The following is a 55,712-nucleotide window of genomic DNA, read 5'->3' as shown; positions in this document are numbered from 1 at the left end:
TCCTCGAAATAATTAAGCCACTGGCCGGTCCAGGCGATGTAGGTCTCAAGAAGTCTCATGTGCGGCGTCCACTCGTTCTTGCGCGGCAACCACAGGCACAGCTTGGTGCCTTGCACGTTGCTCCGGTAAATGTGGGGAAGCGGCTTCCCGTCGGCGAGGAGGTGCAGATCCGGCGACAACACGAACATCGCCGGAAAGCCGGAACGGGGCACGATCAACATGCAGCTGTATTCGCGCGAGAGCAGGGTCGGCGAAATAGAGAACCAAAAGCGAAGCTCGTGCCCCTGCACCAACTGCACCCGTGCGCCAGGAAATCGCAGGGCGCGAAGCTCAACAGCCCGCTGGGCGAGCGTGGGCGGGCGGCGAGCCGGGGCGCGGGTCATCAATCACCAAAATGGGTGTGCGAGCGGCTTGGGGTGGAAATCGCTGCCGATCCGCCCGCGATGAAGAAGCTCTGGCCCGACGCACGCTTTTCCTCGCGCCGCGTGGCGTTGTCTTCGAGCACCGCAGCACTGGCGCGTTCGCCGAATGCCCGTTCGGCCGCTCTCGCAATCACGTCAAGGCCTGCGCTCTGATCCACGGCGTCAACCAGCACCGTCAGGTCGTGGCGAAGCCGTTCGTGCCAGTCGTCGAAAGCCTTTTGCTTCGCTGGTGAGTCCATGCATCCAGCCAAGTTATCGTTCACGGCCGTGAGATTCTTGAGATACCAAAACTCCCGATCGTTGGGCATCTGCAAGCGTTCGAACAGCTTGGGCATGAGCTCAACGATGTCGAGCAACAAGTCCATAGGGCCGTCGTGTGGCTTGAGCGCCTCAATCGCGTAGGCGTCCGCCACAAGGGTGGTGATGAAGCTGGAAGGGGGCGCGAGGTCGATCGAGGCGGTAGGGGCGCCAAAGCGAATGTTGCGGTTGATCTTGACCAGTTGCACAAGGCGGGAAAGCAGCCGGCTGAACACCTCATCCACGTCCGGCAGTGGGATCAACTCCGACTTGAGCGCCGAGTCAAGGGTCATGCGCATCGAGGTCGAGCGACCAAAATCCGGCATCACCTTCGCAACCAAGTCGAAGGCCTTGCAGTACCCGCGAGGGTTGGTGGAAACGTAGCGCTCGAGGTCGCGATCTGGGATGCTCGCGTGCGTCGCGCCGTGCATGACGACGTTCGACGGGTCATCGATGATCGGCGCAAAGTCGGCCGTCATGCCGCCCGCGTACGTCAGCGTGACGCAGCGGTCATACCGAACGATCTTCAGGCCGTGGCGATCAGCGTAGCGCGCGAGTGCGATGAACAGGTGCTCGATCAAACGGGCAGGACCGCCCGAACCGCTGTACCGCTGCATGCCTCCACTCAACAAGCATGCCGCAAGGTCGATGTCATGACCCGTCCGGCTCGTCTCGATGGGGCGCACCATCGTGCCGATCTGGCGTGAGCCATGGGCATGGACCTGATACAGGAGGCCCTCGAACTCGGGACAGGTTGCGAGGTAGTCCCCCGTGCTGATGTACGCCCGTTCCACTTCCGCCAGTTGGGTAGCGGTGGGCTCGTAAATGCGGGCTATTTTTTCAGCCAGGTAGAAGAAGCGAGCCGAAGACGCGTCGGAAAAGCGGCGGCGGTGCGGAAGGTTCGGAAGGTCGCGTTGCATGGTGAGGTCTCCAGTCAGGGAGGTCGGAGACCGCAGCAGCGGCCGCTTCGCCTTTATTTGCTCGGTTTTTCCTTGCGAATGCCTTTGAACGGCACACCGTCAGCCTTTTTGGTCCATGAAGCGTCCGGTCACTGCATCGCGTTTCGTCCAGGCCTGCTGGACCGGATTGAAGACTTGAGAGCGTTGACGGACCGCGCCGACGCGCGCGCTGTCGCCGAGGGGTGCATTTCTTGCCATGACATGCTCCTTGTTGCAAAGATGCCTAAATATTACGCGCTCATTTTGATCAGGTCAACGAGCGAAAATGCGAACTTCTTCAGACCGTTTACGATTGCATGATGAAGCACAACGATCAGGAAGCGTCACTTTTGAGGATGGCGGACATGCGGCACAAGCAACGCGAACGCTTGGCATACATCGATTTCAAGCTCTACTTCCTCGGTGAGCTTCGGCGTCAGGATCTGCTAGACCGCTTCGAGATCGGATTGGCCGGAGCGACGCGCGACATCACCGAATACAAGACGATGGCGCCACAGAACCTCGACTTCGACGGCACGGCGAAGCTTTACAGGCCGACGGAGGCATTCAAGCCGCTGTTTGCGCACTCACCGCGACAAGTTTTCATGGCCCTGTCGAGCGGGATCGGACAAGGTCTGGACCACGAACCGATGCCGATGCTCCGCAGCGAGTATCCGAAGTCGCTCAACATTCCCGATGTCAGCGTGATCGCGCCGATCACGCGAGCGATCAACCAGGGCAAAGCAGTGCAGCTGCGATACACGTCCATCAACAGCGGACACTCGATCAAGAAACTTGCGCCATTCGCGCTCGTCGACATCGGTGCGCGGTGGCAGGTGAGAGCGTTTGACCTTGAGAAACTGCAGTATCGTGATTACGTCTTGACGCGGATGTGCGATCCCGAGGTCATCGTTGAAAAGAACTACGACCAGGCCACGGTCTTGGAAGGTGATTTTCTTTGGAATCGCGTCATCGAACTTGAACTTGTGCCGCATCCAAACCATCCCAAGCCCAAAATTGTTGAGATGGACTATGGGATGACCAATGCAGTGTTGCGAGTAAAAGTACGAGCGGCCTACGCGGGCTACATGCTGCGCACCTGGTGCGTCGACTGCTCAAAAGACCATCACATCAAGGATGTGGACTTTGCGTTGTGGTTGCGAGATCCGCTTCAGCTTTACGGGGCAGAGGCTGACCTCGCGCCCGGCTACGAAGATCCCCGTCCCGGCCACCATAATTTGATTCGGGCGATGTAGGCCAGAGCGAGGCGGCCGTGGATCACAGCGCGAACGTTGTGTACCTGCGCTCGCGCTGAATCAAATCCCGCATCTCCATTACTCGGGCGAGCGGAAAGCGGCGGCAGGTACGTTCACTCCACTTGGCGCAGCAAGGGAACCGCTTCGACGGAGCCACCATCGCGACGCTGCGCGAGTCATGTCTCAGGTTTGTTCAAGCGAATCGGCTGTACCTTGGGTGCATCCAACAACACCAGAACTTCATCCGCAGATTGCTGCATGACCAGCATGTCCGCGGCCGAGGCCAAGGGACGCCTGATGCCGTGGGTGTTCAGTTTTATTAGAAGATCGCCAAACCAGTCCAAGCCGAGCTGCTGCATCGCGGCCGACCGAGTCAAGACACCATTCGTGTAGGCGAGCAAAATCACCTTCTCCGCGGCCGCCGAGGCATCCAGTGGTTCCCCGGGAGTATCAAACGTGTTCATTTAACGGTTGCGTGAAGATACGAACCTGATGTCCGGCCCCGGGCCGCGAATCAACTTGAGCGATCGCAGTTCTACGAAGGTGAAATGCCCTTTTCCAGGCATCCATCCGCCCGTGTCGATGAAGAGAACGTTGCCGAGTTTTCTCGGGACGGAGAGGGTCACGTGACCGTGGATGAGGGCTCTCACATTTCTAACCCCCGTCTGGTAGACGCGGTCGAAACGCATCGTCGACCACAGGCAAATCTGCCTGTCGTCCTCGGAGAACGGGGCTTCGACCGCGCGCCAGTCGTCGGACGGAAAGTCGGCATGAACAAGGCCCACCGATCCTCCGGCGGTTTCGACCTGGATCGTCAGCGGAAGTGCACGAAGTCGTTCGCCGACGCGGATCTGTTCAGCCTGCGAAAGATCCAGCAACCAATCGCCTCCGTGGTCCGTGAGGTTCGAAACTGCTGTGGGGGCACCAAGGGCGTAGTCGGATGCCATGAGGTCGTGATTCCCCATCGTTGACGAGAACCATGGCTTTTTAAGCCACTCCGCAATGAGATGAGACTCCGGCCCGCGATCGACCAAGTCGCCCGTGCAAAACAGTCGGTCGTTGACATTCGAGAAGCTGATCGAATCGAGGGCTGATTGCAGCGCTGAGAAGCAGCCGTGAACGTCACCCACGACGAAGTCGCGGCCGTGTTCGTTGCGCTCGAAGCGCACGACTTGAGGGCCACGCACCGCCTCGGGTCCGCTTTTCATCGTCCTCCCTTTCCGTCCAGCGTGTCGAGATGCTTGAACAGCAGACGGACCACATCGGCCGCGCGCGTTGGGTCGTCTTGCTTCAGGAAGGCCACCAACCGCTGCAACTCCCGCGCAAACATCGAAAGAACGTTGTCGGCACACGGGCCGTGGGCAACTGCCCGCGTTTCGGAGTCCGCGCCTCCGTCCTGCAACGGCGGGGCGGCTGTCGTCGAAAGGCGAACTCCGAGTTCGAGCGCAGCCAATCGCGCCCACCGGAGGTCACCCTGCGCCAGGGCGCGTTCCACGTCTTCAGTCTTGTTTCGCAGACTCCAATACATGCCAGATTCTTTCTTCATTTAGCTGCTTCGCGCAGGAGCGATGCATGAAGAAGGTCGTCTCTCGCTATGAGACTGGGGCTGTGCCGTTCACAGGTACAAACCAGCCACCCTCCAAATGAGCGGGATTCGGCGGGCTCTGAACACACGATGCACTTTTGCCTCGATGAATTTTCGGCGTTCAGCAGAACCTGCGAGATTTGGTTCTCCACGTCATCGGCGCTTTCGAGCCCGTGCTGACGCTCGAGCACGCCGCCGTTCATGAAGAGACTGAGACGAAGGGGTTTCACTTTCTCCGTCCTCCAGTAGTAGCGGGCCCATCCAAGCTTCTCTTTTACTTGCCGGAAATGAAAGCCTCTCTTGTTATCGCCCAGCAGTCGATCGATGTCGTCGCAGGCGATAATGAAATCGGCCAGCCATCCCCGGTAGAAATCGTGACCAATGTTCGGTGCGATGAACATGTACGGATACCGCTCCTTCAGGGCGCGAAGCGCCACCAGGTGCTCGTCGCCGCGAGCCAGATCGTTCGTGTGGAATGCCATCTAAGTCCTCAATGGGTCAGTTTGCGGAAACCCCGTTTTACTGCCGGTGCATGGACGGCCAAGCTGTGTCGCGTTCGCTTGCCACCGGCCGTGCCGTCGCGCTGCGGGCTTGTGCCCGGGAGCGCTCGTCGTCCTCCGACGCGCTTGCAAGCTTCGAAACGGGGGGCGCCATGTCAATGCTCCTCGGTGCGAATTTCAACGACAAACGCAGGGTCGAATCGATTGTTCTCGGGGGCCTGTTGACGCCCCGCGAGGACGTAGCCGCGGGGATTGCAAACCACCCGGCATGAGCCGATCTGATAGTCGAAACTTGAGTGGGTGTGTCCGTGTGCCCAGAGAACCGGGACTTCGAAAAATTCCGGTGGTAGTTCGTTCACGAAGGCACCTGATACCCAATCCGACGCGAACTGGTCAGCAAGTGAACCGCGGTGTGGCGCATGGTGCGTCACAACGACTGTTGGCCCATCGAACGGTTCCCGCAGTTTTTGAAGAAGCCACGCGCGATGCTGGTGGTGGAGCCGAATTGCGTCCTCAGGCGTAAACACGCGCCGATGGCGTTGTGGGCGTCCGTCAAACGCACTGTCGTCGGCGGCGGCCTCCACCCCGATGACCTGGAAGTCTGCAAGAACGCTGCCAGCCTCCCGAGACGAGCGCTCCACATCGCTTTTCGGACCCTCGGGTGTGTCGATGTGCAAGGCAAAATCGGTCCAAAGGGTGCAACCCAGAAAACGTGCGCCCAGGAGAACGACTTCGGTGCAGTCGAGAGCGTGAAAGTTCGTGCCGACCGATGCTCTGCGCATCTCCGTCGAGACGGACGCGATGGTCCTGCCGTAAAACTCGTGGTTGCCCATGACGAAAACGATCGGTGTCGATTCGCCGAAATGAGTCGTCCGACATGCCCAAAAGGGCACCTTGCTAGCTCGCGCGCAGACATCGCCCGCGAGAACGACGATGTCGAAGTCGAGGTCAGGCGCTTGGAACTGGCTGAACTCGAGATGAAGATCGGAGAGGACGAGGATCTTCATTCTTGCCCCCTCGGTGGCCACGCAAGAAAGCCATTTTTGCCGACGCCATGGACAAGAAAAGGCGAATCGGGGCCGATCAGTCCTTCCTTGAGGTAGTCGATTGCTTTGTGGTGATGACCATGCACCACCAACTTTGCACCCAAGTGGACCGCGAGATCATCGAGCGCGCGGAAACCGTAAGCATGGGCCGACGGTGCTTCGTGCGTCACCAGAATGTCTGCGCGCAGTCGGCACAGCGCTTGGTACACGTTCGGGAAGATGCTCGAGTGGTGCTTGCGCAAAATGCCTCCGCGCCATGTCGACCGAAGGTCGACTTCGGTGCCAAACCTGCCCCTTCGCGCGTGCGCTGCCATGCTCTCCGCTGAGGGGACGGCGGCCTGTTCCAACGGCAGGGCTGGGTCCCATACCTTGTCCCGAAACACGCCGCCAAGACCGGCAACGCGGTACCCGCTGATCACCTGCACCTGACCATCCAAGTTGCGGTCGCCGAGTTCCGAGTGGAACAGGTGGTCGAAATCCTCGTCGCTGTCGCTATCGTGGTTTCCGTGTATGAACCAGATCTTCGTTTGCTTGCGTATCGGCGCCAACTCAACGTGCAAAGGCTGCCGTGCCTGCAGATCGCCCAGAAAGACGATCGCTTCGGGCTGCAGGCGTTCAACGGCATCAAGCACGGGATTGAAGTCGCCGTGCGGATCCCCAAAGAAAACGATCTTTGGCCGGTCCTCCGATGCGTTTGCCGGCCTGGGATTCGAGTCGGAAGCCATTTTTCTTTCAAGCGGGCGATGCCGGATTGCGGGTCAAGAGGGATCGGTGCGCGGATTCGAATCGGGCGCAGCGTGGACCTTCGGAGAAGAAACGCGCCGGCCCCGTCACGGTGCGTGTGTGGAACGGCTAATCCGTTCCGACAAGAATTGCCAGCGCGAGGTGATTGAGCCGTGGCACGAGCCGCTGCCCTTGGATCTGCTTGATAACGCCTTGCACCAAGGCAACTGGCAACGAGAGCAGGAAACCGAGGATCACGCCACCCACAACGAAAGAAATGTCTCCGCCGGCAGAAACGGCACACAACACCCCGAGGCTAGTGCCCACGATCAGACCCCATTTCATTCTCTTCCGGTAAAAGCCTGGCGGAAGGTAGAGGCCGAAGGGCCGCAGCCGGTCGCAGTGGATGGATTCGTCGAAGGCGAACTTCCCTGTCGTGTTGTTCATCGCACCGAAGCACGCCCCTTCCTCGACGCCCTCAGCGGCGCCGTGGATCAGCGACATGCTGTGGCCAATCCTTACGTCGACGGGAAAGTCGCTCAAGTCGTGCGCGGACTCCTTCCCGTCAGCCGAACGCAGCCAAACCTTGCTGATTGAAACGACCTCGGAATGCAGGCGCCCAGGCCGAACAATTGGTGTCCCTCCAACGAACTGGCGCTGATCGCGCCCTTGCTGGACGACAGCAACTGAAGATTCCGAAGAGTCGATAACGACGCCTTGGACGACATCAAGCCAGATGCGTCGCTTGCCGGGTAAAACAATCGTGGTGGGCATGGCGAGTGTTGGTTGGGGTCAGAGGGCCGAGGTGTATGCGTAGGAGCTTCGACAATCGCAGCGAACCTGGTCAGTTGCTTCGATCCGTACCGGCTGATGTTGAGTTGAGATCGCAAGAGCCGACCTCAAGCGTCCTGAGGATGTGCTCAGCTAACCTGAGACGACGCACGTCGGCCGACCTCGGAGCGACCGAAGTTGGTCGGAAGTCGGTGCCGAAACAAGCGGACCGAGCACAAGGAAGTCGGTTGCACCGGCGGCTTGAACAATGAGGAAGATCGGCTTTCCCGAGTTCACATTCATGCGGTTGCCCTCAGAGTCGCTGAGGTGCGCGCCCTCGATCGAGGCCCGGTCCCGCCTTGGGCAGCCTTTCAGGCTTGTGGCTTTGTCGGCAGCTTGTTCGAACGTCAGTGGAGGGGTAGCCCCGCGGGCAGGTAGCCAACACGCCATCGCAAGCAAAGTTGCGAGGCTTCTCAAGATTGGGGCGCGGGCGCAGAAGTTCACAGCACCTCCTTGGACAGGCGCTCGGGCTGCGCCAAGCTGCTGGCGCATGCATTGCGCATCCATTCGACCGCAGAAGGCAGGGGCGTGCCCAGGCCCGTCAGGGCTGCGGCCAACATTTCGCCATAGACCCGGTCAGCGCCATCGCCCGCATGGTCGGCACTGCCGATCAGAACAGCACAGTGCGTTGGATTGGCCAAGAAGGCGGCAACCGCGGCGGGTACAGGGCCGCGATCCTGAGCCTGCGCACCGTGCATGCAGACGAGTGCGACAGCGCAAAGTGAGAGCGATGGGTATTTCACAGGTTCCAATGGTTTTGCCTGCCCGGTCAAGGCGAGGAATGCGGGTCGACACCAACGAACGGATGCCGATTATCGTGTACACGATAAAATTATCGCATGCTGGGGAATGATAAAAATCAATCGGTCGCGACAATTTGTGAATGCCCTCCGCCGTCGACCCGAAAGCCTTTGGCACGCGCTTTCGTCAAGCGATGCAACGCAAGGGGCACGGCGGTCTCGGTGCGACCCAGTTGGCAGAGGCTCTGGTGTCGGAGTTCCCTGAAGGGCTGTCCGTCCAGAGCGTGCACAAGTGGGTCAACGGCACTGCAGTGCCCCGCCCGGATCGATTGGCGGTTTTGGCGCGTTGGCTAGACGTGTCCGAGCATTGGTTGCGGTTTGGACCCGACCCAAAGGCCTCCAACCGGCAGACGGGCGGTTCAGATCGGCCTCTTAACGCCAAGGACCTCGCCCGCCGGCTGCAAGCGCTGTCAGAACCCCAGCGCGAAATTTTGGAGGCCCTGCTCTTGGAGTTCGAGAAGATTCCGCCAGAGTGACGCCAAACGTGTGCCTACGTCACGGGGTGGCGTGCAGCTCGTTTAAGGAACTCACAACCTGGTCCTGGGCTCTTCCAGAGCCGCCCTTAGGTCACTCAGATCGGCGGGACGTCCGATTGCATGACGGATTCAACCGGTCGCTGCTGCAACACACTAAAAACTGCATGCGCAGGAGGTGTGCTGCAGGTGAAGCACCGGATGCGAACCGTCTACTCAGATTCCCAGAAGGCATTGATGTGGGAGCGATGGAAGCGAGGCTTTCGTCCAGCCCGAGCGTCAACTGCGCTGTAGCGACGAAAAGAGCGCAAGTGTCGACCCTCTGGCTGGCGAGGAGAATCCAATTTCGTCATCGGTCTGATTGGTAATTTAAGTTCTCCGCCAAGCGCGCGGAGACGCTCTCACGTTCCTGGACCTTTCAGGCGTCGAAATCAGCCGCAGCAGCATCCGCCGCGCTTGGCTTGACTTGACTCCAGTGACTGTGCCCCGATCAGAACTGGCGTGTAGCCGGCTTCCTTGATGGCGTCGCTCAATTCACTGGCGCTTGCCTCGGTCGGCTCGATTTGTATCGTGTGGGTTGCCAGCTCAACTTGAACCTTGGCATCCTTGTCCGCGCCTTTCACCGCCTTGGTGATGGTGCTCACGCAGTGGCCGCACGTCATGTCTTTGACTTCGAAGGCAATCATCTCTTACTCCATTTGGTTTGGTGAGCTGTCACTGTCATGCTTCCAGCCGTGGGAAGGTCAAACGGTGCGGTGAAATACCCTCACTGCCATTGCGGGTTCGCTGAGCGCTGCTTTGACCTTCCAATGGTGGGAACCCTGAGCATCCACCTCGTACCAACCCACAAGGAGATTCCCGATGACCGCGCGCTCAGCAATGCTGGCCTCCCCAGCCGAAATCGACCTCGAGGTCATTGGGATGACCTGCGCCTCGTGCGTCATGCGGGTCGAGAAGACGCTGAAGGCTATTCCAGGCGTCAAGAACGCCAGCGTCAACTTGGCTACTGAGAAGGCAAGCGTGGTGGCGGACTCGTCGGTGACGTCAGAAGTTCTTGCGGCTGCGGTGCGCAAGGCCGGCTATGACGTTGCCTCCCGTGAGATTGAACTGCAGGTCGACGGGATGACCTGTGCATCCTGTGTCAGCCGGGTAGAGAAGGCCTTGCTCAAGGTTCCTGGCGTCACGTCTGCCATGGTGAACCTGGCGACCGAGAAGGCGACTATCCAAGCCCTCTCCACCGTTTCCCCCGGTGCGCTGCAGCTTGCGGTGGAGAGGGCAGGCTATACCGCCACCAAAGCCACGGCAGCTGTCGCGCAGGGGGAACGCACCAAACTTCCGCAGTGGTGGCCGGTCGCGCTCGGCGGCGTGCTCACGGCTCCGCTCATGGCCCCCATGCTCCTCAGCCTCTTTGGCATCGACTGGATGCTCGATGGCTGGGTTCAGTTGCTGCTGGCTACTCCTGTCCAGTTCCTGCTCGGTTGGCGCTTCTACGTGGCCGGCTACAAAGCCGTTCGCGCTGGGGCTGGCAACATGGACCTCCTTGTGGCGCTCGGAACGTCAGCGGCTTACGGGCTCTCCGTGTACCTGCTGTTCAAGCATGCGGGTCACGAGATGATGCAGCACCTTTACTTCGAGGCGTCCGCTGCCGTCATCACCCTGGTGCTCCTAGGCAAATGGCTCGAGGGACGTGCCAAACGGCAAACAGCTGATGCAATCCGCGCCCTGAACGCGTTGCGGCCGACAATAGCGCGAGTGCGTCGAGACGGCAACGAGGTCGAAGTGCCGGTGGAGCAGGTGGTGGTGGGCGACCTGGTTGTTGTGCGCCCTGGAGAGCGTGTTGCCGTGGACGGCGAAATCGCCGAAGGCCACACGCACATCGACGAGTCCCTCATCACCGGCGAGAGCCTGCCGGTCGCCCGAACCATTGGCGACAACGTCACGGGAGGCTCCATCAACGCTGAGGGCGTGTTGTTGGTCAGAACCACGGCAGTAGGGGCTGAAACCACCTTGGCACGCATCATCCGCATGGTTGAGTCGGCCCAGGCTGCCAAGGCGCCAATCCAGCGCATCGTGGACCGGGTCAGTGCAGTCTTCGTTCCGGTGGTGCTGGGCATCGCGCTGGTCACATTTCTCGGCTGGGTGGCGTTGACCGGCAACTGGGAAGCGGCTCTGGTAAACGCGGTCGCGGTGCTTGTCATCGCTTGCCCCTGTGCCTTGGGTCTGGCAACTCCGACCGCCATCATGGCCGGCACGGGCGTCGCTGCGCAAAGCGGCATCTTGATCAAGGACGCCGAGGCTCTCGAAGTTGCCCATGCGGTGACCATGGTCGTGTTTGACAAGACCGGCACGTTGACTGAAGGCAAGCCGTCACTGGCAGCAATCGTTCCGGCCCAAGGGCAATCTCGCGATGAAGTGCTGCGCATTGCGGCTGCTCTTCAACGAAGCAGCGAACATCCGCTGGCGCACGCCGTCCTCGATACCGTCCGGAGCGAGCAGCTTTCTGTGCCGGAGGCTCACGGAGCGCGGGCCCTGGCGGGCCGCGGGATCCAAGCGACCGTGCGCGGCCAAGAGGTCTTCTTGGGGAGCACCAGGCTTCTGCGCGAACTGCGCGCTGAGCCCGGGCCGCTGGCTGCCGAGAGCGAGCGCCTTGAGTCGGAAGGCAAGACTATTTCCTGGCTGGTGCGGCGGCAAGGTGAAGCGGCTGCGGTGATGGGCCTCCTGGCGTTCGGCGACCGCATCAAAGTGTCTGCGCACGAGGCTGTTGCACGGCTCCACGAAATGGGCATCGAGACCATGATGCTCACGGGGGACAACAAGGGCAGCGCGCAAGCCGTCGCCCATGAGCTTGGTATCAAGAGCTTCCGCGCGGAGGTCCTTCCGGGCGACAAGGCCGGGATGGTTCAGAGGCTCCGGGACGCGGGTTCGGTCGTCGCCATGGTCGGCGATGGTCTCAACGATTCGCCGGCTCTTGCTGCCGCCGACCTCGGAATGGCCATGTCGACGGGCACCGATGTCGCCATGGAAACGGCAGGCATCACCCTGATGCGGGGCGACCCGCGCCTGGTGGCGGACGCCATACACGTGTCTCGCAAGACCTACAGCACTATCAAGCGTGGGCTGTTCTGGGCCTTCGCGTACAACATCATCGGGATCCCACTCGCGTCTCTTGGCCTTCTAAGCCCAGTAGTCGCCGGGGCGGCCATGGCATTCAGCAGTGTGAGCGTTGTCGGGAATGCGTTGCTGCTGCGCCGGTGGCGCGGCAGTGCCTCCAACCAGGCTCCGGCAGCTACTGCAGTCCCTCTCGCGAGCGACCAACGAGCACAGGCATGAACATGATGAACATCGGCGGCGCCGCGAAGGCGTCAGGAGTCTCGGCCAAGATGATTCGCCACTACGAGGAGGTCGGCCTCTTGCCACCGGCGGAGCGCACCGAGGCTGGCTACCGCATGTACCGAGACGCAGACGTGCACACGTTGCGCTTCATTCGCCAGGCCAGGGACCTGGGATTCTCGATTCCCGTCATCGGGGAACTCGTGGGGCTTTGGCAGAACCGCCGGCGGTCAAGCCGAGTGGTGAAGGCCGTAGCACAGGCACACATTGAGGAGCTTGAACAAAAAGCGAAGGACATTCTCGCGATGAAGGCCACCTTGGAGCATCTTGTGCACTGCTGCAACGGCGATGACCGGCCCGACTGTCCAATCATCGAGCAGCTGGCGAGTGACGCGAAAGACGGGCAGAGCCCGGCACCGGCGAAGCGGCCACGCCGGGGTCAGCTGACAGCGGGCCACCGCGCCTGACCGCGATGCCCCACACAGTTCAAATTGGGCCGGTCGTGTTGCCGGTCGCGCTTCTTTTCATGTTCGTGGCGGTCTTTTCTGCCGGCTACATCGCCAAGAGGACTAGCGATTCGCCGACCGAAGTGGATTCCGTGCTCTGGCAGGCGGGTCTGCTCGGCTTGGTCGCTGCTCGAGCTGCATTCGTGCTTGAGTACTTCAGCAGCTATTCCGCAGCCCCCTTGTCCATCGTGGACATCAGAGACGGCGGATGGAGACCAGTGGTCGGTTTTGCTGCTGCCTGGCTTTTTATCGCAGGGCGTCTGCTCAAGCGTCCGCCAATGCGCAAATCGTTGATGTGGGCAGCTTTGACTGGCAACCTCATTTGGGGCACGGGCTTCCTTCCTTCGATACTTCCAGCCAAAGAGGAGCATAAGGTTCCGTCGCTTGCTCTTGTAAGTCTGAACGGCTCACCTGTCGACTTGGCTCAGTTCGAAGGCAAGCCGATGGTGGTGAACCTCTGGGGGACGTGGTGTCCGCCGTGCGTGCGTGAGATGCCCGTGCTTCATGAGGCGCAGCTCCGCAATCCCACGGTGAACTTCGTGTTCATCAATCAAGGCGAGACCTCCAGTCGAGTTGTGCCTTGGCTGTCAGCTCGCGGCCTTTCTCTTCAGAATGTGCTATTGAACTCCAGAGGGGAAGCGCTTGCAGCGTTCAGGCAGCGGGGGCTCCCCACAACATTGTTTTTCGATGCAGAAGGTCGGCTTGTGGGCACTCGAACAGGCGAGCTCTCAAAAGCCACCCTGGCGGAAGAACTCAGCTCAATCTCAGATGACTAGCGCTCCAGACGTAGCGCTCGCCAGCGGGTTACCTCGGCCTCGAATTGGATGACGCGTTGCAGATTTAGAAACAGAATGAGATCTGACGCTGCGTTCTTGAAGCTTGGTCAAGGCACTGGCAACTCACGCATGCGTGAATGAGCGGTTTGCTAGAACTCGCTGTCGGGACAACAGATGCTCAGAATAGAACTGCCTGAACGACGAACTCGCCATTCATGAACCAACCGACCTCGACAGCGTGGAGCGAGTCCTCTCAACTTCACGCCCTGCTTGCAAGGTTTCCGTACATGTTTCCATTGACGGGTGGAGAGCGGAAGCGGGCATACATTTTCTTTCGCGGATGGATGCCGACATTCGCGCTGCTGTGCCAACACATCGATGACGCCCTCGGGAGCGAAAAGCGCGAATTCGGGTGGGTACGCATTCGAGAAAAGTTTGGTGCACCGAGCTTCTCGTACGAGATGCGAGGTCGGGCCCGGCATGCGATCCATGCACATCGGCCAAACGAGGTCACTCGAATCATTTGTGAGCCGAGTGAATCGTTTGACTCAATAGCGGTTGCGATCCAAGAAGCTGTCCTGGAAGCTGAGGTGAGGTTGCGAGAGACATGCATCGTCTGTGGGACGAGTTCAACCATCACCAATGATGTAGGGCCGTGGGTATCACTCTGCGTCAATCATCGAAAGTGGACGTTCGTGAAAACTCTGGACAACGAGGCTGCGTCGGTGTGGGGGGCAGCGCAACTCCATGAGGCTTGATCGCGGGCGCGTTCCACAGACCGCTGCTACCCAATCCAAAATGTAGGACGGCGGGACTAGATTGGGCACACCGGTGTCCTGATCCCGCATGAAGCTGGACACCAGTTTCCCCCGCCGCAGCACCGCTCGCCGGCTGGGGTCTGGATGCGGAAGCCGCCCTGAATGTTGGCATGCCACCTTTATGGTCGCGCCGGTGAACCGTCTTGTGGTTGCCAGCCGCGGCCCCCTGTCAAAATCCGGCCGTCTTCGCGCAGGCCGCTTGCCGCCCCCGCCAAGTGATTTTGGCTGCGGACCTAACCTGCCCAATAGCTCGGTCGAGTCCGTCTGGAACGCATGTCCCTTCTCTCTCTCCGCTCCGTTCTCGAAACACGCCAGGTTGCGATTTACTTTGCCGCTGTCGTTCTTGCCGGCATCTTGGCGTGGCAGTGGCCCGCTTCGACAGGGATGGCACCGGCCATCGATCCCTTGCTGGCGTTCATGCTGTTCATGACGGTCCTGCAGGTGCCGCTGACGGAATTGCGTCGCGCTTGGTCGAACATGCGTTTCCTCGGCGCGCTGTTGTTGGCCAACTTCGTGGCTGTGCCGTTGCTGGTCGCCGTGCTGTTGCCCTGGATGCCGCAAGACCCGCTGCTGCGGATCGGCGAGCTGCTGGTGTTGCTGACACCGTGCATCGACTACGTCGTGACCTTCGCCCATCTTGGGCAAGCAGATGCCAAGCCGCTGTTGGCATCCACACCCCTGCTGCTGGCAGCACAGATGATTCTGTTGCCCGTCTACCTGGGCGTGTTCATGGGGGACGCAGCCGCTGGATTGGTCCAGTGGGAGCCCTTTGTGCACGCCTTCATCTGGCTCATCGCGGTGGCGCTATCGCTGGCGGCCGTGTTCCAGGTCTGGGCGGCCCGATCAACCGCTGGGGAGCGTGCCGTCGGATGGCTCGGGCTGTTCCCTGTCCCCGCAACGGCCGCAGTCCTGTTCGTGGTCGTGGCGGCCGTCGCGCCGCAGCTGAGCTTGGCAATGGACGCCGTGCGCGCAGTCGCCCCGGTCTATGTCGCGTTTGCGATTGCAGCGCCGATGCTCGGGTGGGGCGTCGCCCGCTTGTTCCGCTTGCCTGCCGATCAAGGCAGGGCCATCGCCTTCAGCTCTGCGACGCGCGACTCCCTGGTTGTGCTGCCCTTGGGTCTGGCCATCCCCGGCGCCTTGCCCTGGGTGCCTGCCGTGATCGTGACAGACGTTGGTCGAACTGGTCAGCGAGCTGATGTACGTCAAGGTAGCGCCGAGCTTGGGGACAAAGGCTGTTCGACAGCGCTCTTTACCTGGGTCACTGCACGCCAGGAGGCGAAGATGTTCTCACGGGCGCAGCGCTTGAAGTTAGTCTTTAGCGCGCAGCGCCATCAGGGCGCCGAACGCCACCAGCCCAAGAGTCCCTGAGAGCCACAGCGCTCCCACTCCCCACCGGTCTAGGCACACCCCAAAGAGCCAAGGTGCGAGGGCCTGGGCTATCCGCGCCGGGACCATGAGCAACCCCTGCCGCGCGCCGTATCCCTGCGGCCCGAACAGAACCAGCGGCAGCGTGCCCTTCGCAATCGTCAGGATGCCGTTGCCGGCACCGTGGAAGATCACGAAGACAGCCGCGAGCGGCGCACCGGCGAATGCCATCAGCGCGGCTCCAATCGGGTGCATCAGTGTCGCCAGCCTGGCCGAAAGCAGGGGATGGACCTTGCGCAGCAGACCAAACTCCAAGATCCGCGCGCCGACCTGCGCTGGCCCGACCAGGGCGCCGAAGGCGACCGCTGCCGCCAGCGTCGCGCCACCGGCCATCAGCAGCCTAGGCAGATGCGCCGCCATCGCGGTGCTGATGAACCAGGTGATGGCGAATAAGACCGACAGCAGCACGGAGGCCTGAAGTGGGCTGCTCGCTGTCGATGCTGAGGTTGCCACTTCGACTGCTGGCTCAGGGTCGTCAGCGACGGCTGCTGCTTTCGGGAGCAACGCGTTAAGTGGGAGCCCGAGACACACGTGAAGCGCAGCCCAGCCCAAGCTGGCGCCGCGCCATCCATACTGGCCCTCCAGCAGTGTCGAGAGCGGCCAGCCGACCGTGCTGGCAAAGCCTGCAAACAAGGTGATGCCTGTGATCGCGCTGCGCGAGTCCCGCCCGTACAGCCGCACCAAGCCGGCGAAGGCCGCCTCGTAGAGCCCGCTGCCCATTCCAACCCCCAACACAGCCCAGGCTACCAGCAGCCCGACCACGCTGTGCGCCATGCCCAGCAGCAGCAAGCCGGCAGCGAACACCAGGTTCGTTGCCATCAATACCGGCCGACCGCCCCATCGGTCGATGCAGCGGCCAGCGTACGGCCCAAGAAATGCGGAAATCACCAAGGCAAAGGAGAACGCGGCGAACACCGTCGGCGTCTCGATGCCGAGATCCTTGGCCATCGGCGCCGCCAGCATCGCCGGCAGGTAGTACGACGATGCCCAGGCCAGCGTCTGCGTGATGCCCAAGGCAACAACGACGGCAGAGCGGCTGGACAGAGGCATCAGATCGATCGCTGGTTGACCCGGTTGGACAGTTGCTCGGCACTTTCCTTCCGCTCGCTGTAGCGGTCCACCAGGTAGGCGGCCGAATCGCGGGTGAGCAAGGTGAATTTCACCAGTTCTTCCATCACGTCGACCACCCGCTCGTAATACGAAGATGGCTTCATGCGGCCCGCATCGTCGAACTCCAGGAAGGCCTTCGCGACGGAGGACTGGTTCGGGATCGTGATCATGCGCATCCAACGCCCAAGCACCCGGAGCTGGTTCACGGCATTGAAGGACTGCGAGCCGCCCGAAACCTCCATCACCGCGAGCGTTTTCCCCTGCGTAGGCCGCACCGCGCCGATGGCCAGCGGGATCCAGTCGATCTGCGCCTTCATGATGCCGGTCATGGCCCCGTGGCGCTCGGGCGAGGTCCAGACCATGCCCTCGGACCATTGCGCCAGGTCGCGCAGTTCCTGCACCTTCGGGTGATCGCCAGACGCGTCGTCGGGCATGGGCAGGCCGCGCGGGTCGAAGATCCGCGGCTCCGCGCCCAGGGCCTGCAGCAGGTGGGCGGCTTCTTCCGTCAGCAGCCGGCTGTACGAGCGCTCGCGCAGTGAGCCGTAGAGCAGCAGGATGCGCGGCGGATGGAAGGCGCGCTCGGCCGGGTGCAGCCGATGCAGATCTGCCGTGTGGAAGAGCGCCGCGTCGATGTTGGGAAGCTCAGGACTTGTCGACACGCTGCCCCTTCGCGTCGACTACGGCTTCGCCGTCTTCCTTGGCGAACGCGCCCCGCTGCGGCTGCGGCTGCGGCAGGAGGTCGAGCACCGCCTCCGACGGCCGGCACAGCCGCGTGCCGAGGGGCGTGACCACGATGGGCCGGTTGATCAGGATCGGGTGCTGCAGCATGAAGTCGATGAGCTGCGCATCGGTCCACTTAGGGTCACTCAGGCCGAGCTCGTCATAGGGTGTGCCCTTCTGACGCAGCACGTCGCGCACCGGCACGCCCATCGCGGCGATCAGTCGTTCCAGCGTGGCACGGTCGGGCGGGGTCTTGAGGTACTCTATGACCTCCGGCTCCTCGCCGGAGTTGCGGATCAGCGCGAGCACGTTGCGGGAGGTTCCGCAGTCGGGGTTGTGATAGATCGTGATGTCGGTCATGAGAGAAAAACGAAGTGGTTGCGCTCAGCCCAGGCGGATCGCCAGTGCCGCCAGGGTCACAAAAAGCACCGGCACGGTCAGCACGATGCCGACTTTGAAGTAGTAGCCCCAGGTGATGGTGGTGCCTTTCTTGGCCAGCACGTGCAGCCAGAGCAGGGTTGCCAGGCTGCCGATGGGCGTGATCTTCGGGCCGAGGTCGCAGCCGATGACATTGGCGTAGATCATGGCCTCCTTCACCACGCCCGTGGCGGAGGAGGCATCGATCGACAGCGCACCAATGAGCACCGTCGGCATGTTGTTCATCACCGAGGACAGCAGCGCCGTGAGAAAGCCCGTGCCCATGGCTGCGCCCCAGACGCCGCTTTGCGCAAAGTAGTTCAGCAGGCTTGCGATCTGGTCCGTCAAACCTGCATTGCGCAGCCCGTAGACCACCAGGTACATGCCCAGCGAGAAGATCACGATCTGCCAGGGGGCGCCACGCAGCACCTTGCGCGTGCTGATCACATGACCTCGCGCTGCGATCGCCAGCAGCAGCACTGCGCCCACGGCTGCGACGGCGCTCACCGGCACGCCTAGCGGTTCCAAGCCGAAGAAGCCGACTAACAAGAGGACGAGCACGACCCAACCTGCCCGGAAGGTCGCCCGGTCCTTGATGGCCGCCGACGGTGCCTTCAGCTGTGCCAGGTCATAGCTCGCCGGGATGCCACGCCGGAAATAGAGCATCAACACGACCAGGCTGGCGAGCACGGAGGCCAGGTTGACCGGAACCATCACAGCGGCGTAGTCATCGAAGCCGATCTTGAAGAAATCAGCCGAGACGATGTTCACCAGGTTCGACACGATCAGCGGCAGGCTGGCGGTGTCGGCGATGAAGCCCGCCGCCATGACGAAGGCTAGCGTCGCGGCTGATGTGAAGCCCAGGGCGATGAGCATGGCCATGACGATCGGCGTCAAGATCAGCGCGGCGCCGTCGTTGGCGAACAGGGCCGACACCGCCGCACCAAGCAACACGATGAAGGCGAAGAGCAGCCGTCCGCGCCCGCCGCCCCAGCGCGCGACGTGCAGCGCTGCCCATTCGAAAAAGCCGGCCTCGTCGAGCAGCAGGCTGATGATGATCACGGCCACGAAGGTGGCGGTGGCGTTCCAGACGATGCCCCAGACGACTGCGATGTCGCCGAGGTGAACAACCCCTAGGACCAGGGCGATCACGGCGCCGAGCGATGCGCTCCAGCCGATGCCCAGACCTCGCGGCTGCCAGATGACCAGGACGAGCGTGAAGACGAAAATGAGGATGGCGGCCAGCATGTGAGCTTCTTGTTGGGATCGGGAAAAGAGAGAGCTGAGCGCCCTCCCCAGGCTCAAAGGGCGTCGAGAGCGGCCCGCAGTTGCGCGTCGTTCAACGAGTCAAAAGGCACTTGCGCGAGCTGGCGCATGCGCTCACCGATCGCCTGCCGCGTGGCTTCGAAGGCCGCGCGTTTCTCAGCGGCGTTTGCACCGGCGTTGGATGGGTCGGGGTAGCCCCAGTGGATCTTGACCGGCGCGCCAGGCCAGTAGGGGCAGGCCTCTTGGGCAGCGCTGTCGCAGACGGTGATGACCACGCGCATCTGCGGCGCGTCCGGCTCTGTGAACTCGTCCCAGCTTTTGCTGCGATAGCTCGATGTGTCGATGTCCGCCGCCTGCAGGACCTCGACGGCCATCGGGTTGATGCGCCCGCTTGGCGCACTGCCGGCGCTGAAGGCCTGCACGTCCACCCCGAGCTGCTTTGCCCAGTGGTTCAACATGCCCTCGGAGAGCACGCTGCGCGCCGAGTTGTGGGTGCAGAGGATCAGGATCTTCGTCGTCACTGCCGGGTCCCGATGTTGCGCATCTCATGCTGGATGGCCATGCGCTCCAGCTTGTCCATCGGCAGGGACAGCATGAACTCGATGCGGCGCTTGAGCGTCACCGCGGTGTCCATGAAGGCACGCCTTTTTTCCTCAGCGGTGCCTTCCACGGCCGCCGGGTCCGGCAGACCCCAATGCGCGGTGATCGGCTGGCCCGGCCACACCGGGCACATCTCGCCTGCGGCCTGGTCGCAGACGGTGATCACGAAATCCATCGGCGCCGCGCCGTCCTTGGCGAACTCGCCCCAGCTCTTGCTGCTGTAGCCGCGGTCCTCGATGTGAAGCGTGCGCAGCGTTTCCAGGGCGAAGGGATTCACAGCGCCCTTCGGATGGCTGCCTGCGGAGAAGGCCTTGAAACGGCTGCTGCCAAGCTGGTTGAGCAGGCCTTCGGCAATGATGGAGCGAGCCGAGTTGCCAGTGCAGATGAACAGCACGTTGTGGAGAGGGGCAGTCATGATGGTCAGTGGTTGGAAAATCGTCAACGCCTGGAGATCTAGGGACGATCCGATCAGGGCGAACAAACCAGCGAGCCATTTGAGACAGCGCAAGCCTCTCCTTGGCAGCAGTTTTCAGTGAGGTAGCCGAGCAGCGCATTCATCTGATCGAAGGCGGCGCGGTAGATGAGGTGGCGACCCTGACGCTCCTGGGTCACAAGACCAGCGTGCGTCAGCTCTTTGAGGTGAAACGACAGGCTCGTAGCCGGTACACCGATCGCTTCGACGAGGTCACTGGGCGTCAACCCCTCTTGGCCTGCCACGACTAGACAGCGAAAAACCTGCAGCCGTACAGGCTGAGCCAGGGCAGCAAGCGAGCGGACGACAGCATTAGATTCCATGATTCGATCATAGTTGAACAATTGCATTGTTTATGAAGGTTTGATGTCATCGCTCCCACACGCGGAAAATGAGGTGGCGGATCAGCACTGCCCGGTTGGGTCGCCTCCGCGGTGACGCTGGGCCCCTCTGAAGCACTATGGGCGCGCCAGGGCCTCAATCAAAGGGCACCTTACCTCGCGCTCCGAGTTCGCGCATTGGGAAACCAGTTGCTGAAGCGCAGACTCAAGAGCCTGCAGCGTTTGGATGCGCTCTCGCACGTCTGCAAGCTTGTGTTCCCCGATTTCCTTTGCTGAGGAGCAGGCCTGACCGTCGTCCAGCGACAACAACGCTTGCACATCTTCAAGTGAAAAGCCAAGGGATTGCGATCGCTTGATGAAGCGCAGCCGGATAAAAGCGTCGAGCGGGTAACGCCCAATGCCACCAGACGGACGTTCGGGCTGTGGCAGCAGTTTGCGCCGCTGGTAGTACCTGATCGTCTCGACGTTAACCCCTGCCAACTTAGCAAGCTGGCCAATTGTCATTGATTCCATAGTTGGCTTGACTCCGTACTCAGGTACGTACCTAGACTACCTCAGATGCCTGATCAAGCCAACTCCGGGAAGACACGCTGGACTACTGCTGGCTCGGTCGTTGCAGTTGTTGCAGCTGCGATCGGCGCATCGGCCTGCTGCGCCGGCCCACTCGTGCTCGTCATGCTGGGGGTCGGGGGCGCATGGGGCTCTCGTCTCATCGCTTTGGAGCCTCTTCAGCCTTACTTCACTGCGTTGGCGCTGGTCTTTTTCAGCTTTGCTTTCTACCGGCTGTACCGGCGCCAGGAAGCGTGCTCGCCGGAAGGAATCTGCGGTCTGCCCGTCGTTCGTCGTCGCCAGCGAGCAATCTTTTGGATCGTCTCGGTGTTCTCGGCGGCGCTGATGGCATTTCCTGTGTATGCCCCGCTTTTCTACTGAGGACACTTTATGAAGTCATTTGCAATTATCTTCGCAGTGGCGGTGGTCGCGTCAGCCGCGTTCGCGGGTGGGACCAGCACCGTCACGCTTGACGTTTCAAACATGACTTGCGCCGCTTGCCCGATCACAGTTCGCAAGGCTCTCGAGAAAGTGCCCGGCGTCGACTCAGCCAAGATTGATGTCAAAGCGCATCGTGCCATCGTTGCTTTTGATCCTGCGAAAACAACGCCTCAGCTGCTGACCAAAGCTACTGCCGCTGCCGGCTTCCCGTCGACGGTGCAGCAGGTGCAATGACATGAGCAGCGTGGTTCTCCAATCGACCCTTTCCTGCCCAGAGTGTGGCCACGCCAAGGAAGAGACGATGTCGACCGACTCGTGCCAGTGGTTCTACGAGTGCCAAAAGTGCAAGACCGTGTTGCGGCCCTTGCCGGGCGACTGCTGCGTGTTCTGTTCCTACGGCACACGAACGTGCCCACCGATCCAGGACGCGACCACTTGCTGCTCGCGCTGAAGGCTTTCCCTCGCAAAATCACGACCTTCAAGCAAGGACCCCGAACTGCAAGAAGCTTCCTACCGGAACACAGCGATCGGCGGCTGCCACTGTCAAGCGAAGATCATTGGTGTAAACATGGGGGTCGTGTTTGACGCAACCAGCCGGTGCACAGCGTCACATTGTGGATGACTTCAAAAGGCGAAACTGCGCCCGAGGCGTTCACCTGACTCGATCAAGCTACAGCAACGTTGGCGGGAGCGCTTTTGTTCAACCGTCGGGGTAATCGCGACCGCAGGTTGGGCAGCAGCGGCAGTGGGCGAGGTCGGAAACTCATTAGGATGACGTTCGCCATGTGGAAAACCATCCCATGGACACCGGTGAAGTGCTCAAGTCTGCTGGAAAGCTCGAGCACGTGACCCGTAGAGGCGGTCATGGCAAGCCTTGAACGCTCGGGCGGCTCCACGGCTTTATTTCGCCTCTACGCCAGACGGAAGTCGGGTTTGCGCGATCCTGCTGCAAGGACTGTTCCTGGGTTGAATTCATCGCTTCAAACGGTCGACACCGCATGCGCCGGATCCAGAACAGGACCAACCGTCAGCGCATCTCAATCTCCGAGCCTGCTCGAACGCAGACGCAGAGAATTTGCAATGACGCTGACAGACGAAAGCGCCATCGCGGCAGCGGCAACGACCGGAGAAAGCAGGATGCCAAAGAACGGGTACAGCAAGCCGGCCGCGATCGGAATTCCGAGCACGTTGTAGCCGAAGGCGAACCAGAGATTCAGGCGGATGTTGCTCATGGTGGCCTGCGACAACTGACGCGCCTTCACGATGCCCATCAGATCGCCCTGCAGCAGGGTGATGCCCGAACTTTCCATGGCAACGTCTGTTCCCGTCCCCATGGCGATGCCGACATCGGCGGCCGCCAGCGCCGGTGCATCGTTCACGCCGTCGCCGGCCATGGCAACAACGCGCCCCTCGCTTTTGAGGCGTTGCACTACCGAAGCCTTGTCCTCCGGCAATACCTCAGCAACAACCTCGTCAATCCCAAGCTCGCGGGCTACTGCTTGCGCCGTCGTCTTGCCGTCGCCCGTCAGCATGACCACGCGTATGTTGCTCTTGCGAAGGCTGGCAATGGCTTGGGCTGTGCTTGTCTTGATGGGATCAGCGATGCCGACGAACCCCGCAAGTCGACCGCCGATGCCGACGAAGATGACCGTCGCAGCCTTGGCCCGGATGGGTTCGGCCTCTTGGTCGGCGGCTCCGACATCGATGGCGTGCTCAGCCAAAAACTTGGCGCTGCCGCAAACCACCTGCACGCCGTCCACCGAACCGATCACCCCCTTGCCAACCGGCGAATCGAAATCGGTGACGGGTGACAAGGTGAGCTTGAGCTCCAACGCGTCCGCCACGATCGCCGCCGCAAGGGGATGCTCACTTGCGCGTTCGACGCTCGCGAGCTTCTGCAGCACGTCGTCGGCCTCGAAGCCGTTCAAAGGCTGCACTTTCACGACCTTGGGGCGACCCTCGGTCAAGGTCCCGGTCTTGTCAACCACCAAGGTGTCGACCTTCTCCATGCGCTCCAGCGCCTCTGCATCGCGGATCAGAACGCCGCTTTGCGCGCCGCGTCCCACCCCGACCATGATGGACATCGGCGTAGCGAGGCCCAGGGCGCAGGGGCACGCGATGATCAGCACAGCCACCGCGGCGATCAACGCATACGAGAACGCCGGGCTCGGCCCCCAAACGAACCAGGCCGCGAAGGTGAGCAGGGCGACGGCGATCACCACAGGAACGAACCACCCCGCCACTTGGTCGGCCATGCGCTGGATGGGGGCGCGGCTGCGCTGCGCAGCCGCCACCATGTGGACGATCTGCGAGAGCAGTGTGTCCGCTCCCACCTTCTCCGCACGCATCACGAAACCGCCGGTCTGGTTCAGCGTGCCGGCAGTGACCTGGGAGTCGATGGCTTTGGCAACGGGCACCGGCTCGCCTGTCACCATGGACTCGTCGACGTTGCCCTTCCCCTCGACGAGCTTGCCGTCGACAGGGACCTTTTCGCCGGGCCGCACCCGCAGCAGATCGCCCACTTGAATGGCCTCGACCTCCACTGTCTCATCCGTTTTGCCAGAACCTACTTTCACGGCCGTCTTTGGAGCTAGCCCAAGGAGTGCCTTGATGGCGCCCGAGGTTTTTTCCCTGGCCCGCAGTTCGAGCACTTGGCCGAGCAGGACAAGCACCGTGATCACGGCGGCTGCTTCGAAGTAGACCGCCACCGCGCCTTCTGGTCCGCGAAACTCCGATGGGAAAACGCCCGGAGCGACGGTGCCGACGATGCTGTAGAGCCAACCGATGCCCGTCCCCAGGGCGATCAACGAGAACATGTTGAGGCTTCGGTTTTTCACCGAGGCCGCAGCGCGTACAAAGAATGGCCAGCCGCTCCACAACACCACCGGTGTCGCCAAGACCAGCTGAATCCAATTGGACAGCTGCGGCGCGATGAACGCATGCAGGTTCACCAGGTGTGCACCCATCTCCAGGATGAACACAGGCACCGCGAGGGCCAGTCCCACCCAGAAACGCTTGGTCATGTCGCGCAGCTCGGGGCTTTCTCCGGTCTCGGTGCTTGCCACAACCGGCTCCAATGCCATTCCGCAGATCGGGCAACTGCCCGGGCCCATCTGGCGAACCTGGGGATGCATGGGGCAGGTGTACTCGACCTTCCCATGATCCGCTGCAGGGAGACTTCGCCCTGCGGCAGCACTGTGCGTCATGTGACCGTGGTGGCCTGCGTGATCGACAGCACGCAGCGCAACGTCCTCATGGACTGCGTGGTCGTGACTCGGTTTGTTGCTGGACTGCATGACGATTTCCTCTTTTGAGGCAAGTCTCGACCTTCTCATCGTGAGAAGGTCAAGACGCACGCGACGTTCGCGGCGTGGGAGGGAGCGCCGAGAGGGCGCTGAGGGGGACGGCCCGTGAAGGGCAGCCAGGCTACTTCTTCATCGCTTCGCCAGAGTGGCCGTGCTTGGCCAAGAATTTGTCGAGTTCGGCGATCTCCTTTTTCTGCGCCTTGATGACGTTCGTAGCCATCTTGCGCATCTGGGGGTCCTTGCCCGCCTGCAGCTCAGCCTGGGCCATGTCGATGGCGCCTTGGTGGTGCATCCGCATCATCATCGCGAAGTCGACATCCTGATCGCCGCTCATGCGCATGGAGGACATCTTCTCGTTCATGTCCTTCATCATGGTTTTCATGTCCATGCCGGAGTGCATGCCAGATCCCATTCCGGAAGCCGCGGGGGCGCGCGCCGAATCGTGTCCATGCGGTGCAGCCGGTTGCGCAAAAGCGACTGGTTGAAGCAGAGCGCCGCCGAGGGCGAGCACTGCGAGGGGAAATCTCAGAAAAGACGCGGTCATGGAAGCTCCTTGAGTGTTGATAAAAGCGGTCAGGGATGGTGGTCCGCTTGCTAAGCCATTTCGAGGCAAGCCTCAGCGCATCGATAGCAGGCCGCTGCGCAGTCCTTACAGTGCTGCGCTTCGTGCTTCGCACACTCGTCTCCGCAGGCCTTGCAGATCTCAGCGCAGAGGCGACAGATAGCGGCGGCATGCGCGCTATCGCGTGCCATGGCAGCAGCGGCGAGCTGACAAACGGCCGCGCAGTCCATGTCGGATGCAATGCACCCTGCCATCATCTTGACGTCGTCTTCGGCGAGGCAGGATGAGGCACAGTGGTTGCATGCAGTCGCGCAAGCGTTGCAGGCATCGATGCAGTCGGCGTACTTTTCATGTGACATGGCAGTCTCCTGGGTAATAAGCCGGCGAACCGGCGATGTGGGAAGGCCCGCCTTCTATGGCGGCCCTTCTCGGGCTTGGCAGGCACGCTGAGCAAGCTTCAGCGTGCGACTTCCAACTTCGTGACGGTGAATTTCCCGTCGAGCTTCTCTGCGACGAAGCGAACCTTGTCGCCAGGTTGAACCGTCTCCACCAGTGCTGGGTCCTGCACCTGGAACACCATGGTCATGCCGGGCATGTCGAGGCTCTTCAGCGGGCCGTGTTTGATCGTGAGCTTCTTGTTTTCCTTGTCTACCTTGCGCACCTCACCGTCGGTCATCTCGCCGGCGGTGGCTGCGGACGTGGTGGCGTCGGTCGCCGATTGCGCACCGGAAATACCAGCGAAGGAGAACGTGAGGGCAGCCACGGAAGCTGCGATTGCTAGACGGAGTTGTTTCATGAGGGTCTTTCGTTTGTAGGCGTGGGCCGTCTGGAACACGGTCAGGTGCCCCGACGGTTGGTTGACGTCTTACTTGGCAGTGGCCTTGGAAGCGGACTTGGCGACGTTGACCGCGCCCTTCATGCCGGCGTCGTAGTGACCTGGCTGCAGGCATGCGAAGTCGATCTTGCCGGCCTTGGTGAACTGCCAAACAACTTCCCCGCTCTTGCCGGGCGCGAGCGTGACCATGTTCGGGTCGTCGTGCTCCATCTCAGGGTTCTTCATCATGAGCTGGTAGTGCTCCTTGAGTTCTTTCTCGGTACCGAGGACGAGCTCATGCTTGATTTTTCCCGAGTTGGTGATGAGAAAGCGCACCGTCTCGTTTTGCTTGACGTCGATGCTCGCGGGAGTGAAGCGCATCGAGTCGGTCATGTCCACCTTGACGGTGCGGGTTGCCTTGGCAGCCACTCCAGGCTTGCCGATGGCATCGTTGGCGTCGTGACCGCCGGCGTGACTGCCCGCAGCAAAAGCGCCGACAGCGGCAAGGGCGGTGATCGCAGCGACTGCTGCACAGCGAATGGTCTGAATCTTCATGTGATTTCCTCTGTTGAAAAAAGACGTGGGATCAATGGCCCGCATGGCCTTTGGCTGCTGGTTTACGGACTTGCACTTCGATGTTTTTGGCCGGCATGTTCTGCGCAGGCATCGCGGCTGAGCCCGCGTCGCGTGCGCGGGGCGGCTCAGCAGAGGTACCGTTGAATTCGTAGGCAACGGTCCCTTGTGGGTGCTTGAACCACCCTGGGTTTGAGTAGTCGCCGCGCTTCTGGTCCTTGCGCACCTTCAGCACGCTGAACATGCCGCCCATCTCGACAGAGCCGAAGGGTCCCTCGCCGGACATCATTCGCGCCGTGTTGTCGGGCAGCGGCATCTCCATCTCACCCATGTCCGCCATGCCGCGCTCGCCCATCACCATGTAGTCGGGCACGAGCTTGGTGACCTGCTTGACGACGTCCTTGTGGTCGACGCCGATCATGGTGGGCACGTCGTGGCCCATGGCGTTCATCGTGTGGTGGCTCTTGTGGCAATGGAATGCCCAGTCGCCTTCCTCGTCCGCGAGGAATTCGATCTGCCGCATCTGCCCGACCGCCACATCGGTGGTCACCTCGTACTGCCTGGAGGTCTTCGGCGTCGGGCCGCCGTCGGTGCCGGTAACGAGGAATTCATGCCCATGCAGATGCATCGGATGGTTCGTCATCGTGAGGTTGCCGAAACGGATCCGGACCTTGTCGTTCTGCCGAACGTTGAGCGAGTCGATGCCCGGGAAGATCCGGCTGTTCCAGGACCAAAGGTTGAAGTCCAACATCGTCATGATCTTGGGCGTCGCACTGCCTGGCTCCACGTCGTAGGCATTCAGCAGGAACACAAAATCGCGATCGACTTTTTCGATCAGCGGATGCTCGGCTTTGGGGTGCGTGACCCAGAAACCCATCATGCCCATCGCCATCTGCACCATCTCGTCGGCGTGGGGGTGGTACATGAAGGTGCCGGGCCGGCGCGCGACAAACTCGTAGACGAATGTCTTGCCTGGTTGAATGCCCGGCTGGTTCAAACCGGTAACGCCGTCCATGCCGTTGGGCAGGCGTTGTCCATGCCAGTGGATGCTGGTGTGCTCGGGCAGCTTGTTGGTGACAAAGATGCGCACCCGGTCGCCTTCGACCACCTCGATGGTCGGGCCGGGCGATTGGCCGTTGTAGCCCCAGAGGTTGGCCTTGAAGCCGGGCGCCATCTCGCGCACCACCGGCTCGGCGACCAGGTGAAATTCCTTCACGCCATTGTTCATGCGCCAGGGCAGCGTCCAGCCATTGAGCGTGACGACAGGGTTGTAGGGGCGGCCTGTTGAAGGCGCCAGTGGAGGCATGGTGTCAGGCTTTCCCTGGAAGATCGGTTCAGGCAGGGCAGCCATCGCTACCTTGCTCACCGTAGCGGCGGCGATGGCACCCGTGATGGCCCCTGCACCGCTCAAAAAGTTGCGTCTGTTGTTCATGTGTAGCTTTTGAAGATTGCTCAATGGGCCGGTGCGGCGGCCGCTTGGGAGCTGGCGCCACCGGCAGCCGGGGAGGCCATGGCAGAGGGTTTGCCGATCACAGAGGCGGCGAGCGCCGCGTCCGCCAACCAAAACTGCTGCTGGGCGTTGATCGCGTTGGTCACGCTCGAGATCTGATCGCGTGCCTCGGCCAAGAGCTCGAAGACGCCGATCAGCATCCCGTTGTAGCGAAGGACGTTCTCGTCGGCCATCGCTTGGCGCAGTGGGACGATTTCGTCGCGGTAGTGGCGTGCGATGTCGTAAGTCGTGCGATACGCCGAGTAGTCCTGGCGCAGCTGAGATGTCGCACCGCGGACGGCAGCGTCATAACGGTTGGCGGCCACCAGAGATTGAGCGTTCAGTGCGTCGCGCTGGGCGGAGCCCCAGTTGAAAAGGGGCAGCCGAATGTCCAGCTCGAACCCTCGCCCGGTGCTGCGCGTCCCCTCTTGGTTGTCGAAGACGGTGTCACGCCGGATGCCAGCTTCCACGTCGACGAACGTGGAGAGTTGGTTGATGCCTTGCGACCTACCCGCCACCTCCAGCTGCGCGCGTGCCTGCTGCACGTCCAGGCGTTGTGCACCTGCCGTGCTGGCGACGTCCTGGGCTGGGCGGGGCGCCTTGGGCAAATCGGGAAGGCGTTCTGGCAGCTGCAGCTTCGAAGCCTGGCTGTCATCCAGCCCCAGAGCGCGGACCAGTTCCTCCCGAGCCGAAGTGGCAGCATGACGGGCCGAGGCCAGTTGGGTCGTCGCGTCGGCATAGAACACCTGCTGGCGCGCTCGCTGCAGCTTGCTGAAGTTGCCGATCAGCTGCATCCGCCGAGCGAGTTCAGCGCTGGCCTCTGCCGACTGTTTGACTTGCTCGGCGTATTGCAGCAGCTGCTGCGCGGCGATGGCACGCACCCAGGCCGAGCGAACCTGGGTCACCTGGTCCACGACGGTGGTCGTGAGCTGGATCTGAGCCTGAACGCCCTGGCTTCGCGCAATGGACATGCGGCGCGGCAGGAGTATCAGGTCGACCACGCCGAACGACAAAAGCCGCCCGATTTCGAGCTCATCTCCAATGCGCAGGCGCTCGAAGCTGAACACCGGATTTGGAATGTTGCCCGCCTGGTTCGCGTTGGAGATCTCGGCCCAGCTCTGGGCCACCATGGCCTGCAACGCAGGGCTGTTCGCCAGGGCGAGGCGCACTGCGGCATCCTGCGTCAGCGGCTTGCCCAGAAGCTCATCGGCCACTGCAAGGCGTGCGTCGCGCTGTTCCTTGGTGCGGCTCAGCTCCAAGTTGCCACCGGTGAACTGTGCCGCGGAGCTGTTGGTCTGCTTGACGGCATCGTCGATGCCGAGGGAGGCACAGCCTGTCAGGACCGCAAGGCCGACAGCGCTGAGCGTTATACGCAGCGGGCGCGTCATGGCTTCTCTTTCGGAGCCTGCATGACATGGCCGGCGTGTGGATCTGCCGCTGAAGGCGGCTTGGTATCAGAGGGTTCGCCGCTCGCCTCTTTGGCATAAGCGCGCCATCCACCACGGCCTTTGACGGTGTCGTTGGCGGCCTTCCATGGGATGGCTTTTTCGTCAGCGAAGGCTTTGTAGCCGTCCATCGCCGAGCTGTAGGAAAGAGAACTCGGCGTGGCCGAGGGAGCGTCCACGGCGGGCGCAGTCTGCGCGCCTGCCGTGAAAGCCACGAATGTGGTCAAGCTGACCAGCCAAGCCGCCGGCGATTTTTTGAACATGGGTTCCTCGCGATGTTCATGAACGAAGTGCTGTCGACCGCCAAAAGGCGGGAGCAACAGCAGGCGATGCATGCGCGTTCAGACGCCGACAGCAAAGCTGCCGGACGGTGAACGCCTTAGACGCGAGGAGGTTTGTGAGGAACGCCGGGCGAGACGATCGCCAGCGCGTAGAGAGGCTCTACCAGGTCGGCCTGCGGAAGGCCAAAGCTTTCGATGGCAGCAACGGCCGGAGTGAGCCCCACAGCATGGCAGGGAGCGCAATTGCCACATTTGTGGCCTGCGTCGTCTTGGCCCGCATCAGCGCCATGGTCATGCGCGTCGACGTGGGCATCTGCGTGATGGCCCGCAGCCGATCCCGAGTCGCCATGATCATGGTGATTGCTTGCGGAGACCGAGACAGCTCCAATTGACATGGCCGTTCCCGGAGCGCAAACGGCCATGGCTGCCGCCGCGTAGCCTTGAAAAGGCACCGCAAACATCATGAGCCACAAAAAGATCGCGCGAAAGCTGACCATTGGCTCGATTGTACGGGGGCCGAAAAAATACTGCACGCCCGCGTGCTAAGGCGCGCGCTCCAACCGTGTGATCGTGGGTTTTCCCGCAACTATTTCCGCCTGGAACCTGACGTTGTCCCCTGCTTTGAAAGCCTTGAGCATCGTCTCGTTCGACACGTCAAATGCCATGGTCATGGGCGGCATGCCCAGATTCGGAAGGTCCTCGTGGTCGAGGACAATTTCGCCGGTGTCGTGAAGCACGCGCTCGATCACGGCGTGCGTGAGCGCGAGAGTCGACGGCAGCGCCGAGGAAACTGGCGGCTGAGGGCGTGCCGAACTCTGGGCCCACGCAGAGTTCAGAGCGGGCAACAATCCAAGCAGGATAAGTGCTCCCAACTGCAGGGCCGGATTGTGCGCGAGGATGAATGCTCGCGGATGAGGGGCGTCTTTCAAGGCGCTTTTCCTGGGTTTGGTACGCCAATCGTAGATGAACGTCGCCGATGTTCCGGCCTCCTGCGATGCAGCAGAAACCATGCGGCAGGCACGACGAGCATGCTCAGGAGCGGCGCCGTGACCATGCCACCCACCATGGGCGCGGCAATGCGCGTCATCACCTCTGAGCCGGTGCCACTCCCCCACAGGATGGGCAGCAGGCCCGCCATCACGACCGCGACGGTCATCGCCTTCGGTCGCACACGCAGCACGGCGCCTTCACGGATCGCAGCCAGCAGGGTCTCGTCTTTCATCGGCTCTCCGGCTTCGAGGCGACGCGCCAGTGCATTCTTCAGGTAGACCAGCATGACGACGCCAAACTCGGCCGCCACGCCGGCCAGGGCGATGAAGCCCACCGCGGTGGCCACGGAGATCGAATGGCCCAACGCCCAGATCAGCCAGAAGCCGCCGATGAGCGAGAACGGCACCGCCGCCATCACCAGGGCCGCATCGACGAACGACCTGAACAGCAGGTAGAGCAGCACGACGATGACCGCGAGCGTGACGGGCACGACTAGCTTCAACCGCTCGGTCGCGCGTTCCAAGTACTCGAACTGGCCGGACCACGACACGGCATAGCCCGCAGGCATCTTCACGGTCTTGCCAACCGCGGCCTGCATGTCGCTGACGGCGGAGCGCAGGTCGCGGCCCCGAACGTCGACGTAGACCCATCCCGACAGCCGCGCGTTCTCGCTGCGCAGCATCGGCGGCCCTTCTTCGATGGTGATCTTCGCCACATCACCGAGCAGCAATTGCGCCCCCCTTTCGGTCACGAAAGGCAATTGCCGCAGCCGCTCCAGCGAATCGCGGATCTCGCGCGGGTAGCGGACGTTGATCGGATAACGCTCGCGGCCCTGGATGACCTCACCGACGTTCTCGCCACCGATGGCCGTGGACACCACGGCCTGTACGTCCGCCACCGAGAGCCCGTAGCGTGCTGCTGCAAGCCGGTCGACGTCGACGTCGATGTAGCGCCCACCGGTGAGCCGCTCGGCCAGTGCAGACGACACGCCGGAAACGTTCTTGACGGCCGCCTCGATCTGCGTTGTCAGCGAATCGATCGTGGCCAAATCCGCCCCCGCCACCTTGATGCCGACCGGGCTCTTGATGCCCGTGGCCAGCATGTCGATCCGGTTGCGGATGGGTGGCACCCACACATTGGTCAGGCCCGGCACCTTGACTGCGCGGTCCAGTTCTTCGACCAGCCTGTCCGGTGTCATCCCCGCGCGCCACTGCGCCTTCGGCTTGAACTGGATCGTGGTCTCGAACATCTCGAGCGGCGCGGGGTCGGTGGCGGTGTCCGCGCGGCCTGCCTTGCCGAACACGCGCGCAACCTCCGGCACGGTCTTGATCAGGCGGTCGGTCTGTTGCAGCAGTTCGGAAGCCTTCGACACCGACAACCCGGGCAGCGCGGAAGGCATGTACAGCAGATCGCCCTCGTCGAGTGGGGGCATGAACTCGCCGCCCAGTCGCATCAACGGAACAGCCGTTAACGCCAGCATCACGGCGGCCATGGCCAGCGTTCCCCTGGGAAATCGCAGTACCAGTTCCAGCGCGGGCCGGTACACCGCCACCAGGAAGCGGTTGACGGGGTTGGAGGCTTCATGCGGGATGCGTCCCCGAATCAGGTAGCCCATGAGTACCGGGATCAGCGTCACCGACAAACCCGCCGCGGCCGCCATGGCGTAGGTCTTGGTAAACGCCAATGGCGAAAACAACCGGCCCTCCTGCGCCTCCAACGAGAAGACCGGCACGAAGGACAGCGTGATCACCAGCAGCGAGAAGAACAGCGCTGGCCCCACCTCCACGGAGGCCTCGGACACGAGCCGCCACCGCTCGGCCACTGTCGGCTGCCGGTCGTGCGCCGCCTCGAAGGCCTCAATGTGCTTGTGCACGTTCTCAACCATCACGATCGCGCCGTCCACCATCGCACCGATGGCAATCGCGATGCCGCCAAGCGACATGATGTTGGCGTTGACGCCCTGCCAGTGCATGACGACGAACGCCGCCAGCACACCGATCGGCAACGCCACTACTGCCACGAGCGCCGAGCGCAGATGGAACAGGAAGACCGCGCAAACCAGCGCGACCACGACGAATTCCTCGATGAGCTTGCCGCGAAGGTTCTCGACGGCGCGGTCGATCAGCAGCGAACGGTCGTAGGTGGGCACGATTTCCACACCCGGCGGCAGGCTGGGTTTGAGCGCTTCGAGCTTCGCCTTGACGGCCTCGACGGTCGAACGGGCGTTCTTGCCCGAGCGCATGACGATGACGCCGCCCGCCACTTCGCCTTCTCCATCCAGTTCGGCAATGCCACGGCGCATTTCGGGGCCGATCTGCACTGTGGCCACGTCGCGCAGCAGCACTGGAGTAGCACCTGTCACAGCAAGTGGGATCGTGCGGAAATCGTCCAGCGACCGTAGGTATCCGCGCGAACGCACCATGTACTCAGCCTCGGCGAACTCGACCACCGAACCGCCCGACGCTTGGTTGGCCTTCTGCAAGGCACTAATCACCGTCGCTTGCGTAACGCCAAGCGCGCGCATGCGGTCGGGATCGAGCACCACCTGGTACTGACGCACCATGCCGCCGATGCTGGCGACCTCAGCCACGTCGGGCACGGTCTTCAGCTCGAACTTGAGGAACCAGTCGTTCAGCGCGCGCAGTTGTCCGATGTCGCGCGTGCCCGTGCGGTCGACCAGAGCGTATTCGTAGACCCAGCCCACGCCCGTGGCATCAGGGCCCAGCGAGGCGTTGGCGCCCGCGGGGAGCTTGCTCTGCACCTGGTTCAGGTACTCGACCACGCGCGAGCGCGCCCAGTACGGATCGGTCTTGTCGTCGAAGAGCACGTAGACGAACGAGTCACCGAAGAAGGAATAGCCGCGCACGGTCTTGGCGCCGGGCACGCTGAGCATGGTGGTGGTCAGTGGGTAGGTGACCAGGTCTTCGACCACTTGGGGCGCTTTGCCAGGAAAAGGCGTGCGGATGATGACCTGGGTGTCCGAGAGATCGGGCAATGCGTCAAGCGGTGTCCGGACGACGGACCACCAGCCGGCCGCCACCAGAAATGCGGTTGCGATCAGCACGAGGAACCGGTTGCCGATCGACCAGCGGATCAGGGCGGCGATCATTGCTTGGCGCCTGGTTGCAGGCGCTGCACGGAAACCAGTTCGTAGTCTGTGGGGCCACCCTCCTTGAACTCAAAGCGGACCTGGTCGCCAGGCTTGATTTCCGGGAATGCGTTCGGCGATGTCTTGGCGAACCCCATCGTCATCGACGGCCATTTGAGCGTCGCGACCGGACCATGCGAGATGGTGATGCCGTCGGACGCCACGCTTTCGACCTTGCCCTCGGCCTTGTGAATCACCCCGGCCGGCGTCGAAGCTCCAGCGTTCGGCGGGGCTGCGGGCGCCGCCATGTTGCCCAGCACGGAGCGCAGCCGGGCCTCCGAGTCGATCAAAAACTGACCGCTGGCGACCACCTGATCGCCTTCGCTCAGGCCCGAAACGACTTCGGTGTCGTCGCCCTGGTCCGCGCCCAGCGACACATCGCGCGGCTCAAAGGCGCCGTCAGCCTTGCGCACAATGACGACAGCGCGCTTGCCAGTGCGGATAACCGCTTCGGACGGTACGACCAACTGGCTGCTGGCGGGACCAGCCACCTGCAGGCGCAGCAGCATGCCAGGCGTCAGCTTTCCGTTCCTGTTGTCGACCTCGAAGCGAGCCTTCAGGGTGCGGGTCGAGCTGTTGATCTCGGGAATGATCTCGTCGAGCGTCCCGGCGAAAGTCTGGGCAGCATCGGCTTGAAGGATCGCCTTGACCTTCTGGCCACGCGTGAGTCGTACCGCCTGCGCTTCCGGAATCTCGGCTACTGCCCAGACCCTTTCCAGCCCCGCGATGCGGAACAGCGTCATGCCAGGAGTGATGGCCACCCCTTCGCGCACGCCCAACTCGGCCACCACGCCATCGGACGGTGCGGAGAGGACGTAGCGCGCATGCGCGGTGCCGGACTCTTCGCTGCGCCGGATGAGTTCCGCGGGGATGGACATGGCCCGCATACGATCACGCGCGGCTGCGACGAGGTCAGGAGGGGCACCCGAACGCTTGAGGACGAGCAGTTCGTTCTGCGGTCCGAGCCAATCGGGCGCGAAGACCGTCGCCAGTGCCTGGCCCTTGCGCACGCGCTCCATCAGCGCGCGGACCGAAAGATGTTCGACATACCCGGCAACGCGCGTCTGCACGGCAACGTTGAGCCGCTCGTCGAATTGCACGGCGCCCACCGCTTCGAAGGACGCAGAGGTTTCCGCTCGCCGCGCGCTGGCGTACCGGATGCCAAGGTTTTGCTGGACCGCAGGGTTGACCGTCACGCCCCTCTCGTTGGGCGCGCCCGTCGCGCTGTCGGCGTACATGGGGACGAGTTGCATGTCCATGAACGGCGACTTGCCCGGCTTGTCGAAGCGCTGGCCCGGCACCATGGGGTCGTGCCAGTAAAGCACCTTGCGGCCATCGGGCGTCGGTGCGGCGGTCGCCGTAACCATTGAGGGGTCCGCGGGCTGGCCCGTCTTGCGGCCCAGGTAGAAGGCGCTCGTTGCCAGCAGCCCGGCCGCCAACAACGAGAGACCGATCACACGTGTTCTGTTCATTGCGCCACCTCAACAGTGAGCGGCCGAAAGGTCAATTGAACCTGGGTTCTGGCCAAGTCGCGCTGCAGCGCCAGCAGCTTGCGCTGCGCTTCGACTTCGGCATGGCGTGCCTCAAACAGTGCGATCAAGCTGCCTTGGTTGGATCGGTAACCCGCCACCGCGGCAGCCGTTCTTTGGCTGGCTGGAACGACGACGCCGGCACGGTAGCGGTCGATGCGTTGTTCGAGGCGCTCTTCGTCGTTGCGCAGCGACCGAAATTCCGCGATGGCGGCACGGGTCGCTTCGGCCAAATCGGCCTCTGCCTTCTCGACAAGAGCCAGCTTGGCCGCGGTGTCCCGGTCCTGACGTTCCCCAGGGGCAAGGGGCAGCGGAATGCTCACGCCCACAGACACCATGTCGGAATAGCCGGTGCGCTGACCATACGCGACCTCCCAGGTCCAGTTGGGCTTGCGGTTGGAGGCGGTGACGGCAGCCGTCCGCGTGGCCACTTCGACTTCGCGCTGCATCGCACCGACCGTGGGGTGCGCAGCGACGTACGCGTCTTCGGCCGGCAGCACGAAGGGGCCCGGAGGCAGCAGATCATCGGGCGGCATGCCGACCCATCGCTGGAAAGCCACTCCCGCGGCGCCCTGCTGTTGCAGGATGTCCGCCGTCTCGTCGTCCGAAACGCCTTTTGCACCGGTCAGCGCCAGCACATCCTGGCTGCTCCCCACGGCCGAAGACAGGCGTGCCCGCGATGCCTCCAGTTCTTCGTGCGCATGGTGCGCCATGAGCCGTGCGAGCTTCAGGCTTTCGCCAGCGTAGAAGGCGTCGACGTAAGCGAGCGCTGTTTGGCGACGGGTGTCTGCGGTAGCGGCTTGTGCCAGCACTGCTTCACGGCCGACCGCGGCATCGGCGGCGGCCCGCCGCGCGGCGCGCTTGTCGGCGGACAGCCATTCCTGGCTGATGCCGATGCGCTTCATGGTCATGGAGTCGCGGGCTGTGTGGAAGCGGTCGGTCCCCGTCGCTGGCAGGTTGTCGACGCCGATGCGCAACGTGGGATCGGGAAGCTGGGCAGAAGCTTGCGCGGTCTCCGTGGCGCTCAATGCGCTGGCACGAGCGGCCCGCGTGGTTTCGGACCGTTGCGCTGCGAATTGAAGCGCCGCCTCCAAGGACAGAGGGGCAGCCGTCGCGAGGTACGGAAGCAGCGCAGCTGCCGTGACGACCGCGCGCAGGAAAAGGATGGACATGAAAACTCCGCAGACGAACGAGACAATCGCTGAATGCAGACGAGCCGCTCCAGCACCGGTCAGTCAACGGAGATTTCAGACGCGAAGTCTGCGCGTGGCGAGAAAAACGGGATCGGGCGGAGGGTGCTGCCACTCAGGAACGGCCTGCTGCGGGACGGCATGGCTTTCCGACACCAACGCGACGGGCATGACCACAAGCTGCACGATGGCCGGCAGCGAAGGGGTAGTCAATTTCACCGGGTCGAAAGACAGCGACATGTCGGCGGCGTGCTGGAAGCACAACACCGGCTGCGCTGTGTCCATGCCTTCACAAGGCACGCCGGTCGCGATCATTTCCGCCATCGCATCTGTGCCAGGAACGCTTGGGCACACATAGCTTGCCAACGCCAGCTGCGAGAACAGCAGCGACACGACCACGAAGAACGAGGTCATCCAGCGGTGAAGAAGTGGGCGGCTGAACATCTTGTAGCAGTGTATCGCTTGCTTCTTTGAAGCGCGAGGCCAGAACATCCAGGTCATACGCAGACGCGCCGTCGATGTGCAAAGGTGTAGATCGGCCAGCAGTCAAAAATCTTCAGCGAGTGGATCATGTTTTCCCACGCTCCGCGGCTCTTCGTGCTTTCGATGCGCGCGCCCGCGTCGTGCCGAACCGAGCCGTCAACCGCTCGGCGTAAGGACGGTTGCGCAAACCTTGAGGGTCTGAGCGCCGACGCCACCACCGAACGATCAGGATCACAACGGCAGCGACAGCGCCCAGCGCGAGGTACATCAGGACCATCGTGAGCGAAAACTGAAGACCCGGTGTCGAACGAGGCATCAAGTCCCTATGTGATCAATCAGTGTGGATCGCCATCTGAAAGGCTTCGAGATCGTCCGCGCACCGGCTTTCAGTCGTAACCGTGGTCGCCGTCGGCTTGAGCGCAAGCCACTCGCTCCACTTGCACGGTGACATGATGAATTTCAAAATCTTTCGCCATGATCGCCGCAGCGGACTGCGTAAGGACTTCCAAGTCCCCCTCTGCGCTCACCAAGTGGACGCTCAGACTCGTTTTTCCGCTACTGATCGCCCAGACGTGCAGGTCATGAACCGACTCGACCCCCTCAAGAGACAGCAGAGCCTTCTCCACGACGGCGACGTCCACGCCCTCTGGTACACCCTCCAACAGGATGTTGATGCTTGCTCGTAAAAGGATCCAGGTGCGGGGCAACACCCAGAGTCCGATGGCGACGGCGATGACCGTGTCGATCCAGGTCCAACCGGTCAACCAGATCACGATGGCACCTACGATCACACCCAAAGAACCGAGCATGTCGCTCCAGACTTCGAGGTATGCGCCTTTGACGTTGAGGCTTCCGTCTTTGCCTGATGCCAGCAACCGCATGCTGATCATGTTCACCACCAAGCCAACAGACGCAACGACCAGCATTGGCAGGGAGTCGACCGAAGGGGGTTCGCTGAATCGCTGCCACGCTTCGTACAGGATGTATAGCGCAACACCGAAGAGCAGTAGCGCATTGAACGCTGCCGCAAGTATTTCAAAGCGGTGGTAGCCAAATGTCCGTCGCGCGTCGACGGGGCGTTTCGCGATCTGCATGGCAGCAAGCGCGATCGCAAGCGCAGCCGTATCGGTGAACATGTGCGCCGCATCGGAGATGAGGGCCAGACTTCCTGTCAGCACGCCACCAATCACCTCGGCGACCATGAACGAGGATGTCAGCGCCAGGGCGATCCATAGGGATCGTTGATGGGGCGCACCCGGCTTGCCCAAAGCGGGCGCGTGGGAATGTCCGCTTGACATAGGTGATCGGGTTTCTCTGTTGATAGCGTTGGGAGCCAGGATCAGCTTGAGCCTGGTGGTTCTGAGGGGAGACGGTAGATCGGTAGCTCGCAGCTTTCAACGTTCGCCAAAACCCTGTCTCCGGGAACGATTGCCGCATCTGACCTTACTATGACAATGTGCCAATGCTGACGTTGTCCCAGGCGGTAGGTCAGGGCTGCGTATTGAGAGGCTTTGAGTTCAGCGGCCTCGGCGTGGCGCCTGCAGTCGGTGTAGCCTTTTTCTTCAATCTGATCCGCGCGGCCGACCGCAACGACCTCACCAGTGCGCCATCCGCGCTGAAAGTTCATGAACTCCTGGCCGAGGCCTGCACAGCCTCCCAACGCCAGCAACGCGGTCACTGCGGTGATTCTGAACGGCACGCGCAGTCCTCGCTTGAACGGCTTTGCGGCCGGACCTGCCGTGCGGCAACGTACAAACCGGCGGCGCGACGACGAAGGTTGTGATGGCCAATGACCGGCAGCAGATGAGTTGCCTCTGCAGCGGCGTCAAGGTGGCCTCGGCGCTGATCTAACGCAACTGGGCGCGTGTGAGCACGGTGATCGAACATGTTCTTTGACCTGGAGGCCGCATACCGCGTCAATCTAGCAGGTATGGGCTCCACGCTGCGAGCGGCAACATTACAAAAACGTAATGTTGCGCCAGCCGGGGGCTAGCACCCAGAAGGGGCCGCCCACACCGCGCCGGATGACAAAAACGTAATCGCACGTCCATCAGGTCCGGGCTACGATGGAAGGATGCATCTTTTGGTGATCGAAGACGAGTTGAAGCTCGGTGACTACGTACGCAAGGGCCTCACTGAAAGCGGGTTCAATGTCGATCTTTCGCGCGATGGCTCCGAGGGGCTGGGTATGGCTCTTACAGGAACCTACGACGCCATCGTCCTCGACGTGATGCTTCCGGGCATCGACGGCTTCAAGGTCCTGGAAGTGCTCCGGAAATCGTCGTCGACGCCGGTCTTGATGCTCACCGCGCGCGATGACGTCGCCGACAGGGTGAAGGGACTGGAGAGTGGCGCTGACGACTACCTTGCCAAGCCTTTCGCCTTTTCGGAGTTGCTCGCTCGGATTCGTGCCTTGCTGCGCCGTGGCTCGCTGCAAGAATCCACGCGCTTCGCGCTGGCGGATTTGCAACTGGATCTGACGACGCGGCGAGCTACCCGCGCTGGCAAACGGCTCGACCTGACCGCGAAAGAGTTCGCCCTGCTTTCGATCCTTCTGCGACGTCAGGGCCAGGTGCTTTCCAGAGCGTTGCTGGCCGATCAGGTCTGGGACATGAATTTCGACAGCGAGACGAACGTGGTGGAGGTCGCCGTGCGACGGCTACGAGCCAAAATAGACGACCCCTTCGACGCCAAGCTGCTTCACACCGTGCGCGGCATGGGATACGTGCTTGAACTGCGCGACGACGATCCGCCGTGAAGACGAGGTCCATCCAGAGCACGCTTTCCCGCTGGTTCGCCATCCAGACGCTCGCGGGCTTGAGCATCGCATGCGTAGCTGTCTACGGCACGACGCGCTGGAGCTTCCAGCTCAAGCAGGAAGAAGAGTTCGAAAGGCACAGCGAGTTGGTCCGTCATGTCGTCGCAGAAACCCGCACCCCTCCCAACATCGACCTGCTGCGGCACAAGCTGGATGACTATTTTCGGACGCATCCGGACATCAACGTTAGCCTGTGGGCAGGAAAAAGCCGGCTCTATTTTTCCCAACGAGCGGATGTCAAGGGCAACTGGCTCTCTCACGCTCAAACGTTGGAGGATCTGACCTTCGAAGGCAACCCTGTTGAAGTTCGCCTGACCCTTGACTCTACGGGCGACGACTTGTTGCTGCGACGGCTAGGATGGACCTTGGTGGCAGCTGCCAGCCTCGGTTCTATGATCGTTGCGCTGACCGGCTCGCTCATTGTCCGCCGCGGGCTGAAGCCACTGAAGCTGCTTGCCGAACAGACAGCAAATGCAGGGCCAGCCCAACCCGGCGGGCGCATCGATGTGGAAACATTTGCCAGCGAACTGCAGCCATGGATCATGCAGTTCAACGCGCTTTTGGGCCGCGTTGAAGGCGCCTATGCGCAGCTCGAGGCATTCAATGCCGACGTGGCACACGAGCTTCGAACGCCGCTGGCGAACATGATTGCCCAGACCGAGATCGAACTTAGCCAACCTCGACCGATCGCGGCCTTGCGGGAAGCGTTGTCCTCGCAACTGGAGGAGGCACATCGGCTCTCAGCAATCGTCACAGACATGCTTTTCCTGTCCAAGGCCGACCGGGGCGCTCAAGCTCGACGGACGGCCCCTGTGAGCCTTGCAGACCAGGTCCGCGCGGTGGGCGAATTCCATGAAGCCGAGCTTGAACAATCCAATCTGACGTTGGACATTGAAGGCGATGCGACGCTGCACGTTGATGTGGGCCTGCTGCGCCGCGCTCTGTCGAACCTTCTGAGCAACGCCATAAGGTATGCAAGGCCGGAGAGCCAGGTGCAGGTCGTCATCCGACGCGACCACGCGGAATTCACCATTGCCGTCGTCAACGAGGGCGATGAGGTCGACCCCGCCGCACTGCCGCATCTGTTCGAACGTTTCTACCGCGCCGACAAATCACGCAGCGGCTCCTCCAGCCATCACGGACTCGGCCTGACGATCGTGGCTGCCATTGCACGGATGCATGGCGGAACCACGTTCGCAACCTCGGATCGAGGCCTGACGCGCATTGGCTTCACCTTGGCGGATGCATCGGCTTAGAGGAACCGAGGAAGCGGGCCGAGCACCGAAGCCCGACCCGCAGGCTCTCGGTGTTATCTGCTCTCGGCCATGTCAGCCGGCCACGAGGCGCCGCGGCTGACTGAGTTCCAGGCCGGGTGTTTCATCGCGGCGGCGAGTTCGGCCTGTACTTGCTCGCGCGTCTTCGGCGTCTCAGCGCTGGAGACGGGCCAGGGCGCGCCGCGACTCATGGCGGTGTTCCAACGCGGATGCTTGGCGGCTTGGTTGAACTCGGCGATGACCTCCCCGCGTGCACGCGTGCTCGCATGATCGGGGTGGTAGGTCGCGCCCGCTTCAGTCGGCGCGGGATGGTAGGGGCCGGCAGCGAATGCCGCGACAGGTGACAGTGCTGCTGCGGCAAATGCCGAAAGGGCAACGGCGGATCGAAGATGGCGAGTGGACATACTTGACTCCTTTAGGGTTGTAGTCCGAGACCGGCTGGCCCCGGACAGAAATCACTTTAAAAGTCCATTCCTCCACCTGTCGTGCCGTCCCATTACAAGCGCGTCATCGCGCCGTCATAAACGAAGGCAAAGAAAAACCGCCGTTGGTTTGCACCAAGGGCGGTTCTGGAGGTGGGGCCTATGCGGCTTGGGCGGCTTTGCCCCGTGGCGATTACTGCGCTGCGCCGTTGCGCGATGAGGGCACCTGGGACGCTTGCGCATCGCGCTGCCCAACGGGAGCGGTTGCGTAGGCATGCGCAGCTTGGCGGAAGGCCGGGCGGGCGGCATCAGCACCTGCCTCGCCGTACTGCACCGACGACAGCCCGGAGCGAACCCAGCGCATCGTGTCGGCCTCAACCGCAGCACGCGAGGTGACCTGCACGGCCAGCGGCTTGCTGTCACCCTGCGGATAGCCCAACGTCGGAGCCGTCCGGGCCCAGGCGCGGGTTTCAGCGGCGACGGCCGAGCTGGACGTGGTCGACGTGGTCGCCACTGGTCGCGGGTCGCCCTCGGCGTAGTTGCCGGCGAGCGCGGGAGCTGCAGCGGCAGCCAGCACGACGGACAGAAGCGAAAGGCGGAGGGTCGAAGCTTGCATTTGAGATTCCTTGAATGGTTGATGAGTGGTCGTCGCCGCTTATCTCCGCGGCTGAGACAACTTTAAAAAACCAGACCCTCAGATGCCGGACCGTCGCATTACAGTTCTGTCATCGCATCACTTGGTCGTGAAGCGCACGGGCTGAGCGGCCTGGCCCTTCAGCGTCACTTGCGCCACGACCTTCGTGCCGGCTGGCACGTTGAACGCGCCCTGGGCCCGCAATGCGTCCTTTGCTGGCACCAAGGTTGTTTCCGTCTTCTTGGTTCCTGAGAGAAGCGTGAGCTTTGCGCTGCCCCCCGTCAGATCGGAGGCCTTTCCGTGATCGCTCACATAAAGCGCGATGCCCTCTGGACTCGTCACGAGTTCGTAGTTCACGTCCTTGACCACGCTCACCACGCCGCCATGCTGAGGCTTCACCTCATGGGCGTGTTCTGCGCCCTTGGCGTCATGTGCGTGACCCTTGTGGTCGTCTGCCGCTTGGGCATTGATGGACAAGGCAAGAGCTGAAACTGCTAGGAACGATGCGATTTTCATGATTTTCCTTTTGAGTTGATCTGTGAGCCGACCCCATCCGCAGGACAGGGCATTGACTTCATGCGTCAGGCATGGGCCTTACGTTCGGAAGCTTCTTCGTCCTCCTCCTCGTCATCATCGCGACGGTGTGCGAGACGGTAGAGAACTGGAAGCACAAGCAAAGTGAGGGCGGTGGACGACAAGATGCCGCCGATCACCACAGTCGCCAGCGGCCGCTGCACCTCTGCACCGGTTCCTGTTGCAATGGCCATGGGCACGAATCCGAGCGATGCCACAAGAGCCGTCATCAACACAGGCCGCAACCTGGTGAGCGCGCCCTCGTGGATTGCCCGATCCAGCGAAGCGCCAGCGTCTCGAAGATTTCGGATGAACGAGATCATCACTAGACCATTGAGCACCGCGACCCCCGACAGAGCGATGAAGCCGACGGCAGCCGTGATCGACAGCGGGATGTCTCGCAGCCACAGGGCAAGAATGCCGCCGGTGAGCGCGAACGGGATGCCGGTGAACACGATCAAGCCGTCCTTCAAGTTGCCGAACATCGCGAAAAGCAGCGTGAACACCAGCAGCAACGCCACTGGAACCACGATCTGCAGGCGCTTCGTCGCCGATTGCAGGTTCTCGAACTGGCCGCCCCAAGACGTCCAGTACCCCGTTGGCACCTTCAAGCGCTGATCGAGGGCTGCTGTAGCCTCCGTCACGAACGAGCCCAGATCTCGACCGCGCACGTTGGAGCTTACGACGATACGGCGCTTGCCGTCTTCGCGACTGACCTGGTTCGGTCCCGGCGCCAGCTCCAGGGTTGCGACCTCTGCGAGTGGAATAAAGCTCAACCGACTGGCACCCGCTGCTGCTCCTCCCGATGCTGGAAGGGGAATCGGAAGGCGACGAATGGCTTCAAGGTCGCCCCGCACGTTGTCCGGCAAGCGAACCACGATGTCGAAGCGACGGTCGCCTTCAAAAAGCGTCCCCGCATTGCGTCCGCCGACTGCTGTAGCGATCGTGTCCTGCACATCGGCAATGTTGAGGCCGTAGCGCGTCGCCTTCTCGCGGTCGATGTTCACGGTCAGCATAGGCAGGCCGGTGGTCTGCTCGACGTTGACTTCGGCCGACCCCGGGATGCTCTTCAGGATCTCCTCGATCTCACGCGCGGTCGAGTTCAGCACATCCATGTCGTCACCAAAGACCTTGACCGCAACGTCGGCGCGAACACCGGACACGAGCTCATTGAATCTCAGCTGGATTGGCTGCGAAAACTCGTAGTTGTTGCCCGGAATTTTCCCGACCTCTGCCTGGACGGCCTCCACCAGCTCTTGTCGGGTTCGCCGCGGCTCAGGCCATTGGTCGACAGGCTTGAGCATGACGTAGGCATCCGAGATGTTCGGAGGCATGGGGTCGGACGCGATCTCGGCGGTTCCGGTGCGCGCGAAGATTCTCTCGATCTCAGGAAACTTTGTCTTGAGCGTCCGCTCGAGCTGCTGCTGCATCTGTAGCGATTGCGAAAGACTGGTTCCCGGGATGCGCAGCGCCTGGACCGCGAAGTCACCCTCGTTGAGGTTCGGTATGAACTCGCTGCCCAACCGCGTGGCGAGGATGCCCGAGAGCACCACGGCAACACCTGCGATGGTGAGGACCACCGCCTTGGCTTCTAATGCGCGATTGAGCAGGGGCTCATAGGCTTGCTTGGCCCAGTGCATCAGGCGGTTTTCCTTCTCGGAAACTTTCTTGCCGATGAAGAGCGCAACTGCTGCAGGGATGAACGTGACCGACAGGATCATCGCGCCCAGCAGCGCGATGACGACCGTGAGTGCCATCGGGTGGAACATCTTTCCTTCAACGCCCGTGAGCGCGAAGATGGGCAGGTAGACGATCATGATGATCACCTGTCCGAAGAGCAGCGCACGCCGAGCCTCTTGCGACGCAGCGAAGACCTCGTGGAACCGTTCGCTGCGCGTCAGCGGCCTGCCGTGCTTCGCCTGGGCATGTGCCAGGCGTCGCACGCAGTTCTCGACAATCACCACCGCGCCGTCCACGATGATCCCGAAGTCGAGTGCGCCCAAGCTCATCAGGTTCGCGCTGACCTTTTGGTTCACCATGCCGGTGAACGTGAAGAGCATCGAGAGCGGGATGACCAGCGCCGTGATCAACGCGGCGCGCAAGTTTCCGAGGAACAAGAAAAGCACGACGATGACCAACACGGCGCCTTCGAACAGGTTCTTCTTGACGGTGTTGATCGCCTTGTCGACAAGCACCGTCCGGTCGTAGACGGTGATCGCCTCCACGCCTTCGGGCAGCGTGCGATTGATCTCCTCCATCTTCTTGGCGACCGCCTGGGAGACGATCCGGCTGTTCTCGCCGATCAGCATGAAAACCGTGCCAAGCACCACCTCGCGGCCGTTGTCGGTCGCGGCTCCCGTGCGCAGTTCTTTGCCGATCTCCACCTGAGCGACATCGCGCACGCGCACGGGCGTGCTTCCGCTGCTCGACAGGATGATGTTGCGAAGGTCTTCGATGCCCCGTGCCTGGCCAGGCGCACGAATCAGGTACTGCTCCCCTCGTCGCTCGATGTAGCCCGCACCAACGTTCGTGTTGTTGCGTTCGAGCGCCTTGACGACGTCGGCCATGGATAGACCATAGGCCGACAGCTTCTCGGGGTTCGGCGCGATCTGGTACTGCTTCTCGTAGCCGCCGATCGAATTGATCTCGGTCACCCCCGCCACGTTTCTCAACTGGGGCTTGATGATCCAGTCTTGAATTTCACGCAGATCCGTGGATGTGTACGGCGACCCATCCGGCTTTTTCGCGCCGTCCTTGGCCTCCACAGTCCAGAGGTAGATCTCGCCCAGCCCGGTTGAAATGGGTCCCACCATCGGATGGATGCCCTCGGGCATTTCGCCGGTCGCGGACTGAAGGCGCTCATTGACGAGTTGCCGCGCAAAATAAACGTCGGTGCCGTCCTTGAAAACGACGGTGACCTGCGACAGGCCGTACCGAGACAGAGAGCGGGTCTGCAGCAGGCCAGGCAGGCCTGCCATGACCGTCTCGATCGGGAAGGTGACGCGCTGCTCGGTTTCCAGTGGTGAGTAGCCCGGAGCCCCCGTGTTGATCTGGACCTGAACGTTGGTGATGTCAGGAACAGCGTCGATCGAAAGCCGCTGGTAGTTGTAGACGCCGAGGCCTGCCATGCCGATCACGGCGAGCAGAACCAGCCATCGCTGTTCGATGGCAAAGCGGATGATGCGTTCAAACATGTCGTATGTGCCCGCTCAATGGGTGTGCGTCGCTGAACTCTTGCCCTGCTCCGACTTGACCACGAACGAGCCCGCCGCTGCGTAGCTGGCACCTGGCTTGAGTCCGCTCTTGATCTCCAAGCGCTTGCCGTCCGTGCGCCCGACCTCAACAGGTTGAGGAACAAATCCACCGGGAACCTTCAGGAAGACCACCGGCTTGTCTTCGAGGGTTTGCAGTGCGTCCGCAGATACGGTGACGGGAGAGTTCACCTCCTCGGCCGTGACCTCCACATTGACGAAGAGGCCCGGGCGCCATGCACCCTTGGGATTGGCAATGACCACCCTAGCGCGAGCCGTGCGGGTTTGTTCGCCGATCAGCGAGCCGACGTACGAAACTGTGCCGTTCGCGGTCGCATCGAATGCACCGGCACGAACCACCACCTTCTCGCCGACGCGAACCTGCTGTAGGTCTCGCGCCGCCACGTTCATCTCTGCCCAAACGGTCGAGAGGTCGGAGATCGTGAAGACGTTGGCGTCCTCTTTGACCGATTCGCCGAGGGCAATGTGTTTTTCCACCACCATGCCGTCGAAGGGTGCGCGCAACTCGAAGCGGCCCAGGGACGTGCTACTCGGAGAGGCACCGAGCGTCAGCAGCTTCTGAGTCGCGTTTGCCGTTGCAATCTCTGCCTCGCGCAGCGCCTGCTGCGCCTGCAAGACGTCTTGCTGGGGAGAGATCTTCTGTTCCCACAGCGCTTTCTCCCGCTCGTAGGTGGTCTTGGCCAACTCACGCCGGCGCTGGGCGCCCTGCAGCTCGGATCGGGTCTCCGAAACCGTCGTGCTGGAGATAACGGCCAGAACGTCACCCTTTTTGACCTGCTGGCCGAGATTGGCGCTCACGCTCTCAACAACTCCGGCCACGCGTGGGACCACGTGTGCGGTTCGGTCCTCGTTGAAGCGGATCTCGCCGGGAAATTGCAATGCGCTTCGGATGACCCCAGGCGCGGCGTTGGCCAGGCTGATGCTCGCCGCCTTGATCTGGTCGTCCGTCAAATTCACCTTGCCTTCCTGTTTCTCAAAGGTGAACAGGTACGGTTCCTTCGGCGTGACCACGGCGACCGTTGCTTCGAAGACATGGGGCTCTGGCACGATCTGGTTACTTGTCAGGAAATCGCCTTGGGGCGTGAGCTTGATCTCCGTTTGCTCGCCGCTTGGGCGTGTGAGCGTGACGGCGACTTCATTGCCGGCGGTCGGCATAGGCTGCCCCTTTTCCGTCAGCCAAGCCTTGAATTTCGGCTCCCCGCCCTCTTCGGAGAGCTTGAGCTCCAAGCCAAAGTCACCTTCCGAAAACTTCTGACCGCCGTTAGGTCCCTGGGCGGGCTCTTCCTCATGTCCGCCGGCCTCACTGCCATGACCGTGGCCGTCGTCCTTGCCGCCCTTGGCGGTTTCCTTGCCATGTCCGTGACCGTCGTCGCCGCCGGCCTCTTCGCTGTGCCCTTGGCCCTCGACAGCTTTCTTGCCTGCACCGCCCCGGAGCATCAGCGCTCCAGCAACAAGGCCTAGAAGAACGATGACAACGATGATGATTAGGTGCTTGCGGCCGAGCTTTTCGGAGGCCGACTTAGAAGGGGTGACCATGATTGATCCTTACGGGGTGGAGGCCGTGACGCCGTTGGCAACAGTGCCGCCAAGGAGACGATCGAGATCCGTCACGGACTTGTGGGCTTCGGCCAGCGAGCGCAGGTACTGTGAGCGGGCCTGCAGAAGGGTGCGCTGTGCGTCGAGCGCATCGAGATAGCTGAATTTGCCGAGTTCGAAGCCCTTGGTAGCGGCGTCGAACGCGCTTTGCGCGCCAGGGAGGATTTCCTTTTGAAGCGCCTCCACCTCAGCCGATGCGGTCAGAAGCCGCTGGCGCGCGGCGCCTACGTCAGCGCGCAGGCGCAGTTCCAAGGCACGTGCGTCGTCTTCTGCCTTGTCCTGACGACGCAGGGCCTCGGTGATGTTTCCTCGATTCGTATCGAAGATCGGCAGCGGAACCGAAATTCCGATGACCGCTTGGTTGCGACCAATCTCCTGGTCCCGTTTCGCGCCAGCACTAACGGTGATGTCAGGTATGCGCTTGGCCCGCTCCACTTCCGACAGCGCGCCGTAGCGACGGACCTCCAGCCGCGCCTGTCGCAACGACGGCGCATTCATGATGCGTTCCTCCAGCGTCTCCTGAGGGGCAGAGTTGGGGATGGAGAGCACATCACCATTGACCGCGTCGATGCCTGCTTGACGCGTTGTCAGCGCTCGTAGCTGTTGCAGGTTGGTCTGAAGTTCGCCTCGGGCTTGAACGAGCTCAAGCCTGACGTTGGCCTCAGCAACCTTGGCGCGGGTCTCTTCGACGGGTGAAATTTTGCCGGCCGTCACACGCTTGCCGGCAGCACTGCTGCCCGTTCTTGCAAGCTCCAGCGACGCTTCGGCCAAACGGACCCGCTCCTGGGAGATCGCCGTCGCAAAGAACGCCGCGGTGACGCTTGCGCGCAAGTCGGCCTGCTTTGCATCGAGTTGGGCGCGAGCGACGTCGATCGCACGCTCAGCCGCTTCGATGCGTGCCCCGCGTTTTCCGCCAAGCTCCAGAGGCTGGCTCAACAGCACGGTGGTCGTGCGAGTGTCGCGGCGCAAATCTTCCACCTCGACGTTCATGGTCGGGTTGGGAAATGCACCGGCTTGCACCCGCGCGCCTTCTGTCGCCTCGATCTCTCGTCGAGCCGAGGACAGCTCTGGATTGTTGTCCAGCGCGAGTTGGACGGCCGCAGCCAAAGTCAGAGGGGCAGCGCTCGAGCTTGCCGTTGAACCTGCCTGCTCCATGGCGGGCGGCGGCGCACCCCAACTACCTTGAGCAAGCGCTCCGCTTGCGAATGCCGTGATCGACAGCGCGATCGGCACGATAAACCTGCACATCGAATTCTCCAGTCATGGGACGAGACAAGGAATCCGGCGCGGCCGTCAGAGTATGAAATTTGGCTCTGAAAGGGACAGACGCACCGGGCTTAGCCGGTGCGTGACCATTTGGGGCGGTCGATGTCCTGCTCCGTTCGAGAGCTGAAGAGCGCCACAGGGAATGCGAGGAATGAACGCTTGAAAACGCGTTCCGCCACGACTTTGGTCGTCGTGCCGAGCTGCGCCACGTTGGTGTGACACCCGCTGCAATCTCCGTGATCTGCGCCGCTCGCTCCAAGCGGTGCATCGGTCTGCGACTCTTTCGAGCCGCCATGTCCCTCAGCGGTGTGCTGATGCACATGGTGACCCAGGTGGAACGATGCAGGTGTCGCCTCATGCGTGCAGTACCCTGCCGCAGCTGCAGCGGCAAACTGAGCGGGCAAGACGAACAAAAGGGCGATGAGCAACCAGCGAGCCATTTAGCGAACTCTAGAACACGTTTTTGACGACTCGTTTGCGGTGATGAGCGAGAGGCGTAGGTTGAAGCTCGACGAATTGGGCAACAAGCGCGTGGGCCTGCGCAAGCTGAATCGGCATCCTGCGAATGGTAGGTGGAGAAAATCCACCCTGTCCGACAGCAAGGTTACAGATTTGTAATCTGGGAGCGAACTTCTTCGGAGTAACGAGCGGCTGAGACAGCAGGGCCGGCGCGGCGAGCGACCGACCGTGCTTGCAAAGCCAGCAAGCAGGATGATGCCTGGGTCGCGCTGCGCGAGTCGCGCCCGTACAGCCGGACCAGGCCGGCGAATGCCGCCTCGTAGAGGCCCCTGCCCATCCATCCATTCAAGCCGGCCTCGGTTGTCGCGCCCTATACGCGTTCATGAAGAAGCCCGCCAGCGCGATCAGCAGGACAACGCCCTGAGCCGTGACGGTTTCGGTTGACGGGTAGATCCCCAGCAAGTCGATCCGAGGCGCCATGAGCGGTGTGGCTCCAACCCAACCGGCCTCTTGCAGGCCAGCCACCCCCTTGCCTGCAAGAACCACAGCCAGGACAGCCACCAGAACGGAACTGATGCTAAAAAACTTCCCGATCGGCATCCGAGCACTGGTCTTGAGCATTACCCAAGCGAGAACTGCCAGGAGCACGATGCCGAGGCCCAGTCCACCCAGCAAGGCGTTGCCGTTCCCGTCCGCCGACAGGGCCGAGTAAAAAAGCACCGTCTCAAACACTTCACGGTAGACCGCGATGAACGACAGGCCGAACAAGGCCCAGGCCGATCGCTTGGACATGGCCGTGGAGAGCTTCTCCTTGAGGTAGGCCTGCCAGCGGCCCGCCGCACTCTTCTGATGCATCCACAACCCGACGCTGAGCAGGACCAGGGCGGCAAAGAGCGACGAGAGCCCCTCGGTCACTTCACGGCTTGCCCCGCTGATGTTCACGAAGTATGTCGCAACGCCCCAGGTGAGCCCGCCAGCGGCCAGGGCTGCGATCCAGCCGCCATGCACGTAGCGCAGGACGTCGGGACGGTTGGCCTTTTTCAGGAAGGCGATCATGCCGACAACGATGAGCAAGGCCTCAAGGCCCTCGCGAAGCAGGATGGTGAGCGAGCCCAGGAAGGTGGTGAGCGGTTCGGCGGCTTGGCCACCCAGCTCTTTTTCCACCTCAGCAAAGAGGTAGTCGAGCTTTTGCGCCGCGGCCTCTGTCTGGGCCAGTGTGCCGTTGGCGATCGCTGAGCGATAGGCCAGCATGCCGTTTTCAACCTCCGTGAGGAGCGCCTTGTTGCGCGCGCCCAGCGAGGGCTCCAATGGCTCGAAGCCGTCCAGGTAGGCCGAGAGCGCCAAACGCGTTGCTGACGCCTTGTCGCCTTTGCGAATGGCCGCCAGGCTTTCGTCCAGGCGCGTGCGAGACAGCGTCAGACCGCTGGCGTTTGCAGCCGCCGAAGCTGCTCCGGGCTGGCTGCGCAGGAATGCGGTGATGTCCCGAGCAGCCTCCGGGGCGATCTTGCCGGCGGCGGCGACTTCAGTGGTCGTAGTCACGGCTGCCAGGTCAGGGAAGGCCTTCCGGGCGGCAGGATCTCGCTTCCACAGCTGCTCGCCACGTTCACGCATGCCGCCGTCGTACGAGAGAGTTCCGGCGAAGAATGCCAGCGCCCATCGATCCTCGTCAGGCAGCGTGGCAAAACTCGGCATCGACGTGCCGGCGACGCCTTGAGAGACGACCTGGTAGAGCGCCATCAGGCTTCGCGAGCGAGCGCGCTCGCGGTCCGTGAAGGCAATAGGTGGCGGGTCCAGCTGGGCAGCCAAAGGTCCATCACCGCCACCCGTTGCGCCATGACAGGCGGCGCATTGCGCCTGGAAGAGCGCGGCGCCGCGCTCAAGATCAGGCAGCGCTTTGGGTGCGACAGGCATGGGGTAGGCCGCAATCAAGAGCGCCTCTGCCTCGTGCGCCAATCGAGTCACGTCGGCTCCATCGGCCTTGTTGGTGACAGCCTCCTGCAGCTTGGCGGCTGCGGCAATCACGGCTTCCTTGGAAGGGTGCGCCGGAAGGGTGCGCGCCTGGGTCACCGCGTTGGCCGTGAAGTCACGCATTTCCGCGTACTCGGATTCGCTGACGACAGCGCCCTTTTCAACGGCACCCCCGTAGTCCACGGCCACATAGTCCAGCAGCTGCCAAAGTTGGCGAGGACCCTCTTCGGGCCCTGACGATGGCGTCTGCGCTACTGCAGCACCCAAAAAACAAAGCCACACGGACAACACCAACAGCAAGCGCTTCATCTTCAACCTAAATAGGAATCGCAAGGATTTTCGTTCAACGTTGAGAGCGGCCCATCCCCGAATGGCACTGCATCATCACGATGCAGTGCTTGCCAAGGATTAGGCCTCGGTCTTCGCCTTCATGAGCCGCAGACCGTTTGCAACCACCAGCAGGGTGGCCCCCATGTCAGCAAAGACGGCCATCCACATGGTGGCCGTGCCGAAGATGGCGAGCACCATGAAGACTGCCTTAATGCCCAAGGCAAGAGAGATGTTCTGCATCAACACGGTGTGCGTCTTGCGTGACAACCGGATCGTCTCCGGAATGCGGCGCAGGTCGTCGTTCATGACGACTACATCGGCAGCCTCCATGGCGATGTCCGTGCCCATGCCGCCCATGGCGAAACCGATGTCAGATTGGGCGAGCGCAGGGGCATCATTGATTCCATCGCCTGTCATGCCCGTCAGCCCGTAGCGGGTCTGGAGCCCTTGAATCTGAGCCAGCTTCTCCTCAGGCAGGAGGTTGCCGAGCACTTGGTCGATGCCAGCCTGAGCGGCGATGGTCTTGGCGGTTGCCACGTTGTCACCAGTGAGCATGACTGCTGCGACGCCCAACACCTTCAACTCGGCAACCGCCTGCTTCGACGATTCCTTGATCGTGTCGGCCACGGCGAAGATCGCCAAGACGCCGTCGTCGTCCGCCAACAGCGTGACGGTGCGGCCTTGCTCCTCGTGCGTTTTCAGTTCCGCTTCAAGCTCTGGCGATTTCATGCCTCGCTCTTCAATGAGCCGGATGTTGCCGAGGACGAACTTTCGTCCGTCAACCACCCCTTCGGTACCGCGGCCCGGCAGTGCCGCGAACGACGAAACATCGCTCAGCGGCAATGCCAGGCCCTTGGCAATTGCCTTGGAAACTGGGTGGTCGGATCGATCGGCCATGCTCATGGCGATGCGCCCGATAGGTTCCTGGTCATCTGCGCCACGCAATGACCTCCAATCGACAAGCTTCGGTTTTCCTTCGGTCACAGTGCCTGTCTTGTCCAAGGCCAAAACCTTGAGCTTGCGCGCTTCCTCGAGGTACGTTCCCCCTTTGATGAGGATGCCACGCCGTGCGGCCGAGGCCAGTGCGCTGACCACCGTGACAGGCGTCGAAATGACGAGCGCACAGGGGCATGCAACCACAAGCAGAACCAGCGCCTTGTAGATCGCATCCAACCAAGCCATGCCGAACAGCAAAGGGCTCGCAACCGCAACGGCAACCGCGATGGCGAACACCGCGGGTGTGTAAATGGCTGCAAAGCGATCGACGAAACGCTGCGTAGGCGCACGGGTGCCTTGCGCCTCCTCGACCGCGTGGATGATGCGGGCCAAGGTGGTATCCGACGCGGCAGAGGTCACCCGGAATTGCAGTTCGGCCGTCTCGTTGATCGTGCCGGCATACACCGGGTCGCCGACCGTGCGGTCAACCGGGAGGCTTTCTCCGGTTACAGGCGCCTGGTTCACCGCGCTGCGTCCTTCGGTAACAATGCCGTCCAGAGGCACCCGCTCACCGGGCCGAATTCGGACGATAGCTTCGAGCGGCACGCTTTTCGAGGCAACCGCCTTCCAGCTCTTGTCCGACTGAAGCACATCCGCTTCCTCCGGAGCCAAGGCGATCAAGCCCTTGATAGCGTTGCGCGCACGGTCCGCCGCACGGGCCTCAATCAGTTCGGCGATGGCGTACAGAGCCATCACCATGGCCGCTTCGGGCCACTGGCCGATGAAAAATGCCCCGGTAACGGCAACGCTCATCAGCGCATTGATGTTCAGACGGCCGCGAACGAGCGCCTTTATGCCCTTCGTGTAAGTCTCCACCCCGGAGAGCCAGATGGCCACCACGGCAACAACCAACCCGGCGTACTTCAGTGCGGTCGTATCACTCGAAAAATAATGAAGGGCCTCCGCGCCGATGGCGAGGACCAGAGCCGCAGCAAGGCGCTTAACGCCCGCCCCATGGTCGTGATCACGTTCAGCCTCTTGCTCAGCTTCCGACTCCGCACCAACCTTGACGGGGGTCGGCTCGTAGCCGGCCTTTCGGATGGCAGCAACTGCGACTGCGATGACGTCGTCCGAAGCTTGGATGGCCAGGGTGCGTGCTCCCAACTGAAAGTTCACGCTGCGGATGCCGTCGACTTTGTCCAACGCTCTTCGAATGTCGCTTTCCTCGACGGCGCAGTCCATGGCTGGTATTCGAAAGACGCTCGCGCCAGCGGGGATTGCGGCAGCGAGGGCGGCGCCCTTTGCGACTGGAGCACAGCAAGCGTCTGCCGCGCAGCAATCGTCGTTGGTAGACGTTCCCGCAACATCCTTGGAACTTGGTGAGTTGGACAAACTGCTAGGCGGCAGTGAGGGCGCCGCCGCGCATGACTTCTCAGCGCAGCAATCGTCGGCGGAGGGAACAGCGGATGCGGTATTCGGAAATTTGGACATAACGGGATTGGAAACCCTGAAGTGGGTATAGAGTCAAGGGTTTCGTGGAGATCAGATGAAGATCGGTGAACTTGCCAAGGCCACAGGCACGAGCGTTGAGAACATCCGCTTCTACGAGCGAGAGGCGCTGCTGCCGGCACCGCAACGAACGGACAACAATTACCGAAGCTACGGAGAGGAGCACATCGAGCGGCTCACCTTCATCCGGCATTGCCGCTCGCTTGACATGGCCCTGGAAGAAATTCGGTCCCTGCTGCGTTTCAAGGAAATGCCTCAGGAAAACTGTGAGGGCGTCAACGAACTACTCGAAGCGCACATCGGGCACGTCGCCGAGCGGATTCAGGAGTTGAAATCGTTGGAGAAGCAGTTGAAGACGCTGCGAGCTCAGTGCGCCGAGTCGAACGCTGCGGCTTGCTGTGGGATCTTGAAAGAACTTTCTACCGAAGTGCTCGCGGTGCCTGCAAATTCGGTTCGAAAACATGTCCACGGTACACATTGAAGTCTTGGATTTCGAGCACGCGGAGACCCTTTGTGGCTAACATCAGCCGGGTGCGGTCTTGGCTTAGTGCGATCCATTGGCCCCGCGACACTGGCCTTAGCTCGACGCGCAGCAGGTTTTAGGCTTTGCGTGCCCCTTGCGCAGATCCTCGAAGATGGGCACAGCGACTCCCGACGACTGTCAGCTTTATTCCCTTGTGGAGCGCGCCGTTCGGGCAGACAAGCTGATTAATTAATAAGCCTCCGTCGCAGCATCACGGAAGGGCCTCACTGGTTTGAGTGCGCACGCCTGCGGTGCAGGTACGTGGCCGAGCGTTGTCGCTTTTAGGCAAGAAGTTTCCGTACAGCTGTAGTGAAGCCCGGTTTGAAGATGGTTCGGCTTCGGCCCCCATCTAGAAGCTTGACTACACGACCCAGTTTTTCTTCTACCCAACCTTCGTTTTTCCAGTGCTCTGGCGATACGGCATGCTCTAGCGCTTCTCGTTCCAGTTGATTCAATCGGGGGCTTGGCCGGATTTCGAGCGTCATTTCGCCGTCAGGAGCACCTGCATTGTCGCGCGCAGCGTTCGGCCTGCGATCAATCGTCAGCTTGGTCTGGGACTTGAGGATGTTCACCTCTGCGCGGAGCATGTCGCGCTCGCGTAAGACCCTTTCCACCACGATCCGAGTTGCTGGGTCTTCGATGCTTCGGGACAGTTCATCCAGAGAGTTGATTTTCGCAAGC

At 61.9% G+C, this 55,712-nt stretch carries 56 protein-coding genes and 1 pseudogene (1 of these 57 only partly in view); 13 read left to right on the top strand and 44 right to left on the bottom strand.

Going from position 1 to position 55,712, the window contains the following annotated elements:
• Both PY257_RS03070 and PY257_RS03065 read right to left on the bottom strand, forming a co-directional pair.
• A protein-coding gene (locus PY257_RS03070; protein WP_275738631.1) for a type II CBASS E2 protein crosses the window boundary here: on the bottom strand, positions 1-383 show its 5' portion. 70 nt of this gene lie to the left of the window's left edge; 383 of the gene's 453 nt are visible here — the first part of the coding sequence; the start codon lies at positions 381-383; its stop codon lies off the left edge, out of view.
• Positions 383-1,639: an SMODS domain-containing nucleotidyltransferase gene (locus PY257_RS03065; protein ID WP_275738629.1), complete on the bottom strand. Its 1,257-nt coding sequence runs from the start codon at positions 1,637-1,639 to the stop codon at positions 383-385. Before PY257_RS03065 ends, PY257_RS03070 begins: the two co-directional genes overlap by 1 nt.
• Before the next feature lie 335 nt (positions 1,640-1,974).
• Between PY257_RS03065 and PY257_RS03060 the strand changes: the two genes are divergently transcribed.
• Complete coding sequence (locus PY257_RS03060) at positions 1,975-2,913, top strand: BrxR family transcriptional regulator (RefSeq protein WP_345799231.1); 939 nt, start codon at positions 1,975-1,977, stop codon at positions 2,911-2,913.
• 176 nt (positions 2,914-3,089) lie between these two features.
• Here the strand turns inward: PY257_RS03060 and PY257_RS03055 are convergent, their stop codons facing one another.
• From PY257_RS03055 to PY257_RS03020, 8 genes are all read right to left on the bottom strand, one after another.
• Positions 3,090-3,377 carry a hypothetical protein gene (locus tag PY257_RS03055; protein WP_275738627.1) on the bottom strand — a complete coding sequence of 96 codons (288 nt, stop codon included), beginning with the start codon at positions 3,375-3,377 and terminating at the stop codon, positions 3,090-3,092.
• Positions 3,378-4,121 carry a metallophosphoesterase gene (locus PY257_RS03050; RefSeq protein WP_275738626.1) on the bottom strand — a complete coding sequence of 248 codons (744 nt, stop codon included), beginning with the start codon at positions 4,119-4,121 and terminating at the stop codon, positions 3,378-3,380.
• Positions 4,118-4,459 (bottom strand): hypothetical protein, encoded by a 342-nt coding sequence (locus PY257_RS03045; RefSeq protein WP_275738624.1) that lies wholly within the window; start codon positions 4,457-4,459, stop codon positions 4,118-4,120. Before PY257_RS03045 ends, PY257_RS03050 begins: the two co-directional genes overlap by 4 nt.
• Positions 4,456-4,980 carry a hypothetical protein gene (locus PY257_RS03040; RefSeq protein WP_275738623.1) on the bottom strand — a complete coding sequence of 175 codons (525 nt, stop codon included), beginning with the start codon at positions 4,978-4,980 and terminating at the stop codon, positions 4,456-4,458. The genes PY257_RS03045 and PY257_RS03040 overlap by 4 nt, the downstream gene beginning before the upstream one ends.
• A 173-nt stretch (positions 4,981-5,153) precedes the next feature.
• On the bottom strand, positions 5,154-6,005 hold the full coding sequence (locus PY257_RS03035; protein WP_275738622.1) for a metallophosphoesterase: 852 nt from the start codon (positions 6,003-6,005) through the stop codon (positions 5,154-5,156).
• Entirely contained in the window at positions 6,002-6,769 is a 768-nt protein-coding gene (locus PY257_RS03030) for a metallophosphoesterase family protein (protein WP_275738620.1), read from the bottom strand. The genes PY257_RS03035 and PY257_RS03030 overlap by 4 nt, the downstream gene beginning before the upstream one ends.
• Before the next feature lie 127 nt (positions 6,770-6,896).
• Positions 6,897-7,541, bottom strand: a complete 645-nt coding sequence (locus PY257_RS03025; protein ID WP_275738618.1) for a hypothetical protein — start codon at positions 7,539-7,541, stop codon at positions 6,897-6,899.
• A 497-nt stretch (positions 7,542-8,038) separates the two neighbouring features.
• Positions 8,039-8,371 carry a hypothetical protein gene (locus PY257_RS03020; RefSeq protein ID WP_275738616.1) on the bottom strand — a complete coding sequence of 111 codons (333 nt, stop codon included), beginning with the start codon at positions 8,369-8,371 and terminating at the stop codon, positions 8,039-8,041.
• Between the two features lie 110 nt (positions 8,372-8,481).
• Here PY257_RS03020 and PY257_RS03015 point away from each other — a divergent pair, with 110 nt between their 5' ends.
• Positions 8,482-8,874: a helix-turn-helix domain-containing protein gene (locus PY257_RS03015; RefSeq protein ID WP_275738614.1), complete on the top strand. Its 393-nt coding sequence runs from the start codon at positions 8,482-8,484 to the stop codon at positions 8,872-8,874.
• Positions 8,875-9,302: 428 nt separating this feature from the next.
• Here the strand turns inward: PY257_RS03015 and PY257_RS03010 are convergent, their stop codons facing one another.
• Entirely contained in the window at positions 9,303-9,557 is a 255-nt protein-coding gene (locus PY257_RS03010; RefSeq protein ID WP_275738612.1) for a heavy-metal-associated domain-containing protein, read from the bottom strand.
• Positions 9,558-9,732: 175 nt separating this feature from the next.
• Between PY257_RS03010 and PY257_RS03005 the strand changes: the two genes are divergently transcribed.
• From PY257_RS03005 to PY257_RS02990, 4 genes and pseudogenes are all read left to right on the top strand, one after another.
• Positions 9,733-12,201 (top strand): heavy metal translocating P-type ATPase, encoded by a 2,469-nt coding sequence (locus tag PY257_RS03005; RefSeq protein WP_275738609.1) that lies wholly within the window; start codon positions 9,733-9,735, stop codon positions 12,199-12,201.
• Entirely contained in the window at positions 12,198-12,668 is a 471-nt protein-coding gene (gene cueR / locus PY257_RS03000) for a Cu(I)-responsive transcriptional regulator (protein WP_345799230.1), read from the top strand. Before PY257_RS03005 ends, cueR begins: the two co-directional genes overlap by 4 nt.
• Positions 12,669-12,673: 5 nt before the next feature.
• Positions 12,674-13,483, top strand: a complete 810-nt coding sequence (locus PY257_RS02995) for a TlpA disulfide reductase family protein (protein ID WP_275738607.1) — start codon at positions 12,674-12,676, stop codon at positions 13,481-13,483.
• A 1,091-nt stretch (positions 13,484-14,574) separates the two neighbouring features.
• Positions 14,575-15,607 (top strand): annotated as a pseudogene (locus tag PY257_RS02990) (arsenic resistance protein).
• 2 nt (positions 15,608-15,609) lie between these two features.
• Here PY257_RS02990 and PY257_RS02985 read toward each other — a convergent pair.
• The 8 genes from PY257_RS02985 to merR all read right to left on the bottom strand — a co-directional run bounded on the left by PY257_RS02985 (position 15,610) and on the right by merR (position 21,165).
• A complete protein-coding gene (locus PY257_RS02985) occupies positions 15,610-16,776 on the bottom strand; it encodes an MFS transporter (RefSeq protein WP_275738605.1) in 1,167 nt (388 codons plus the stop codon).
• Complete coding sequence (arsH, locus tag PY257_RS02980) at positions 16,776-17,495, bottom strand: arsenical resistance protein ArsH (RefSeq protein WP_275738603.1); 720 nt, start codon at positions 17,493-17,495, stop codon at positions 16,776-16,778. The genes PY257_RS02985 and arsH overlap by 1 nt, the downstream gene beginning before the upstream one ends.
• On the bottom strand, positions 17,479-17,916 hold the full coding sequence (gene arsC, locus PY257_RS02975) for an arsenate reductase (glutaredoxin) (RefSeq protein WP_275738601.1): 438 nt from the start codon (positions 17,914-17,916) through the stop codon (positions 17,479-17,481). The genes arsH and arsC overlap by 17 nt, the downstream gene beginning before the upstream one ends.
• A gap of 24 nt (positions 17,917-17,940) precedes the next feature.
• Positions 17,941-19,221, bottom strand: a complete 1,281-nt coding sequence (locus PY257_RS02970) for an arsenic transporter (RefSeq protein WP_275738599.1) — start codon at positions 19,219-19,221, stop codon at positions 17,941-17,943.
• Positions 19,222-19,274: 53 nt separating this feature from the next.
• Positions 19,275-19,760, bottom strand: coding sequence for an arsenate reductase ArsC (locus PY257_RS02965; RefSeq protein ID WP_275738597.1), 486 nt, complete (start codon positions 19,758-19,760; stop codon positions 19,275-19,277).
• Positions 19,757-20,257, bottom strand: coding sequence for an arsenate reductase ArsC (locus tag PY257_RS02960; RefSeq protein ID WP_419095648.1), 501 nt, complete (start codon positions 20,255-20,257; stop codon positions 19,757-19,759). Before PY257_RS02960 ends, PY257_RS02965 begins: the two co-directional genes overlap by 4 nt.
• A 50-nt stretch (positions 20,258-20,307) precedes the next feature.
• On the bottom strand, positions 20,308-20,634 hold the full coding sequence (locus PY257_RS02955; protein WP_275738769.1) for an ArsR/SmtB family transcription factor: 327 nt from the start codon (positions 20,632-20,634) through the stop codon (positions 20,308-20,310).
• Positions 20,635-20,769: 135 nt separating this feature from the next.
• Positions 20,770-21,165, bottom strand: coding sequence for an Hg(II)-responsive transcriptional regulator (gene merR, locus PY257_RS02950; RefSeq protein ID WP_275738595.1), 396 nt, complete (start codon positions 21,163-21,165; stop codon positions 20,770-20,772).
• 45 nt (positions 21,166-21,210) lie between these two features.
• Here merR and PY257_RS02945 point away from each other — a divergent pair, with 45 nt between their 5' ends.
• Genes PY257_RS02945 through PY257_RS02935 form a run of 3 tightly spaced genes read left to right on the top strand, consistent with a single transcriptional unit; the run spans position 21,211 to position 22,093 of the window.
• Positions 21,211-21,582, top strand: a complete 372-nt coding sequence (locus PY257_RS02945) for a mercuric transporter MerT family protein (protein WP_275738593.1) — start codon at positions 21,211-21,213, stop codon at positions 21,580-21,582.
• A 9-nt stretch (positions 21,583-21,591) separates the two neighbouring features.
• Positions 21,592-21,876, top strand: coding sequence for a mercury resistance system periplasmic binding protein MerP (gene merP, locus PY257_RS02940; protein WP_275738591.1), 285 nt, complete (start codon positions 21,592-21,594; stop codon positions 21,874-21,876).
• Position 21,877: 1 nt separating this feature from the next.
• On the top strand, positions 21,878-22,093 hold the full coding sequence (locus PY257_RS02935) for a GDCCVxC domain-containing (seleno)protein (RefSeq protein ID WP_275738590.1): 216 nt from the start codon (positions 21,878-21,880) through the stop codon (positions 22,091-22,093).
• Positions 22,094-22,679: 586 nt separating this feature from the next.
• Here PY257_RS02935 and PY257_RS02930 read toward each other — a convergent pair.
• The 15 genes from PY257_RS02930 to PY257_RS02860 form a co-directional block, all read right to left on the bottom strand.
• Positions 22,680-24,938, bottom strand: a complete 2,259-nt coding sequence (locus PY257_RS02930) for a copper-transporting P-type ATPase (protein WP_275738588.1) — start codon at positions 24,936-24,938, stop codon at positions 22,680-22,682.
• Positions 24,939-25,068: 130 nt separating this feature from the next.
• Positions 25,069-25,491, bottom strand: coding sequence for a DUF305 domain-containing protein (locus PY257_RS02925; protein ID WP_275738586.1), 423 nt, complete (start codon positions 25,489-25,491; stop codon positions 25,069-25,071).
• 50 nt (positions 25,492-25,541) lie between these two features.
• Entirely contained in the window at positions 25,542-25,868 is a 327-nt protein-coding gene (locus PY257_RS16380) for a four-helix bundle copper-binding protein (protein WP_275738583.1), read from the bottom strand.
• 98 nt (positions 25,869-25,966) lie between these two features.
• The gene (locus PY257_RS02915) at positions 25,967-26,305 is read right to left on the bottom strand and encodes a copper-binding protein (RefSeq protein WP_275738581.1); all 339 of its coding nucleotides are present in this window, start codon (positions 26,303-26,305) and stop codon (positions 25,967-25,969) included.
• A 69-nt stretch (positions 26,306-26,374) separates the two neighbouring features.
• Entirely contained in the window at positions 26,375-26,878 is a 504-nt protein-coding gene (locus tag PY257_RS02910; RefSeq protein ID WP_275738579.1) for a cupredoxin domain-containing protein, read from the bottom strand.
• A 31-nt stretch (positions 26,879-26,909) separates the two neighbouring features.
• Positions 26,910-28,328 carry a multicopper oxidase family protein gene (locus tag PY257_RS02905; protein WP_275738577.1) on the bottom strand — a complete coding sequence of 473 codons (1,419 nt, stop codon included), beginning with the start codon at positions 28,326-28,328 and terminating at the stop codon, positions 26,910-26,912.
• Between the two features lie 20 nt (positions 28,329-28,348).
• Positions 28,349-29,773: a TolC family protein gene (locus PY257_RS02900; protein WP_275738575.1), complete on the bottom strand. Its 1,425-nt coding sequence runs from the start codon at positions 29,771-29,773 to the stop codon at positions 28,349-28,351.
• Positions 29,770-30,165, bottom strand: a complete 396-nt coding sequence (locus PY257_RS02895; protein ID WP_275738573.1) for a hypothetical protein — start codon at positions 30,163-30,165, stop codon at positions 29,770-29,772. Before PY257_RS02895 ends, PY257_RS02900 begins: the two co-directional genes overlap by 4 nt.
• A 44-nt stretch (positions 30,166-30,209) precedes the next feature.
• Positions 30,210-30,608, bottom strand: a complete 399-nt coding sequence (locus PY257_RS02890) for a hypothetical protein (protein WP_275738571.1) — start codon at positions 30,606-30,608, stop codon at positions 30,210-30,212.
• Between the two features lie 45 nt (positions 30,609-30,653).
• On the bottom strand, positions 30,654-31,040 hold the full coding sequence (locus PY257_RS02885) for a copper-binding protein (RefSeq protein WP_275738569.1): 387 nt from the start codon (positions 31,038-31,040) through the stop codon (positions 30,654-30,656).
• On the bottom strand, positions 31,037-34,210 hold the full coding sequence (locus PY257_RS02880) for an efflux RND transporter permease subunit (RefSeq protein WP_275738567.1): 3,174 nt from the start codon (positions 34,208-34,210) through the stop codon (positions 31,037-31,039). Before PY257_RS02880 ends, PY257_RS02885 begins: the two co-directional genes overlap by 4 nt.
• Positions 34,207-35,721 (bottom strand): efflux RND transporter periplasmic adaptor subunit, encoded by a 1,515-nt coding sequence (locus PY257_RS02875; protein ID WP_275738564.1) that lies wholly within the window; start codon positions 35,719-35,721, stop codon positions 34,207-34,209. Before PY257_RS02875 ends, PY257_RS02880 begins: the two co-directional genes overlap by 4 nt.
• Positions 35,718-36,950 (bottom strand): TolC family protein, encoded by a 1,233-nt coding sequence (locus tag PY257_RS02870; RefSeq protein WP_275738562.1) that lies wholly within the window; start codon positions 36,948-36,950, stop codon positions 35,718-35,720. Before PY257_RS02870 ends, PY257_RS02875 begins: the two co-directional genes overlap by 4 nt.
• A gap of 75 nt (positions 36,951-37,025) precedes the next feature.
• Entirely contained in the window at positions 37,026-37,382 is a 357-nt protein-coding gene (locus PY257_RS02865) for a hypothetical protein (protein ID WP_275738559.1), read from the bottom strand.
• 455 nt (positions 37,383-37,837) lie between these two features.
• Positions 37,838-38,749: a cation diffusion facilitator family transporter gene (locus tag PY257_RS02860; protein ID WP_275738557.1), complete on the bottom strand. Its 912-nt coding sequence runs from the start codon at positions 38,747-38,749 to the stop codon at positions 37,838-37,840.
• Positions 38,750-38,913: 164 nt separating this feature from the next.
• Here PY257_RS02860 and PY257_RS02855 point away from each other — a divergent pair, with 164 nt between their 5' ends.
• The 3 genes from PY257_RS02855 to PY257_RS02845 all read left to right on the top strand — a co-directional run bounded on the left by PY257_RS02855 (position 38,914) and on the right by PY257_RS02845 (position 41,525).
• Positions 38,914-39,234, top strand: a complete 321-nt coding sequence (locus tag PY257_RS02855) for a hypothetical protein (RefSeq protein WP_275738555.1) — start codon at positions 38,914-38,916, stop codon at positions 39,232-39,234.
• A gap of 291 nt (positions 39,235-39,525) precedes the next feature.
• The gene (locus PY257_RS02850) at positions 39,526-40,209 is read left to right on the top strand and encodes a heavy metal response regulator transcription factor (protein ID WP_275738553.1); all 684 of its coding nucleotides are present in this window, start codon (positions 39,526-39,528) and stop codon (positions 40,207-40,209) included.
• Complete coding sequence (locus PY257_RS02845; protein ID WP_275738551.1) at positions 40,206-41,525, top strand: heavy metal sensor histidine kinase; 1,320 nt, start codon at positions 40,206-40,208, stop codon at positions 41,523-41,525. Before PY257_RS02850 ends, PY257_RS02845 begins: the two co-directional genes overlap by 4 nt.
• Before the next feature lie 53 nt (positions 41,526-41,578).
• On the opposite strand, the gene PY257_RS02840 is transcribed toward PY257_RS02845, so the two are convergent.
• The 9 genes from PY257_RS02840 to PY257_RS02800 form a co-directional block, all read right to left on the bottom strand.
• Positions 41,579-41,947 carry a DUF4148 domain-containing protein gene (locus PY257_RS02840; protein WP_275738549.1) on the bottom strand — a complete coding sequence of 123 codons (369 nt, stop codon included), beginning with the start codon at positions 41,945-41,947 and terminating at the stop codon, positions 41,579-41,581.
• A gap of 211 nt (positions 41,948-42,158) precedes the next feature.
• Positions 42,159-42,581: a hypothetical protein gene (locus PY257_RS02835; RefSeq protein ID WP_275738547.1), complete on the bottom strand. Its 423-nt coding sequence runs from the start codon at positions 42,579-42,581 to the stop codon at positions 42,159-42,161.
• Positions 42,582-42,698: 117 nt separating this feature from the next.
• Entirely contained in the window at positions 42,699-43,115 is a 417-nt protein-coding gene (locus PY257_RS02830) for a hypothetical protein (RefSeq protein ID WP_275738544.1), read from the bottom strand.
• Positions 43,116-43,180: 65 nt separating this feature from the next.
• Positions 43,181-46,366 (bottom strand): CusA/CzcA family heavy metal efflux RND transporter, encoded by a 3,186-nt coding sequence (locus PY257_RS02825; protein WP_275738542.1) that lies wholly within the window; start codon positions 46,364-46,366, stop codon positions 43,181-43,183.
• 15 nt (positions 46,367-46,381) lie between these two features.
• Positions 46,382-47,980: an efflux RND transporter periplasmic adaptor subunit gene (locus PY257_RS02820; protein ID WP_275738541.1), complete on the bottom strand. Its 1,599-nt coding sequence runs from the start codon at positions 47,978-47,980 to the stop codon at positions 46,382-46,384.
• Positions 47,981-47,989: 9 nt separating this feature from the next.
• Positions 47,990-49,288 carry a TolC family protein gene (locus PY257_RS02815; RefSeq protein WP_275738539.1) on the bottom strand — a complete coding sequence of 433 codons (1,299 nt, stop codon included), beginning with the start codon at positions 49,286-49,288 and terminating at the stop codon, positions 47,990-47,992.
• An 89-nt stretch (positions 49,289-49,377) separates the two neighbouring features.
• A complete protein-coding gene (locus PY257_RS02810) occupies positions 49,378-49,746 on the bottom strand; it encodes a hypothetical protein (protein ID WP_275738537.1) in 369 nt (122 codons plus the stop codon).
• Between the two features lie 364 nt (positions 49,747-50,110).
• Positions 50,111-52,042, bottom strand: a complete 1,932-nt coding sequence (locus tag PY257_RS02805) for an FTR1 family protein (RefSeq protein WP_275738536.1) — start codon at positions 52,040-52,042, stop codon at positions 50,111-50,113.
• 99 nt (positions 52,043-52,141) lie between these two features.
• The gene (locus tag PY257_RS02800; protein ID WP_419095645.1) at positions 52,142-54,490 is read right to left on the bottom strand and encodes a heavy metal translocating P-type ATPase; all 2,349 of its coding nucleotides are present in this window, start codon (positions 54,488-54,490) and stop codon (positions 52,142-52,144) included.
• A gap of 55 nt (positions 54,491-54,545) precedes the next feature.
• On the opposite strand from PY257_RS02800, the gene cadR reads away from it, so the two are divergent.
• Positions 54,546-54,989 (top strand): Cd(II)/Pb(II)-responsive transcriptional regulator, encoded by a 444-nt coding sequence (gene cadR, locus PY257_RS02795; protein WP_275738534.1) that lies wholly within the window; start codon positions 54,546-54,548, stop codon positions 54,987-54,989.
• Between the two features lie 323 nt (positions 54,990-55,312).
• On the opposite strand, the gene gmtX is transcribed toward cadR, so the two are convergent.
• Positions 55,313-55,712 (bottom strand): gamma-mobile-trio protein GmtX (gene gmtX / locus PY257_RS02790; protein ID WP_275738531.1); only part of this gene is annotated, 400 nt, incomplete at its 5' end.

It is taken from the genome of Curvibacter soli, from assembly GCF_029211125.1.
Classification (GTDB): Bacteria; Pseudomonadota; Gammaproteobacteria; order Burkholderiales; family Burkholderiaceae_C; genus Curvibacter_A; species Curvibacter_A soli.
This window is presented reverse-complemented; position numbering and strand designations above follow the sequence as displayed.

Excerpts from the sequence above, each read along its gene's own strand:
- PY257_RS03065 (WP_275738629.1), bottom strand. The coding sequence starts at position 1,639 with ATGCAACGCGACCTTCCGAACCTTCCGCACCGCCGCCGCTTTTCCGAC.
- PY257_RS03060 (WP_345799231.1), top strand. The coding sequence starts at position 1,975 with ATGATGAAGCACAACGATCAGGAAGCGTCACTTTTGAGGATGGCGGAC.
- PY257_RS03055 (WP_275738627.1), bottom strand. The coding sequence starts at position 3,377 with ATGAACACGTTTGATACTCCCGGGGAACCACTGGATGCCTCGGCGGCC.
- PY257_RS03050 (WP_275738626.1), bottom strand. The coding sequence starts at position 4,121 with ATGAAAAGCGGACCCGAGGCGGTGCGTGGCCCTCAAGTCGTGCGCTTC.
- PY257_RS03045 (WP_275738624.1), bottom strand. The coding sequence starts at position 4,459 with ATGAAGAAAGAATCTGGCATGTATTGGAGTCTGCGAAACAAGACTGAA.
- PY257_RS03040 (WP_275738623.1), bottom strand. The coding sequence starts at position 4,980 with ATGGCATTCCACACGAACGATCTGGCTCGCGGCGACGAGCACCTGGTG.
- PY257_RS03035 (WP_275738622.1), bottom strand. The coding sequence starts at position 6,005 with ATGAAGATCCTCGTCCTCTCCGATCTTCATCTCGAGTTCAGCCAGTTC.
- PY257_RS03030 (WP_275738620.1), bottom strand. The coding sequence starts at position 6,769 with ATGGCTTCCGACTCGAATCCCAGGCCGGCAAACGCATCGGAGGACCGG.
- PY257_RS03025 (WP_275738618.1), bottom strand. The coding sequence starts at position 7,541 with ATGCCCACCACGATTGTTTTACCCGGCAAGCGACGCATCTGGCTTGAT.
- PY257_RS03015 (WP_275738614.1), top strand. The coding sequence starts at position 8,482 with ATGCCCTCCGCCGTCGACCCGAAAGCCTTTGGCACGCGCTTTCGTCAA.
- PY257_RS03010 (WP_275738612.1), bottom strand. The coding sequence starts at position 9,557 with ATGATTGCCTTCGAAGTCAAAGACATGACGTGCGGCCACTGCGTGAGC.
- PY257_RS03005 (WP_275738609.1), top strand. The coding sequence starts at position 9,733 with ATGACCGCGCGCTCAGCAATGCTGGCCTCCCCAGCCGAAATCGACCTC.
- cueR (WP_345799230.1), top strand. The coding sequence starts at position 12,198 with ATGAACATGATGAACATCGGCGGCGCCGCGAAGGCGTCAGGAGTCTCG.
- PY257_RS02995 (WP_275738607.1), top strand. The coding sequence starts at position 12,674 with ATGCCCCACACAGTTCAAATTGGGCCGGTCGTGTTGCCGGTCGCGCTT.
- PY257_RS02985 (WP_275738605.1), bottom strand. The coding sequence starts at position 16,776 with ATGCCTCTGTCCAGCCGCTCTGCCGTCGTTGTTGCCTTGGGCATCACG.
- arsC (WP_275738601.1), bottom strand. The coding sequence starts at position 17,916 with ATGACCGACATCACGATCTATCACAACCCCGACTGCGGAACCTCCCGC.
- PY257_RS02970 (WP_275738599.1), bottom strand. The coding sequence starts at position 19,221 with ATGCTGGCCGCCATCCTCATTTTCGTCTTCACGCTCGTCCTGGTCATC.
- PY257_RS02955 (WP_275738769.1), bottom strand. The coding sequence starts at position 20,634 with ATGGAATCTAATGCTGTCGTCCGCTCGCTTGCTGCCCTGGCTCAGCCT.
- merR (WP_275738595.1), bottom strand. The coding sequence starts at position 21,165 with ATGGAATCAATGACAATTGGCCAGCTTGCTAAGTTGGCAGGGGTTAAC.
- PY257_RS02945 (WP_275738593.1), top strand. The coding sequence starts at position 21,211 with ATGCCTGATCAAGCCAACTCCGGGAAGACACGCTGGACTACTGCTGGC.
- merP (WP_275738591.1), top strand. The coding sequence starts at position 21,592 with ATGAAGTCATTTGCAATTATCTTCGCAGTGGCGGTGGTCGCGTCAGCC.
- PY257_RS02935 (WP_275738590.1), top strand. The coding sequence starts at position 21,878 with ATGAGCAGCGTGGTTCTCCAATCGACCCTTTCCTGCCCAGAGTGTGGC.
- PY257_RS02930 (WP_275738588.1), bottom strand. The coding sequence starts at position 24,938 with ATGCAGTCCAGCAACAAACCGAGTCACGACCACGCAGTCCATGAGGAC.
- PY257_RS02925 (WP_275738586.1), bottom strand. The coding sequence starts at position 25,491 with ATGACCGCGTCTTTTCTGAGATTTCCCCTCGCAGTGCTCGCCCTCGGC.
- PY257_RS16380 (WP_275738583.1), bottom strand. The coding sequence starts at position 25,868 with ATGTCACATGAAAAGTACGCCGACTGCATCGATGCCTGCAACGCTTGC.
- PY257_RS02915 (WP_275738581.1), bottom strand. The coding sequence starts at position 26,305 with ATGAAACAACTCCGTCTAGCAATCGCAGCTTCCGTGGCTGCCCTCACG.
- PY257_RS02910 (WP_275738579.1), bottom strand. The coding sequence starts at position 26,878 with ATGAAGATTCAGACCATTCGCTGTGCAGCAGTCGCTGCGATCACCGCC.
- PY257_RS02905 (WP_275738577.1), bottom strand. The coding sequence starts at position 28,328 with ATGAACAACAGACGCAACTTTTTGAGCGGTGCAGGGGCCATCACGGGT.
- PY257_RS02900 (WP_275738575.1), bottom strand. The coding sequence starts at position 29,773 with ATGACGCGCCCGCTGCGTATAACGCTCAGCGCTGTCGGCCTTGCGGTC.
- PY257_RS02895 (WP_275738573.1), bottom strand. The coding sequence starts at position 30,165 with ATGCATCGCCTGCTGTTGCTCCCGCCTTTTGGCGGTCGACAGCACTTC.
- PY257_RS02890 (WP_275738571.1), bottom strand. The coding sequence starts at position 30,608 with ATGGTCAGCTTTCGCGCGATCTTTTTGTGGCTCATGATGTTTGCGGTG.
- PY257_RS02880 (WP_275738567.1), bottom strand. The coding sequence starts at position 34,210 with ATGATCGCCGCCCTGATCCGCTGGTCGATCGGCAACCGGTTCCTCGTG.
- PY257_RS02875 (WP_275738564.1), bottom strand. The coding sequence starts at position 35,721 with ATGAACAGAACACGTGTGATCGGTCTCTCGTTGTTGGCGGCCGGGCTG.
- PY257_RS02870 (WP_275738562.1), bottom strand. The coding sequence starts at position 36,950 with ATGTCCATCCTTTTCCTGCGCGCGGTCGTCACGGCAGCTGCGCTGCTT.
- PY257_RS02865 (WP_275738559.1), bottom strand. The coding sequence starts at position 37,382 with ATGACCTCGTTCTTCGTGGTCGTGTCGCTGCTGTTCTCGCAGCTGGCG.
- PY257_RS02860 (WP_275738557.1), bottom strand. The coding sequence starts at position 38,749 with ATGTCAAGCGGACATTCCCACGCGCCCGCTTTGGGCAAGCCGGGTGCG.
- PY257_RS02855 (WP_275738555.1), top strand. The coding sequence starts at position 38,914 with ATGCTGACGTTGTCCCAGGCGGTAGGTCAGGGCTGCGTATTGAGAGGC.
- PY257_RS02850 (WP_275738553.1), top strand. The coding sequence starts at position 39,526 with ATGCATCTTTTGGTGATCGAAGACGAGTTGAAGCTCGGTGACTACGTA.
- PY257_RS02840 (WP_275738549.1), bottom strand. The coding sequence starts at position 41,947 with ATGTCCACTCGCCATCTTCGATCCGCCGTTGCCCTTTCGGCATTTGCC.
- PY257_RS02835 (WP_275738547.1), bottom strand. The coding sequence starts at position 42,581 with ATGCAAGCTTCGACCCTCCGCCTTTCGCTTCTGTCCGTCGTGCTGGCT.
- PY257_RS02830 (WP_275738544.1), bottom strand. The coding sequence starts at position 43,115 with ATGAAAATCGCATCGTTCCTAGCAGTTTCAGCTCTTGCCTTGTCCATC.
- PY257_RS02825 (WP_275738542.1), bottom strand. The coding sequence starts at position 46,366 with ATGTTTGAACGCATCATCCGCTTTGCCATCGAACAGCGATGGCTGGTT.
- PY257_RS02820 (WP_275738541.1), bottom strand. The coding sequence starts at position 47,980 with ATGGTCACCCCTTCTAAGTCGGCCTCCGAAAAGCTCGGCCGCAAGCAC.
- PY257_RS02815 (WP_275738539.1), bottom strand. The coding sequence starts at position 49,288 with ATGTGCAGGTTTATCGTGCCGATCGCGCTGTCGATCACGGCATTCGCA.
- PY257_RS02810 (WP_275738537.1), bottom strand. The coding sequence starts at position 49,746 with ATGGCTCGCTGGTTGCTCATCGCCCTTTTGTTCGTCTTGCCCGCTCAG.
- PY257_RS02805 (WP_275738536.1), bottom strand. The coding sequence starts at position 52,042 with ATGAAGCGCTTGCTGTTGGTGTTGTCCGTGTGGCTTTGTTTTTTGGGT.
- PY257_RS02800 (WP_419095645.1), bottom strand. The coding sequence starts at position 54,490 with ATGTCCAAATTTCCGAATACCGCATCCGCTGTTCCCTCCGCCGACGAT.
- cadR (WP_275738534.1), top strand. The coding sequence starts at position 54,546 with ATGAAGATCGGTGAACTTGCCAAGGCCACAGGCACGAGCGTTGAGAAC.